The following is a 55676-nucleotide window of genomic DNA, read 5'->3' on the forward strand; positions in this document are numbered from 1 at the left end:
CGAAGCTGCGCGCAGCGGGCTACGACGCGCCGTTCCTGACGGTGCAAGAGGGTGTCGATCGTTACGTACGTTGGCTGTCTGGCCAGGTGTAACGCGCGATCGTTGCTCCCTAAACTGGACTCTCCTCGCCGGCGATGGTCGCCGGCGACGGCACAAGGGAGATCCAGCATGTTCAAGAAGCTTCTCGCCGCGGTCGCGCTCGTCGCCGCGTTCGGCCAGGCCTTCGCGGCCGTGGACGTCAACACCGCCAATGAAGACGCGCTGCGCGGCATCAAGGGCATCGGTCCCGCGCGGGCCAAGGCCATTCTCGACGAGCGCGGCGCGCACGGTCCGTTCAAGGACGCGTCCGATCTCGGCAAGCGCGTGAAGGGGCTGGGCGGCCATACCGTCGAACGTTTGCAGGCCGAAGGATTGTCGGTCGGTCCCGCAAGCGGGCAGGCTGCCGTTGCGGCGCAAGGCGCGAAGGGTGCGCAGAACGCACCGAACGCGCAGGGCAAGACCGCCGCACCGCAGCCGGCCACCGTCGCCGTCAAGAAGTAGGGCCACGCTGGCGCAGCGTAGATTCGCGTGGATTCGCGTGTGCCCGAGCCGGCGTGCAACGGCGTGCGCGACTTCGCAGAACAGGGATGAGCGGTTCCTTCAGGTGTCGCTTCGGCGACATTGACCCGCGGCTTGCGCCGCGGGCTTTTTGCAGCGCCGCCCGCATCCCCACCGAATACCCACTTTTTCCATCCCCACCGATGTCAGGGCTAGTCGGCGAGGGTTGGCCGCGTGGTTTAGAATCGAACGATCACGTATTCGCACAATCGCACGTCATTGCGCCTCACTATTCACTATGCCCTACAAGACTATTGAAGACACGATCGGCAACACGCCGCTCGTGCAGCTCGTTCGTCTCCCGGACGATGAAATTCGCGCCCGCAACAACGTCGTGCTGGCGAAGCTGGAAGGCAACAATCCGGCGGGTTCGGTGAAGGACCGCCCGGCGCTGTCCATGATCCGCAAGGCCGAGGAACGCGGCCGCATCAAACCCGGCGATACGCTGATCGAAGCCACGAGCGGCAATACCGGTATTGCGCTCGCCATGGCGGCGGCAATCCGCGGCTACAAGATGGTGCTGATCATGCCCGAGGACCTCTCGGTCGAGCGCCGTCAGAGCATGGCCGCCTATGGTGCGGAAATCTTGTTGACGCCGGTCAAGGGCGGCATGGAATACGCGCGCGATCTCGCCGAGCAGATGCAGCGCGACGGCAAGGGCATCATCCTCGACCAGTTCGCGAACCCGGACAATCCGCTCGCGCACTACGAGACCACGGGCCCGGAAATCTGGCGCGACACGGAAGGGCGCATCACGCATTTCGTTTCGTCGATGGGTACGACGGGCACCATCATGGGCACGTCGCAGTATCTGAAGGAACAGAGCACGGCGATCGAGATCGTCGGCGCGCAGCCTGAAGACGGCTCGCGTATTCCGGGCATCCGCAAGTGGCCCGAAGCCTATCTGCCGAAGATTTTCGACCGCAGCCGCGTCGACCGCGTGGAGAACGTGAGCCAGGCCGCCGCGGAAGCCATGGCGCGCCGCCTTGCCTCGGTCGAAGGTATCTTCGCGGGCATTTCGTCGGGTGGCGCGTGCGAAGTGGCCATGCGCATCGCGCGTCAGGTCGAGAACGCGACGATTGTGTTCATCGTCTGCGATCGCGGCGACCGTTATCTGTCGACGGGCGTGTTCCCGGCGTAAGCAAATCCGCCGCGCGGTCCGCGCGCGCAGAATGAAAAACGGGCGGCCTGTTTGCGACAGGCCGCCCGTTGTGTTTTGTGCTGCGCCGTGCTGTACGACGCTTACTGCGTATCGTTCGGGTTGCTCAGCGCCGGACCCGTGCCTACGTTCGGCTGCGTCGCGAGCATCTGCGCCTTCACGCGTTCGCCGAGCTGATACACCGCGAGTGCGTAGAAGAAGCTGCGGTTGTAGCGCGTGAGCACGTAAAAGTTCTTCAGGCCGAGCATGTACTCGGTCGGACGGCCGGGCGTAGGCAGGTCGATGACGGTGACCGGCGTGCCGCCTTCCGCAGCGATGTCGATGTTCGGCTCATTGAGCACGAGGCCCGAGCGCAGCAGCTGCACGAGCGGCCAGCGCGGTTCCGGCTTGCCGTCGGCGGCCGCCTGCGCGATGCCGAGACTGCCCGCGTCCTTCGCGATCTTCCAGACCACCGGACGGCCCGGCTCCCAGCCGTTCTGCTTCAGATAGTTCGCAACGCTGCCGATGGCGTCCGGCGTGCTGTTGCGCAGATCGATATGGTTGTTGCCCTCGTAATCGACGGCGTACTGCACGATGCTGCTCGGCAGGAATTGCGGGATGCCGATCGCGCCCGTGTAAGAGCCGAGCACCGACGACGGGTCGATCTGCGCGTCGCGCGTCCAGACCAGATAGTCCTCGAGATTCTTGCGGAACGTTGCCATGCGGTCGGCGCGGTTCGGCGTATCCGGATAATCGAAGGCGAGCGTGGTGAGCGCGTCGAGCACACGGAAATTGCCCATGTAGCGCCCATAAATCGTTTCCACGCCGATGATGCCGACGATCACCTCGGGCGGCACGCCGAACTGATCGGCGGCGCGCTGCAGCGTGGCCTGATTCGTCCGCCAGAAACGCACGCCCGCGTTGATGCGTACTGCATCGAGAAAGCGCGCCTGATACGAGCGCCAGTTCTTCGCGCTCGGCGTGGGCGAGGGCGTGACGAGCTTCACGGCCGTTGCCGAATAGCTCGCGCTCGCGAACAACGCGTGCAGCGCGTCGCTGTTGAAGTCGTAGCGCGCGACCATGTCGTTGATGAAGGTGTCGACATTCGGATTGTTCGCGTAGCGCTGCGGGATGATCTCCTCTTCAAACGTTTGCCCCTGCGACGCGGCTTGCGGCTGCGTTTGCGGCTGCGCCTGGCCTTGCGGCGGCGTCTGCGGCTGTGCCTGGGCGAGCGTGAGCGGCGCGTGCTGCGGGCTCAGCGCGTCGGGCGAGGCCGTCTGCGCCTGCGCCGCACCACCCCAGAACGCCGACGCGGCGCACAGTGCAAGGGCGAAAGACGTGAGGCGGACGTGGCGGCAAGCAGGCAGGGCGGACTTGAGCGTCATGGGAGGCGGGTAGGTGGGGCAGGAGAGAACGTAATCCCGGGCAGTATACCCGAGCACCTTGCGTGAAACGGCCCTGGGCGTGCCGGGAGCGCGCGTTGGCGGGGTTGCGCTGTGGTAACGTGATGACTGCCCGCGCACGTCGCGGGCGCAGCACGGCGGCACGAAGTAAGGTACGAAGCAGCACACGAAGTAGAAGACGATGTAAAGCGGCACACAACAAGCCGCACGAAGTTTGGGAAGATTTGCAGTCCCGCGCAGCGAACCCCGACGAAAGACTGAAGGAGACCCGCGGCGTGCGTCCCGGCGCGCGTGGCGGCCAGCACGACACATGACAACCGGCTTTTTTTCCCATCCCGACTGCCTGCTGCACGAAATGGGCGAGTGGCATCCCGAATGCCCCGCGCGCCTGCAGGCCATCGAAGACCAGCTTATCGCGAGCCGTATCGAGTCGCTGATCGAGCACGACACCTCCGCGCCGCTCGCTGAAGAATCGGCGCTGCTGCGCGTGCACACGCAGGCGCACATCGACTATCTGCGCGCGCTCTCGCCGCAGGAAGGCTATGCGGCGATCGACCCCGACACCTCGATGAATCCGCACACGTGGCAGGCCGCGCTGCGCGCCGCGGGCGCCGCTGTCGCGGCCACCGACGCCGTGCTCGCCGGCCGCTACGAGAACGCGTTCTGCAGCGTGCGTCCGCCCGGCCATCATGCCGAACCCGCGCGCGCGATGGGCTTTTGCTTCTTCAACAACGTCGCCGTGGCCGCGCGTCACGCGCTCGACGTGCATGGGCTGTCGCGCGTGGCCGTCATCGACTTCGACGTGCACCACGGCAACGGCACCGAGGCCGCGTTCGCCGGCGACGATCGCGTGCTCATGTGCAGCATCTTCCAGCATCCGTTCTATCCGTTTTCGGGCGCCGACCAGCAGGCGCGCAACATGGTCAACGTGCCGATGGCGGCGCGCACCAAGGGCATGGAAGTGCGCGAGGCGATCGACATTCTGTGGCTGCCGCGCCTGAACGAATTCAAGCCGGAAATGGTGTTCGTCTCGGCGGGTTTCGATGCGCACCGCGAAGACGATCTCGGCAATATGGGCCTCGTCGAAGACGATTACGCGTGGATCACCGAACAGATCTGCGATATCGCGAACCGCCACGCGAAGGGGCGCATCGTGAGTTGTCTCGAGGGCGGCTACAACCTCTCCGCGCTCGGGCGCAGCGTCGTGGCGCATCTGCGCGTGCTGGCGGGCATCTGATCCGCTCAACCGCTTCAACGTTTGAAGGAGTGTGGCGTCATGTGTGCTGCTGCCGTTGAGTCGTCGTCTTCGTCTTCGTCTTCGTCTGCCGCTGAGGCTTCGCTCGAACATGCGCCGCTCGTCGAGGTCGCGCACGACGCCTATGGCGTGCCGGGCGTCGCGCGCCTCACGCTCAATCGTCCCGATGCGTTCAATGCGCTTTCCGAAGCGCTGATCGACGCCGTGCACACCGAACTCGCCGCGCTCGCGCGCTCGGACGCGCGCGTGGTGGTGATCGCGGCGGCGGGGCGCGCGTTCTGCGCAGGTCACGACCTCAAGGAAATGCGCGCGGCGCCGTCGCTCGACTACTACAAGCAGTTGTTCGCGCGCTGCTCGAAGATGATGCTGGCGATCCAGACGATGCCGCAGCCCGTGATCGCGCGCGTGCATGGCGTGGCCACCGCGGCGGGCTGTCAGCTCGTGGCGATGTGCGATCTCGCCGTGGCCGCCGATTCCGCGCGCTTTGCCGTATCGGGCATCAATCTCGGGCTGTTCTGCTCGACGCCTTCGGTGCCGCTCACGCGCAACGTGTCGCGCAAGGCGGCCTTCGAAATGCTGATGACGGGCGAGTTCATCGACGCGCAAAAGGCGCTGCGTGAAGGGCTCGTGAACCGCGTCGTGCCCGCCGATGCGCTCGACGCCGAGGTGACGGCGCTCGCCGCGAGCATCTGTGCGAAGCCGCGCGAGGCGGTGGCGGCGGGCAAGGGCCTGTTCTACCGGCAGCTCGAAATGGGCATCGAGGCCGCGTATCAGCTCGCCGGGCAGACCATGGCGTGCAACATGATGACGGACCCGGCGCTCGACGGCGTGCAGGCTTTCATCGACAAGCGCGGCGCGAAGTAAGGTCGAACGTCAAAGTCGAGCGTCGCCTCAGCAATGGCGTTCGATCCATTCCAGCATCGACGCGATCACGCGCTCGCGATCCAGATCGTTGAGCGTTTCGTGATAGCTGCCTTCGTAGAGCGTGAGCGTGCGGTCCGGCGACCCCACGTGCGCGCCGAAGGCGCGGCTGCCGTCGGGTTCCGTGAGCTTGTCTTCGGTGCCGTGCCAGATCAGCACGGGCAGGCGCAACTGCGCGCGGCCCGCTTCGATGCGCTTCATCGCTTCCAGTAGCTCCGCGCCCGTGCGCGCCGGAATCGCGCCGTGATGCACGAGCGGATCGGCGCGATTGGCCTGCACCACGGCGGCGTCGCGCGCGAGCAGGGCGGCATCGATCTTCATCGCCGGAAAACGCGGCCAGACGGCGCTCATCACGCGGCTCGCAGCGATCATCCACTGCGGCACGTCGCGGCCGGGCGCGAGCGCGGCGCTCGACAACAGCAGCCCCGCGAGCGGCACGCCGCCTTGCGGCGCGCGCTCGATCGCATAGAGCGCGGCGATCGCGCCGCCCATGCTGTGGCCCATCAGAAAGAGCGGCGTGCGGCGCGCGGCGCATTGCGCGCCCGCGTGCGCGATCAGCGCGTGAGCGTCGTCCAGATATTCGTCGAAGCGGTTGATCCAGGCGCGCCGGCCGCTCGCGCGTCCGTGACCGCGCAGGTCGATCGTATAGACATCGATGCCCGCGGCATTCAGGCGCGCCGCGAGCGCGGCATAGCGCTGCGCATGTTCGGCGAGGCCGTGAATCAGCGCGATGGCGGCGCGCGGCGGCGTGCCGCGCGTGCGCCAGGCGTAGAGCGGCAGTTCGGCGCCGTCGTGGGTGCGCAGCGTTACCGTGTCGGGCAGGCGCGCCGTGGCTTGCGCGGCGTTGATCGGCTGGGTCGTCTCCATCTGCGCTGTCTCTCTCGTCGTTGTAAGTTTTTGTCTGACGGCAGAGTGTAGCCGCGGTTTCATCGGGCTTTCTGTGCTTTTTGCCGCGCCGGGACTCTAATGAAATTCAGTAATGAATTTATCGAAATGGATTATTAAAAGGAATTTGGCCCGCCAGGGTAAAATGTCAAGTTGACTCCAGACCAGCAAACGGCGGCTGTCTGCCGGCGCGACGCGTACAGGCGATCCATAGGGTCGCGTGCACGGGCGGCGCGCGGCACGCCCGCCGTTTCGTTTTTTCCATGATCGAAATTCGAAACGTTTCCCAGCGCTTCGCGGGCCCACAAGGCTGGATCGAAGCGCTGCACAACGTCAATCTGACGATTCCGCAGGGCGAGGTCTTCGGCATTATCGGCCGCAGCGGGGCGGGCAAGAGCACGCTCGTGCGCACCATCAACCTGCTGACGCGGCCGACCGAGGGCGACATCGTCGTCAACGGCCGCACGCTCACGTCGCTGCCGAACGCGCAACTGCGCGAAGCGCGCCGCGAGATCGGCATGATTTTCCAGCACTTCAACCTGCTTTCGTCGCGCACGGTGTTCGACAACGTGGCGCTGCCGCTCGAACTCGCGGGCATGAAGCGCGCCGACATCGAGGCGACGGTCCTGCCGTTGCTCGAACTCGTCGGCCTCACGGCCCAGAAAGACCGTTATCCGTCGCAGATCAGCGGCGGCCAGAAGCAGCGCGTGGGCATCGCGCGCGCGCTGGCGAGCAAGCCGAAAGTGCTGCTTTCCGACGAAGCCACCTCCGCGCTCGACCCGGAAACCACGCGCGCGATTCTCGACCTGCTGCGCAAGATCAATCGCGAGCTCAAGCTCACGGTCGTGATGATCACGCACCAGATGGAAGTGATCAAACAGGTCTGCGACCGCGTGGCCGTGCTCGACGCGGGCCGCGTGGTGGAAAGCGGTCCCGTGATCGACGTGTTCCTGCAACCGCGTCACGAAGTCACGCGCGCGCTGCTCGGCGACGTGATCGCGCAGGAATTGCCGCCCGCGCTCAAGGCGCGCGTGACCGAGCGTCTCGCGAAGGGCAACGCGCATCTGCTGCGCCTCGCCTTCACGGGCACGGGCGTCGATCAGCCGGTGCTGTCGGAAACGATCCGCCGCTTCGAACTCGATTTCAACATCCTGCATGGCCAGATCGACGAGATCCAGGGGCAGGCGTTCGGCTCGCTCGCGGTGCTCGCGGGCGGCGATCCGGTGAAGGTCGCGCAGGCGATTACGTGGCTGCGCGAGCAGGGTGTGGTGGTGGAGGAGCTGTCCCATGTGGAGTGAAATGTTCGATATGTTCGTCCAGTCGTTCTGGGAGACGCTCATCATGGTGGGCATTTCCGGACTGGTTGGCGCGGCCATCGGCCTGCCGCTCGGCGTGCTGCTCTATCTGACCGACCGCAACGGCGTGCTGCAGAACCTCGCCGTCAATCGCGCGATGGGCGTGGTCGTCAACGCGGTGCGCTCGACGCCGTTCATCATCCTGCTGGTGGCCGTGATTCCGTTCACGCGCGTCGTGGTGGGCTCGTCGATCGGCACGGCGGCCGCCATCGTGCCGCTGACCATTTCGGCCGCGCCGTTCATCGCGCGTCTGGTGGAAACCGCGCTGCGCGAAGTCGATCGCGGGCTGATCGAAGCCGCGCTGTCGATGGGCGCGAGCACGCGCCAGATCGTCTTCAAGGTGCTGCTGCCCGAGTCGCTGCCCGGCGTGGTGGCGGGTCTCACGATCACGTTCATCTCGCTCGTCGGCTATTCGGCGATGGCGGGCGCGATCGGCGGCGGCGGTCTGGGCGACCTGGGCATCCGCTACGGCTATCAGCGCTTCGAACCCGAAGTGATGCTGCTCGTGGTGGTCGTGCTGATCGTGTTCGTGCAGCTCGTGCAGTCGTTCGGCGACTGGCTCGTGCGACGCTTGAGCCATAAATGAGCCACAAGTAAGTAAGCCTCAAAACCAGCGGTAACCGTCGCCTGGCCGCGCGCGACATGCTTGCTCGCGGCTCGTCGATCACCTTCCACGAGACAAAGGTTTGGCCATGCAACGACGCTTCATGATCCGGCTGGCGAGCGCGCTCGGCGCGGCAACGCTGATCGCTCCGCTGTGCGCGCCGCTCGCGGCGCACGCTGACGAAACCATCAAGGTGGGCGTCACCGGCGGCCCGCACGAGCAGGTGATGGAAGTGGTCAAGCGCGTGGCCGCGAAGAACGGCCTGACGATCAAGATCGTGGAGTTTTCGGACTACGTGCAGCCGAATGCGGCGCTCGCGGGCGGCGATCTCGATGCGAACAGCTACCAGCATCAGCCATATCTCGATGCGCAGGTGAAGGACCGCGGCTACAAGCTCGTGAAGCTCGCCGACACGGTCACGTTCCCGATGGGCATCTACTCGAAGAAGGTGAAGACGCTCGCGGAGCTGAAGCCGGGCGCGCGGATTGCGGTCCCGAACGATCCGACCAATGGCGGGCGCGCGCTGTTGCTGCTGCAAAAGCAGGGTCTTATCAAGCTGCGCGAGAGCGCGGGTTTGAAGGCCACGCCGCTCGACATCGTGGATAACCCCAGGAAGCTGAAGATCGTGGAACTGGACGCGGCGCAGATTCCGCGTTCGCTCGACGACGTGGACGCCGCCGCGATCAACACGAACTTCGCGATGGAAGCGGGGCTCAAGCCGAAGGCCGACGCGATCGCGATCGAGGACCCGAAAGGCCCGTACGTGAACGTGCTGGCGATCCGCGAGGCCGATCGCAACAAGCCGTGGGCGGCGAAACTGGTGGCGGCGTATCACTCGCCGGAGGTGAAGCAGTACATCGAACAGAAGTTCGGCGGCGCGGTGATCGCGTCGTGGTAAGCCCCGGGTAGACGGATTAGATAGAGAATTCAGTCGGAACCCGGGCTTGAAGCCCGGGTTTTTTCCGACATAAAATCGCACGATCGTTCGCTATCGATATTCGCGACTGCCGGCCAGGCCGCGCAGGCAGCGCGCAGACAGCGGATCGTGCGGGAAAAATGCTGGCGGCGAGCGGCGTCCTTCGGGGCTATCGCTATAATGTCCGCCAGGTTGACGTATTCGTAACTTCGGAGCATGTGAATGAAAGTCCTTGTGCCTGTCAAACGCGTAGTCGATTACAACGTGAAGGTTCGTGTGAAGTCGGACGGCACGGGCGTCGACATTGCCAACGTGAAAATGTCGATGAACCCGTTCGACGAAATCGCCGTCGAAGAGGCCGTTCGTCTGAAGGAAGCGGGTGTCGCGACCGAAGTGATCGCTGTGTCCGCAGGCGTCGCGCAAGCGCAGGAAACGCTGCGCACGGCGCTGGCGATCGGCGCCGACCGCGCGATCCTGATCGAGTCGAACGAAGACCTTCAGCCGCTGGCTGTCGCGAAGCTGCTCAAGGCGCTCGTCGACAAGGAACAGCCGCAACTCGTCATCCTCGGCAAGCAGGCCATCGACGACGATTCGAACCAGACGGGCCAGATGCTCGCGGCGCTGGCGGACCTGCCGCAAGCGACCTTCGCCTCGAAGATCACGGTCGCCGACGGCAAAGCCACGGTCGCGCGTGAAGTCGACGGCGGCGCGGAAACGCTGTCGCTCGCGCTGCCCGCGGTGGTCACGACGGACCTGCGCCTGAACGAGCCGCGCTACGTCACGCTGCCGAACATCATGAAGGCGAAGAAGAAGCCGCTGGAAACGATCAAGCCGGAAGATCTCGGCGTGGATGTGACGCCGCGTCTGAAGACGCTGAAGGTTTCGGAGCCGCCCAAGCGCAGCGCCGGCGTGAAGGTCGCCGACGTGAAGACGCTGGTCGAGAAGCTGAAGACCGAAGCCAAGGTGCTGTGAGGAGCGAGAAAAAATGACGAATCTGGTTATTGCTGAACACGACAATCAGTCGATCAAGGCCGCGACGCTGAACGCGGTGTCGGCTGCACAGAAGATCGGCGGCGACGTGCACGTGCTGGTCGCGGGCCACAACGCGCAAGCGGCTGCCGATGCAGCGGCGAAGATCACGGGCGTCGCGAAGGTCATTCTGGCCGACGCGCCGCAGCTCGCACAGGGTCTCGCGGAAAACGTCGAAGCCACGGTGCTGTCGATCGCAAAGAATTACTCGCACATCCTAGCTCCGGCGACGGCAGCGGGCAAGAACGTCACGCCGCGCATCGCCGCGAAGCTCGACGTCGCGCAGATCTCGGACATCACGGCCGTCGACAGCGCCGACACGTTCGAGCGTCCGATCTACGCGGGCAACGCGATCGCCACGGTGCAGTCGGCCGATCCGGTCAAGGTCATCACAGTGCGTACGACGGCGTTCGATCCGGTCGCAGCCGAAGGCGGCAGCGCGCCGGTCGAGAAGATCGACGCGGCAGCGGACAACGGCAAGGCGCAATTCGTCGGCCGTGAAGTCACGAAGCTCGACCGTCCGGAACTCACGAGCGCGAAGATCATCGTCTCGGGCGGCCGCGGTCTGGGCAGCGGCGAGAACTACACGAAGGTGCTGGAGCCGCTCGCCGACAAGCTGAACGCCGCGCTCGGCGCCTCGCGCGCCGCAGTCGACGCAGGCTACGTGCCGAACGACTATCAGGTCGGTCAGACCGGCAAGATCGTCGCGCCGCAGCTTTACATCGCGGTCGGCATTTCGGGTGCGATCCAGCATCTGGCCGGCATGAAGGACTCGAAGACCATCGTCGCGATCAACAAGGACGAAGAAGCACCGATCTTCAGCGTGGCCGATTACGGCCTCGTCGGCGATCTGTTCACGGTCGTGCCGGAACTCGTCAACGAGCTCGGCTAAGCATCGCGAATTACCGATGCGAATCACAGACGCCTGCATCGCATGACGTCTGACACAGAAAAGGGGCGCCGCGTGCGCCCCTTTTTTCGTTCATCAGCGGATGAAGGGGGAGACTGACATGTACGACGCACCGATACGCGACATGCTGTTCGTGATGAAGGAGCTGGCGGGGCTCGACGAGATCGCCGCGCTGCCCGGCGGCGAGGACGCCACGCCCGAGACCGTCGAAGCCGTGCTGCACGAAGCCGCGAAGCTCTGTGGCGAAGTGCTCGCGCCGCTGAATGCCGAAGGCGATCGCCATCCGAGTCACTGGGACGACGGTGAAGTGCACGCGTCGCCCGGCTTCGCCGAGGCGTTTCGTCACTACGTGGCGGGCGGCTGGCAAGGCGTGCAGCATCCTCAGGAATACGAAGGACAGGGTTTGCCCAAGCTCGTCGGCACGCCGTGCGTGGAGATGCTCAACTCGGCGAATCTCTCGTTCGCGCTGTGTCCGCTGCTGACCGATGGCGCGATCGAGGCGCTGCTCACGGCGGGCAGCGAGGCGCAGAAGCAGCGCTACGTGCCGAAGCTCATTTCGGGCGAGTGGACCGGCACGATGAACCTCACCGAGCCGCAGGCGGGCTCCGATCTCGCCGCCGTGCGCACGCGCGCCGAGCCGCAGGGCGACGGCACGTACAAGCTGTTCGGCACCAAGATTTTCATCACCTGGGGCGAGCACGACATGGCGGAGAACATCGTCCATCTCGTGCTCGCGCGCACGCCCGACGCGCCCGAAGGCGTGAAGGGCATTTCGCTCTTTATCGTGCCGAAGTTTCTCGTCAACGCGGATGGTTCATCGGGCGCGCGCAACGACGTGCAGTGCGTGTCGATCGAGCACAAGCTCGGCATCAAGGCGAGCCCGACGGCGGTGTTGCAATACGGCGATCAGGGCGGCGCGATCGGCGAATTGATCGGCGAGGAAAATCGCGGGCTGGAGTACATGTTCATCATGATGAACGCCGCGCGATTCGCGGTGGGCATGCAGGGCGTGGCGATTTCGGAGCGCGCGTATCAGAAGGCGCTCGGCTATGCGAAGGAGCGCGTGCAGAGCCGGCCCGTCGATGGCTCGTCGAAGGCGGCGGTCACCATCGTGCATCATCCGGACGTGCGGCGCATGCTCGGCACCATGCGCGCGCTCACCGAGGCGGCGCGCGCGCTCGCTTACGCGGCGGCGGGCGAGAGCGACCGCGCGCATCGCGATCCCGATGCCGCGGCGCGCGCGTCATCAGGCCGTCTACGAGTATCTCGTGCCGATCGTGAAGGGCTGGAGCACCGAGTCGTCGATCGAGGTGACGAGCCTCGGCGTGCAGGTTCACGGCGGCATGGGTTTCATCGAGGAGACGGGCGCGGCGCAGTTCTATCGCGACGCGCGCATTCTGCCGATCTACGAAGGCACGACCGCGATCCAGGCGAACGATCTGATCGGACGCAAGACGCTGCGCGACGGCGGCGCGGTGGCGAAGGCGCTGGCGGCCGAAATCGGCAAGACGGTCGCGGAACTCGGCGCGCAGGACGGCGGGGCGTTCAAGTCGATGGCGAAGTATCTGGCGCTTGGGCGGGGTGCGTTCGAGTCGGCCGTGGATTTCGTGCTGGCGAATGCGAAGCGCGATCCGAACGCGGTGTTCGCGGGCAGCGTGCCGTATCTGATGCTCGCGGGCGTCGTGCTGGGCGGCTGGCAGATGGCGCGCGCGATGCTCGCCGCGCAACGGCTCATGCCGCACGATCCGGCGTTCTACGGCGCGAAGATCGCGACGGCGCAGTGCTATGCGGAGCAGGTGTTGCCGCGCGCGCTGGCGCTCGAAGCGGGTATCGTCAACGCGAAGGGCGACGAGGGCGTGCTGGCATTGCCGGAAGATCAGTTCTGATTGACGGCGTGCGGGGTCATGAAAAACGGCGGCCTCTCTTCAGAGCGCCGCCGTTTTTTGCCGCCTTCAACGAAGCGGCGAGTCCTTAAGCGTAAGCCGGGCGATGCGTGCCGTGCTGTTCGCCGAGGTAGCGATAGACCGAGAGGTCGTCGGCCTTGATCGCGGGTTGCTTGCCGGAGATGAGGTCGGCGAGCAACTGGCCCGAGCCGCACGACATGGTCCAGCCGAGCGTGCCGTGCCCCGTGTTCAGGAACAGGTTCGAGAGCGGCGTGCGGCCGACGATGGGCGTGCCGTCCGGCGTCATCGGGCGCAGACCGGTCCAGAAGCTGGCTTGAGCCGTATCGCCGCCGCCGGGGAACAGATCGTTCACGCACATTTCGAGCGTTTCGCGGCGCGCCTGCTTGAGCGACTTGTCGAAGCCGACGATTTCCGCCATGCCGCCCACGCGAATGCGGTCGTCGAAACGCGTGATCGCGATCTTGTAGGTTTCGTCGAGCACGGTGGAGACCGGCGCGGCGTCGGCGTTGACGATCGGCGCGGTGATCGAATAACCCTTGAGCGGATACACCGGAATCTTCATGAGACCCGAGAGCATCTTCGTGGAGTACGAGCCGAGCGCGAGCACATAGCTGTCGGCGCGCACGAGTTCGCTGCCGCATTGCACGCCCGCGATGCGGTCGCCCTGCACGGCGAGGCCGTCGATCGGCGTGTTGTAGCGGAACTTCACGCCGAGTTCGGCGGCCATCGCGGCGAGGCGCGTGGTGAAGAGCTGGCAGTCGCCGGTTTCGTCGCCGGGCAGACGCAGGCCGCCCGTGAGCTTGTGCGAGACGGCGGCGAGCGCGGGTTCGGCGCGGCCGAGTTCGGCGGCGCTCAGCAGTTCGTATGGCACGTTGGCGTCCTTGAGCACGGCGATGTCCTTCGCCGCGCCTTCGAATTGCTGCTGCGTGCGGAACACCTGCAGCGTGCCGCCCGTGCGGCCTTCGTACTGGATGCCGGTGTCGGCGCGCAGCGCCTGCAGGCAGTCGCGGCTGTATTCGGCCAGACGCACCATGCGGCCCTTGTTCTGCGCGTAGCGCCCGGCCGTGCAGTTCTGCAGCATCTGCCACATCCATTGCAGCTGGAACTTCGTGCCGTCGAGGCGGATGGCGAGCGGCGCGTGCTTCTCGAACATCCACTTGATCGCCTTGAGCGGCACGCCCGGCGCCGCCCACGGCGCGGCGTAGCCCGGCGAAATCTGGCCGGCGTTCGCAAAACTGGTGTCGAGCGCGGGACCGGACTCGCGGTCGATCACCGTCACTTCATGGCCCGCGCGGGCAAGATACCAGGCGCTGGCCACACCGACCACACCACTGCCCAACACGACGACTCGCATAGCTGCTCCGTAGAGAGAATTGTTTGGGCTACGCGGTCTTGCCGGGGCGCCGCAGGGCCGTTTTGAGCGGCGGCAGGGCGGATGGCACGAAAATCCGGATGTAGCCAGTAATATCGACTATGCTATTGTTGTAAGACTAGGTTTTGTTATTGTATTTATCTGATTTTCAGGAAAAAAACATGAGAACGCAGCGTCAGCCGGTCCGCGCACTCGACCGGCTCGATCACCGCATCCTCAAGCTGCTTCAGCAGGACGGCCGCATGGCCATGAAAGACCTCGCCGAGCAGGTCGGGCTGTCGGTCACGCCGTGCATCGAGCGGGTCAAGCGCATGGAGCGAGACGGCGTCATCACGGGCTACTACGCGCGCGTCAATCCGAACGTGCTCGGCGCGGCGCTGCTGGTGTTCGTGGAGATCACGCTCGACCACAAGAGCGGCAACATGTTCGATCAGTTCCGCCGCGAGGTGCAGAAGATTCCCGAGGTGCTCGAATGCCACCTGGTGTCGGGCGACTTCGACTATCTGATCAAGGCGCGCATCGGCGAAATGGCGGACTACCGCAAGCTGCTCGGCGACATCCTGCTGCAACTGCCGGGCGCGGTGCAGTCGAAGAGCTATGTGGTGATGGAAGAGATCAAGGAGACGCTGACGATCGCGGTGGGCGAGTAGTCCGGCTCAAGCGTCGGGTTCTGGCAACCAACTCCACCCCGTTTTTCGCACTCGACAAAGCGTCTCGATACTGTATATTTGTACAGTATCGAGACGCTTTGTTTTTGCCCCGCCGTGAACCGCAACCCACCCGCGAACGACGCTAATCGCGCCCCCGACCCCGACGCCTGGTATCCCGTCGCGCCGCCCGCGCCGCGCAAGGGGCGCGGCGCGGTCACGAACCTGCAAGGGCGCTACGAGGTCGATCAGCGCGAGGCATACGACGACGGCTGGCAGCACGTCGAATCGCCGGCCGACGCGCGCGAGCGCAGCGATGAAGCGGGCGCGCAAATCGACGAGCAAGCCAACGCGCAAGCCAACGCGCAAGCCGGCGAGCGCGAAACGCCGGAGCCCGCGCTGCGCACGCAGATCTACGAGGAGCGCGCGAAAAGCATCCTCACGCGCAACCAGTCGCCGGACATTCCGTTCAACGTGTCACTCAATCCGTATCGCGGTTGCGAGCATGGCTGCATTTATTGTTTCGCGCGGCCCACGCACAGTTATCTGGGACTTTCGCCGGGTCTCGATTTCGAGAGTCGCCTGTACGCGAAGATCAACGCGCCCGAACTGCTCGCGCGCGAACTGGCGAAACCCGGCTACGAGCCGGAGCCCATCGCGCTCGGCGTGAATACCGACGCCTGGCAGCCCGTCGAGCGCGAGCTGCGCATCACGCGGCGCGTGATCGAGGTGTTGGCGCAGCGGCAGCATCCGTTCGCGGCCATCACGAAATCGTCGCTGATCGAACGCGATCTCGACCTGCTCGCGCCGATGGCGGAGCGCCAGCAGTTCATGGCCGCCATCACCATCACCACGCTCGACGCCGACATCGCGCGCACGCTGGAACCGCGTGCGGCCACGCCGTCGCGCCGCCTGCGCACGATCCGCACGCTCGCGCAGGCGGGCATTCCGGTGGGGGTGAGCATCGCGCCGGTGATCCCGTTCGTCACCGAACCCGACATGGAGCGAGTGCTCGAAGCCTGCGCCGAAGCGGGCGCGACGAGCGCGAGCTTTATCGTGCTGCGGCTGCCTTGGGAAGTCTCGCCGCTGTTTCAGGACTGGCTCGCCGCGCATTTCCCGCAGCGTGCCGAGCGCGTGATGAGCCGCGTGCGCGACATGCGCGGCGGCAAGGATTACGAGTCGTCGTTTTCGCAGCGCATGAAGGGCACCGGGCTATGGGCCGACCTGCTCAAGCAGCGCTTTCACAACGCGGTGCGGCGGCTCGGGTTGAACGAGCGGCGTCACGGCATTCTCGACATGTCGGAGTTCGTGCGCGCGAAGGCGCAGGAACAGAAGCGCCAGCTCGATCTGTTCTGAGCGCAATGGCGCTGCGGTTACGTGAATGCCGCGTTACTGCGAAATCGCCTTGGCGGCTTCGACCTGCGATTCGAAATACGTCTGGAACGAAAGCGCGAGGCCGGTCATCAGCAGGAATGCGCCGATCAGCAGCGAGAAGATCACGACGAAGATCACGGCCCAGCCCGAGCGGCTCGCGCGACGGCCCGCGAAGGCGGCGTTGAATTGCGCGTCCCACTTCGCGTCGGGGCGCAGACCGTAGACGATCGCGGCCAGAAACGCCGAGAGCACCGAAATCGCGCCGATCACCGCCATCCCCCAGCCGGGCACCGACGCGCGTTCGGTGGCCATCAGCAGCAACACACCCGGAATGCCGATCAGCGTGCCGGCGATGTGCGCCCAGCCCCACACGTCGCGCGCGCCATACAGATAGAAGCGATGCGCGCCGAGGCTGCCAAGCAGAAAGGCGAGAGCGGCGGTGAGCGTCTTGTTGCGAAAGCGTGCTGCGGGCTTGTTTTGATTGGACATGAGCAGGCAGTGAGCAGGCGAGGAGCAGGCGAAGAGCGGGCGAAAAGCAGATGAAGCGCAGACGAGGGCGCGATGGGCGCGCGGCCCATTGTACGTGGCGTGCGCGCGCGCCAGCAGAGCTTGGCGCTTATGTTCGCGCTCACGCGTGCGGCGTTCGTGCGGCGTCCGGGCCCGCGCTTACGGCTTCGAATACGTCACGCGATAGATCGCGCCCGCGTAATCGTCGCTGATGAGCAGCGAGCCGTCGGGCAGCGGCAGCACATCGGCGGGACGGCCCCACTGGGTGTCGTCCGCGTTGAGCCAGCCTTGCGCGAACACCTGCTGCTTCGCGTGCTTGCCGTCCGCATCGACGCTCACGCGCACCACGCGGTAACCCACCTTCTTGCTGCGATTCCACGAACCGTGCTCGGCGATGAAAATACTGTCGCGATACTCGGGCGGGAACATCGTGCCTGTATAGAAGCGCATGCCGAGCGCCGCGACGTGCGCGCCCAGTTGCGCGACCGGCTGCGTGAAGGCGCTGCACGGATGATCCTTGCCGAACTCGGGATCGCTCACGTCGCCGCCATGGCAGTACGGAAAGCCGAAGTCGAGCCCCGCGCGCGGCAGGCGGTTGAGCTTGTCGGAAGGGATATCGTCGCCGAGCATGTCGCGGCCGTTGTCGGTGAACCAGAGTTCGTGCGTGCGCGGATGCCACGCGAAACCGACGGTATTGCGCACGCCGCGCGCGAGGGTTTCATAGTGCGTGCCGTCCGGGTCCATGCGGCCGATCATCGCGTAGTGCGTGCGCTGCGGATCGTTCGCGGGCAGGCAGACGTTGCACGGCGCGCCTTGCGGCACGTAGAGCTTGCCGTCGGGACCGAAAGCAATGAACTTCCAGCCGTGATGGCGCGAATCGGGCAGCGAGGACGTGACCACGGCGGGCTTCGGTGGATTGTCGAGATGCGTGTCGATGCCGTCGAGCCGCACGATCGAAGAAACCGCGGAGACATACAGTGCGCCGTCGCGCCAGGCCACGCCGACGGGCATCGTGAGCCCCGAGGCGATCACGTGCCGTTTGACGACGCGCCCGTCGCGCAACTCGAGCGCGTAGACGCGGCTGTCCATGCTGCCCACATAGAGAATGCCTTGCGGCGAGAGCGTCATTTCGCGCGCGGCGGGCACGTCGTCGGAGAGGACTTCGATGTGGAAGCCCGGCGGCAACTGGATGCGCTCGATCGGCAGGGCGGCGCGCGCGAGCGGCGCGAGCAGGAGGATCAGCAGGGCGATGCCGAGGCGTGTCGCCGAGCGCGTCCAACGCGATTTGTTGCGGCGGGGAGACAGGGCCGGATCAGATGGCCGCGGCTGCGTGGCGAAGCGGGCGGCGGCGGAAAAACCGCCGCGCGGGGCGTCAGGCGGGGAAGTCATGTGCTGGAACGCTCATGCGAGGCGGGTGCGAATCGCCGTTCGATCGTCGTGCATCGTCGCTTTCTCCTGGGGTTTCCACAGGGTCTCCGAGCAAGATTCCAGTTAAGTGTTTGTTATGGCATTGGTTTCGGGCTATAATCGCATGTTTCAGTAGTCCCGAACCCCCGGTTTTCAAGGATTCTAGTATGGTTATCATCCGTCTGGCACGCGGCGGCTCGAAGAAGCGCCCGTTCTACAACATCGTCGCAACCGATTCGCGTAACCGTCGCGACGGCCGTTTCATCGAGCGCGTGGGCTTCTACAACCCGGTCGCTACCAAGGGTGAAACGCTGCGCATCGCTCAAGATCGCGTGACGTACTGGCAGGAAAACGGCGCGCAAATGTCGCCGGCTGTCGAGCGTCTCGTGAAGCAATCGCAAAAGGCTGCTCCGGCTGCTTAAGTGCTTGCATGATGCTTGCCGGGCTGCGTCGCTCGACTACGGTTTTGTACCCGGTCTTGCCGCAGTCTTTCACCTGTTTCACCGTGCGCGTAGCGTAAGCCGCGTGTACGACATCAAGCTGGCTGCGAGGTTTGTCCATGCCCGAGCATGACGACGCAAAAGCGGACGCCAAGGCTAAGGGCGAGGTATCGCAGAGCAGTGGCAAGACCGGCGGGCGCGCCGCGCCGTCGTTTGGCGCGTTCGCGCGCAAGGCGCCGGTTCGCGACAATGCGCGTGCTCAGATGCGTGAAAACGCATCGGAAAGCACCGCCGCGAAAGGCGAAGGTCTGCGCGCCGAATCTGAGGCGAGCTGGCCGGCCGACGCGGTCGAAGTCGGCGCCGTGATCGATGCCTATGGCCTCAAAGGCGGGCTGAAGATCGCGCCGCACGCCGAAGGCGGCCGCGCGCTCATCGCGGCGAAGCGCTGGTGGTTCCTCAAGGGCCGCGAGCGTCCCACGCTGCATTCCGCGGCGCGCGCGAGCGCAAAAGTGCACGGCGACTCGGTCGTCGGGCAACTGAACGCAATCGCCGACCGCGACGCCGCGCTGCAGTTGCGCGGCGCGCGTATCTACGTGAGCCGTGCCGATTTCCCCGCGCCGGAAACCGACGAGTATTACTGGGTCGACCTGATCGGTCTCGACGTCGCCAACGAGGCGGGTGTCGATCTCGGCAAGGTCGCCGGACTCATCGACAACGGCGCACAGTCGGTGTTGCGCGTCGAGTATCCCTTGGCGGGCAAGGACGGCAAGCCTGTCACCGGCGAGCGGCTGATCCCGTTCGTCGGCGTATTTGTGAAGACGGTCGACCTGGCGGCGAAGCGCATCGTCGTCGACTGGGACGCCGATTTTTGATCCTGCTGTGCTGATTCGCTGAACGGAGAGAGCGATGCAGTTCGATGTCGTCACGCTCTTTCCTGAGATGTTTCGCGCGATCACCGACTGGGGTATCACCAGCCGGGCCGCGAAGCAGGAGCGCTATACGCTGCGTACGTGGAATCCGCGCGATTTCACGACCGACAACTACCGCACCATCGACGATCGCCCTTACGGCGGCGGCCCCGGCATGGTCATGCTGGCCAAGCCGCTCGAAGCGGCCATCGGCGCGGCGAAAGCCGCGCAGGCGGAGCAGGGCGCGCGCGAACCGCGCGTGCTGCTGATGTCGCCGCAAGGCAAGCCGCTTACGCACGAGCGCGCTGTGGAGTTCGCCCAGGAATCCGGTTTCGTGATCCTGTGCGGCCGCTACGAAGCGATCGACCAGCGTCTCGTCGACCGTCACGTCGACGAGGAAGTGAGTCTGGGCGACTTCGTGCTGTCCGGCGGCGAACTGCCGGCGATGGCGCTGATGGACGCGGTGGTGCGATTGCTGCCGGGCGTGCTGAACGACGCGCTCTCGGCGGTGCAGGATAGTTTCGTCGACGGTCTGCTCGACTGTCCGCATTACACGCGGCCGGAGGAATACGACGGCGTGCGGGTGCCCGATGTGCTGCTCGGCGGCCATCATGCGGAAATCGAGCAATGGCGCCGCCGCGAATCGCTGCGCAATACGTTTCACAAACGGCCCGATCTGATTGCGCGGGCCCGCAAGAACAAGATGTTGAGCCGTGCCGACGAGGCATGGCTCGCTAGTCTCGCGAAAGGTTCGAGCGAAGCGTAACGCTTCGGGCGAGCAGGGCGCGGGACGCCCAAGGCGGCGCCGCTTCATGCGTGAACGGCGCCAGTTGTGAATCCATCCTCTATCGGGGCCGTGCTGCCGCACTGTGGCGCAGGTACGAACGCCGACAAGATGGCTTACGGAGTCATTCATGAATCTGATCGAAAAGCTCGAACAGGAAGAAATCCAGCGCGTGCTGGGCGAGAAAACCATCCCCGAATTCGCTCCTGGCGATACGGTGATCGTCAACGTGAACGTGGTTGAAGGTAACCGCAAGCGCGTTCAGGCATACGAAGGCGTCGTGATCGCAAAGCGTAACCGCGGTCTGAACTCGGCGTTCATCGTTCGCAAGATCTCGTCGGGCGAAGGCGTCGAGCGTACGTTCCAGACGTACTCGCCGCTGCTGGCCAGCATCGTGGTGAAGCGCCGCGGCGACGTTCGTCGCGCGAAGCTGTACTACCTGCGCAACCTGTCGGGCAAGAAGGCACGTATCAAGGAAAAGCTGGTGTCGAAAGACCGCGCAGCTGCTCCGGCCGAACAGGCGTAAAAGCTGTAAGAAAGAAGCACCCCTCGGGGTGCTTTTTTCTTTTTGGCCGCAAAATACTCTCCTGTGCCCGAACCCCGAGTCAGCCGTTGATCCGTCCAGTATTTGAACCCGAAAGCCTGCCGATCGAATCGACGGGCGCCGATCTGCCTCACATCGCCCCCGATCGGCTCACGCCCGATGGCCTGCGCGCGCGCTTCGAGCAGCGCCTGCCGTGGCAGCCCGAGCCGCAGGAAGCGCGCGTGCTGGAGATCCGCGATCCGCGCGAGGCCGCCGTGCTGATGCCGATCGCGATGCGGCCCTCGGGTCTCACGGTGCTGCTCACGCAGCGCGCCGACAATCTCAGCAATCACGCAGGTCAGGTCAGCTTCCCCGGCGGCAGCCGCGAGCCGTCCGACCCCACGCCGATCGCCGCCGCGTTGCGCGAGGCGCACGAAGAGGTCGATCTCGATCCGGCGCGCGTCGAGGTGCTGGGGGCGTTGCCGGACTACCTCACGGGTACGGGTTTTCGCGTCACGCCCGTGGTGGGCCTCGTGCACGAGCCGTTCACGCTCGCGGCCGACTCGCTCGAAGTGGCGAGCATCTTCGAGGTGCCGCTCGGCTTTCTGATGAACCCCGCGCACCACGAAGTGCGCGTCTGGCGCTGGGAAGGCGGCGAGCGCCGCTTCTTCGCGATGCCGTATCCGCAGCAAGGCGTGCAGCCCGGCGATATACGTGGCGTGGGCGGCACGCATTTCATCTGGGGCGCGACGGCGGGCATGCTGCGCAACTTCTATCGTTTCCTGCTCGCCTGAGGCGAGGTGCGGGGCGCTCGGCGGCCCCTCAAGAACGCCCGCGTTCGTGCCGATAACGTGTTGCTGTTGTGTCTTTGTCGCCAGAGGTTCAGGCACATCTGGCCCTGTGATATCTTTGCAGCACCTTTCCAACACTCGAATCGCACGGCGCGTCGCATGACCTTCTTTTCCGTATTGCTGGCTCTCGTCATCGAACAGGTGCGGGCGCTGTCGCCCAACAACCCGGTCATGGCGCTCGTGCGCCTCAATGCGGAATGGGCCGCCCACGGCTTCGACGCGGGCAAGCAGAAGCACGGCGTGCTCGCCTGGCTCGTGGTCGTGCTGCCGTGGACCCTCGTCACGGCGCTCGTCTACTACGTGCTCTATCACATCAGCTTCGTGCTGGCGTTCCTCTGGAACGTGGTGGTGGTGTACTTCACGCTCGGCTTCCGCCAGTTCAGCCACTATTTCACCGATATCCACCTCGCGCTGAATAACGACGACGTGCCGCGCGCGCGTGAAATCCTCACCGAGTGGACCGGCATCGACGCCGTGGACATGCCCGTGAGCGAGATCGTGCGCCACACGCTGATCCACGCGGTGGTGGCCTCGCATCGTCACGTGTTCGGCGTGTTCTTCTGGTTCCTCGTGCCGATCGGTCCGGCGGGCGCGGTGCTGTATCGCCTCTCCGAATACCTCGCGCGCGAATGGTCGCGTCCGGCCGACGACCGCACGGAAGCGTTCTCGAACTTCGCGCAGCACGTGTTCTTTGTGATCGACTGGATTCCGGCGCGGCTCACGTCGCTGGGCTTCGCGATCGTCGGCAATTTCGAGGACGCCATCTACGCCTGGCGCAACCATGCGAACCAGTGGCCGGACACCAACGAAGGCGTGCTGCTCGCCGCCGGCAGCGGCGCGCTGGGCGCGCGTCTGTCCGGTCCGCTCGCGGAGCAGTCGAGCGTCGACGCCATCGCGCAGCCGGGCGAGGGCGGTCCGTACACAGTCGGCGACGACTGCACGCCGCGCACGCTGCAATCGGCCGTGGGCCTTGTCTGGCGCGCCGTGATCCTGTGGATGATCCTGCTGCTCATGCTGACCATCGCGCTCTGGGTTTGAGCGTGGGCGCTTAGGCTGCTGTCGCCGCAAGCGAATCAACGCGAATAAAAAAGGCCCGTGCAGGTTGCACGGGCCTTTTGCATTTCGTCGCTGGTTGCGCGCCGCTTCAATCGTCGAGCGGATCGCGCTCGCGTCCGCATTGCCAGCAGACCGTGAATTGCGGCTCCAGCGTCTCGCCGCACTGCGCGCAGCGCCACGGCCGCGCGCCCGGCGGCGGCCCGCTGGTGGCGTCGGCGATCAGCTTGCGGGCGAGCGTTTCGTCGCGCTCGTCGACGAGCCAGATCTCCGGCGCGCACTGTTCGGCGGGAATCTCGCCCATCGCGCCGCTCAGATAGCGGTTGTGCAGCTCGCAAGGCACGCCGGCCGTCGCGAGGATGTTCATCCAGTGCTGGGCGATCACCACGTTGGGCGCGCGAACGAGCTTGAGCATGGCTGCCGCGCGGCCTTCAGCGCACGATCTGGCTGATCTCGTGCACGAGCTGCGCGTAGAGCGCGTGACGCTCGGGCGCGACGCGGCCGTCGGCGACCGCTTCGAGCACCGCGCAGCCCGGCTCGTGCAGGTGATGGCAGTTGTAGAAGCGGCAATGCGCGAGCAGCGGCCGGAACTCGGGGAACGCGCGCTCCAGCGTGCCTTCGGTCAGGTGATACAGACCGAACTCCTGAAAACCCGGCGAATCGATCAGCGCGCCGCCGCCAGGCAACTTGTAGAGACGCGTGAACGTCGTGGTATGGCGTCCGCTGTTGAGCGCGGTGGAGATCTCGCGCGTGGCCGCTTCGGCGTCCGGAATCAGCAGATTCACGAGCGTCGATTTGCCCATGCCCGACTGGCCGAGCAGGATCGTCTGATGGCCGTTCAGATGCGCGGAGAGAATCGCATGCGCTTCCTCCGGATGCTGCTTCTCCGAGACTTCGAGCACCGTATAGCCGAGCGCGCGATAGCGCTCCAGTCGCTGGCGCGCGAGCGGCAGCACGGCTTCCAGGTCGATCTTGTTGAGCAGGATGATCGGCGTGAGCCCGTTGGCCTCGGCGGCCACGAGCGCGCGCCCGAGCAGGTCTTCGCTGAAGTGCGGCTCAGTGGCGAGCACGATCAGCAACTGGTCGAGATTCGCCGCGAAGAGCTTCGACTTGAACTGGTCGGAGCGATAGAGCAGATTGCGCCGCTCGCCGATCGCCACGATCACGCCCTGGTCGGCCGACGTCGACTGATAGTCGACGCGGTCGCCCACCGCGACCTCGCTCTTCTTGCCGCGCGGAAAGCACTGGAGCGGCGCGCCGCCGCCGTCGGGCGCGACGAGATAATGGCGGCCGTGTGCCGCGATCACGACGCCGTGCAGCGTGGCCGCCGCGCCGGCCTGTCCCGCCGGCGAGGCGGACGCGCCGGCGGATTTCGAGGCGCGCCGGCTCATGCGTGCGACATCAGGCGATCGATCCGCTGCGAAGCCGGCGGATGCGAGTAGTAAAACGCCGTGTAGAGCGGGTCGGGCGTGAGCGTGGACGCGTTGTCCTCGTAGAGCTTCACGAGCGCGTTGACGAGCTGCTGCGCGTCGGTCTGCGTGGCCGCGAAGGCGTCCGCTTCGAACTCGTGCTTGCGCGAGCTGAGGCTGCCGAGCGGCGTGACGAAGAACAGGAACACCGGCACCGCGATGAAGAACAGCACGAGCGCGAGGCCCTCGTTGCCGCCGAGCAGCGACGGACGCACGCCGAGACCTTCGTAGAACCACACGCGCTGCGTGAGCCAGCCGAGCACGCCGAGCAGCACGAGGCTGATCGCGAAGGTCACGAGCATGCGCTTGATGACATGGCGGCGCTTGAAGTGGCCGAGTTCGTGCGCGAGCACGGCTTCGATCTCGCTGCCCGAGAGGCGCGCGAGCAGCGTGTCGAAGAAGACGATGCGCTTGGCCGCGCCGAAACCCGTGAAATACGCGTTGCCGTGCGCGGAGCGGCGGCTGCCGTCCATCACGAACAGGCCCTTGGCCGCGAAGCCGCAGCGCTGCATCAGCGCTTCGATGCGCGAGCGCAGGGCTTCGTCGCGCAGCGGCTCGAACTTGTTGAAAAGCGGCGCGATGAAGGACGGGTAGAGCACCAGCACGAGCATCTGGAACGCGACCCAGACGACCCACGTCCAGAGCCACCAGAGGCTGCCCGCCTGCTTCATGAGCCAGAGCACCACGAACAGCAGCGGAATGCCGAACAGCGCGCCGATCACGAGACCCTTGATGCGGTCCGCGAAGAAAATGCGCCGCGTCATGCGGTTGAAGCCGAAACGCTCCTCGACCACGAACTGGCGGTAGTAATCGAGCGGCAGTTCGATCAGACCGCTGACCGCGAGCACGGCGCCGACCAGCGCGATCTGGCCGACGTAGTCGCGCCCGAGCCAGTCCGAAATGCCAAGGTCGATGGCCTGCACGCCGCCGAGCAGCGTGAGCGCGATCAGCACGACGGTGGACAGCACGATCTCGACCATGCCGAGGCGCGTGCGCGCGACGGTGTAGTCGGCGGCGCGCTGATGGGCCGCGAGCGGGATGGTGGCCGCGAACTGCGCGGGCACCGCGTCGCGATGCGCGGCGACGAAGCGGACCTGCCGCGAGGCGAGCCAGAGTTTGGTCGCGACCATGGCCAGAACGGCGGCCACGAAAAGAATGCTGAAGGCCAGCGCGGGGGAGAGATTAGGCATCCGGGAAGTCCGTGGTATCTATGCGACAATTATATGTTCTCGTCGGCCCGGCCATCGCATCTCGCGATGGCGTCGCGCGCGCGGCGTCCCCATCGTGTTTCAGCGTTCCAGGTTCTCTTCCATGACTGACATCAATTCTGCCGATCCGGCGGGCCAGGCGACTCCGGCAATGGAGCGCACCGACATGAACCTGATCTGGCTCGACATGGAAATGACGGGGCTCGACCCCGATAACGACCGCATCATCGAAATCGCGGTGGTCGTGACCAATTCCACGCTCGACAAGATCGTCGAAGGCCCCGTGCTGGCGATCCACCAGCCCGAAGCCGTGCTCGACCGCATGGACGAGTGGAACCGCAACACGCACGGCCGCTCGGGCCTGACCGAGCGCGTGCGCGCCTCGACGGTGACCGAGGAAAGCGCGACCGAGGAAATCCTCGCGTTTCTCTCGCAGTACGTGCCGCCGGGCAAGTCGCCGATGTGCGGCAACTCGATCTGCCAGGACCGCCGCTTCATGGCGCGCTGGATGCCCACGCTCGAGCGCTTCTTCCACTATCGCAACCTCGACGTCAGCACGCTCAAGGAACTGTGCCGCCGCTGGCAGCCCGCGATCTACAAGGGTTTCCAGAAGCGCGCGATGCACACGGCGCTGGCCGACATCCACGAGTCGATCGACGAACTCAAATACTACCGCGAGCATTTCCTGATTCCGGCGGCCAACGTGCCGGCGGACGCGCAGGCGGCGAAGTAAGCGGCGAAGTAAGCGGCGCGCGGACCGGTGAATCGGTGAATAGATAAAACGGCGCCCTCGGGCGCCGTTTTGCTTGCAGGCGTGTTGCGGCTCGAATGGATCAAGCGCGCGGCGGACGCTGCGCGTTCTTCGGACGGAACGCCGCCACGACGTTTGGATCGGTTTCGATATACGGGCCCCCGATCAGGTCGATGCAATACGGCACCGCCGCGAAAATGCCCGGCACCTTCACGGCGCCGTCGGCGTCGCGCAGGCCTTCGAGCGTTTCCTTGATCGACTTCGGCTGGCCCGGCAGATTGACGATGAGCGCCGCGTGATCGTCGGTTTCGCGGATCACGGCGACCTGGCGCGACAGAATCGCCGTCGGCACGAAATTCAGGCTGATCTGGCGCATCTGCTCGCCGAAGCCGGGCATTTCCTTCGTGGCGACCGCGAGCGTGGCCTCGGGCGTCACGTCGCGGCGCGCGGGGCCGGTGCCGCCCGTGGTCAGCACGAGGTCGCAGCCGAGGCCGTCGACGAGCGCCGTGAGCGTGGCCGAGATGGTGGCCGCGTCGTCGTGGATCAGGCGCGTTTCGGCGCGCCACGGCGATTTGAGCACGGCGCCCAGCCATTCCATCAGCGACGGAATGCCTTTGTCCTCGTAGACGCCCGCGGTCGCGCGGTCGCTGACCGACACGAGGCCGATCACGAGTTCATCGGGATGGCTGCGCTCAGGCTTCGTCATCGTCGCGGTCCTCGTCGGCGCGCGCGTTGCCGGTCTGGTCATGATCGTCGCCGTCGTCGGCCTGGGCGCTCGCGTCCTTGATCCACTGGAACAGCTCGCGGAAGTACTTGGGCGGCTTGGCCTGCTGCTGCTCGCGGCGGACGTTGCGGATCAGCGTGCGGCCTTCCTGCGGGTCGGCGGCAGGATGCTGGCGGATGAATTCGGTCAGCGCGGCGTCGTCGGCGAGCAGTTTTTCGCGGGTGCGCTCGATCCAGTGCAGGCGCGCCGTGGCAGCCTTGTTCACGCCGCGGTACTCGTCGAAGGCGGTGCGCAGCGCGGCGACTTCGTCCTCGCGCAGGCCGCGCATCATGCGGCCCACGTACTGAAGCTGGCGGCGCTTGCCTTCGTGGTCGGTGATGCGGCGCGCCTCGTGGACGGCATCCGCGAGATCTTCCGTCATCGGCATGCGCTTGAGCGCGTCTTTCGGCAGCTCGACGAGCGCCGTGCCCAGTTCCTGCAGCGCGGTCATTTCACGCTTGAGCTGCGATTTACTGGGGCGATCGTAGCCGTTGTCGTCCTCTTCGGCGACAGCGTCGTTCATCGGTTGAATGCGGGTTTTGCGTTTCATGGGGCGTATTGTAGCGCGCGCGGGGGGGCGCATCGGACGGATGGGCCGCACGCGCGCCGGCGCGTCCGTGCGCGAGCCGCGAGACGGTGCGCGTCGGCAGCCGCCCGTGGTGCTGGGTGCGCGTTCGCATACCTTGCTATGATCGCGGAATGCGCCTGAAGCAAGGGCGCCTGATGCGACACCTCCGACACACGACAAGCGGGCCGCCTGGCCCGAAACCGGACCGTAACGACAATGGCAGCAGACATCGAAGCCCGGCAACGTTTTTTCCCGCACACCCAGGACGAACTCAAGGAAATCGCGTCGGACATTCTCCGGCACGCGAAGACGCTCGGCGCGAGCGACGCGGCGACCGAGATCTCCGAAGGCGACGGCCTGTCGGTTTCCGTGCGGCGCGGCGAAGTCGAAACCATCGAGCATAACCGCGACAAGTCGGTCGGCGTGACCGTCTACATCGGCAACAAGCGCGGCAACGCGAGCACCTCGGACTTCTCCGCGCAGGCGCTCAAGGACACCGTGGCGGCCGCGTACAACATCGCGCGCTTCACCGCCGACGACGACTGCGCGGGCCTCGCCGAGCGCGAGCTGCTGGAAACCGCGCCGCGCGACCTCGACCTCTATCATCCGTGGAGCATCACCGCCGACGAGGCGGTCGAAATCGCGCGCCGCGCCGAAGACGCCGCGTTCGCCACCGACCCGCGCGTGACCAACTCGGAAGGCGCGAGCGTCTCCGCGCAGCATTCGCAGTTCGTGCTGGCCACCTCGGGCGGCTTCATTCACGGTTATCCGTATTCGCGCCACTACGTCGCGTGCGCGCCCATCGCGGGCTCGGGCCGCAGCATGCAGCGCGACGACTGGTACACCTCGCGCCGCAGCGCGAGCGAGCTGGCCTCGCCCGAAGCGGTGGGCCGCTACGCCGCCGAGCGCGCGCTGTCGCGCCTGAACGCGCGCGGTCTGGACACGCGCAAGGTGCCGGTGCTGTTCGAGGCGCCGCTGGCGGCGGGTCTGCTCGGCGCGTTCGTGCAGGCCGTGAGCGGCGGCGCGCTGTATCGCAAGACCTCGTTCCTCGTCGACAGCCTGGGCAAGCCGGTGTTCGCGCCGCACATCCAGGTCGTCGAAGATCCGCACGTGCCGCGCGCCGCGGGCAGCGCGCCGTTCGACGAAGAAGGCGTGCGCACGCAGCGCCGCGAAGTCGTCAAGGACGGCGTGGTGCAAGGCTATTTCCTCTCGTCGTATTCGGCGCGCAAGCTGGGCATGCAGACCACCGGCAACGCGGGCGGCTCGCACAACCTGCAACTGCAAAGTTCGCTGACGAACCCCGAGGACGACTTCGAAGCCATGCTGAAGAAGCTCGGCACGGGTCTGCTGCTGACCGAGCTGATGGGGCAGGGCGTGAACTTCGTGACGGGCGACTATTCGCGCGGCGCGTCGGGTTTCTGGGTCGAGAACGGCAAGATCCAGTATCCGGTCGAGGAAATCACCGTGGCGTCGACGTTGCAGGAAATGTTCCGCCACATCGTCGCGGTGGGCGCGGATACGCTCGCGCGCGGCACGCGTCAGACCGGCTCGGTGCTGATCGAGCGCATGACGGTGGCGGGGCAGTAAGCGCGCGTTTCAGACGCTCGAATGAAAAACGGCACACCTGAGCGTGCCGTTTTTTTTGGGGCGGCCGCGTTGCGCGCGTCCTTCAATCGCGCCGCTCGTACGTCACGAACGCGAAATCGAAGTCGTTGGGCGGATTCGCGTGCAACGTGTCGCGCGCGGTTTCCTGCCACTGATCCGGATCGGGCGCGGGGAAGTGCGCGTCGCCTTCGAAGTCGGCGGCGATCTCGGTGACGATCAGCTTGTGCGCGAGCGCGATGCCTTCCGCATAGAGCTGCGCGCCGCCGATCAGGAACGCCTCGGGCGCCTGATCCTGCGCGGCGAGCGCGAGCGCTTCTTCGAGGCTCGTGGCCGTGTCGCAGCCCGGAAAGCGCTTCGTGGCGTCGCGCGTCACGACGATGTTGCGACGGCCCGGCAGCGCGCGGCCGATCGATTCATGCGTCTTGCGGCCCATGACGATGGGCGCGCCCATCGTCGTGCGCTTGAAGAAGGCGAGGTCTTCGGGCAGGCGCCAGGGCAACTCGTTGTTGCGGCCGATCACGCCGTTGCGGGCGCGAGCGACGATCAGGGTGAGCGTCGTCATCGTGAGTCGAAGTGCAAAAGGTTTGAAAGGTCAACCGCTTCGATTCTACCCGACGCCGTGCGCCCACCCGCCGGCCTCGCGACGCGACGCTTCCGCGCCGAGCCTGCGTGCGTCCCGCGCCGATCTCACTCCGGATCGGCGGGCGCGGCCTCCGGCTGGTTCTCCGCCTCGCCGCCGAAGATCGTCTTCTCGTCGCGCAAGCCGTGCGTGCCCATGAGCCGGTACAGCGTCACGCGCGAAATGCCGAGATCGGTGGCCGCTTCGTTCAGGCGATGCCGATGGCGCAGCAGGGCCGCTTCGATCGCGCGCTTCTCGGCGGCTACGCGCGCGGCCGCGAGCGTGATCGTTTCCTGCTCGGAGAACTGGCCGAGATCGAGATCGTCGGCGGAAATGAGCTTGCTCTCCGCCATCACGATCGCGCGGCGCACGCGGTTGATCAGTTCGCGCACGTTGCCGGGCCAGTTGTAGTTGTACATGGCCTCGATCGCGTCGGGCGTGAAGCCGCGAATGCGCCGCGCGCTGTCCTGCTTGAACTTGTGCAGCACGTGATGGGCGAGGATCTCGATGTCCTTGCCGCGCGCGCGCAGCGGCGGTTCGTCGACGCGCAGCACGCACAGGCGGTGGAACAGGTCCGCGCGGAAGCGTCCGTCGCGCATCGCGGCTTCGAGATCGACGTGGGTCGCCGAAATGATGCGCACGTCGACGGGAATCTGCTCGCGGCCGCCGAGGCGCTCGATCTTGCCTTCCTGGAGAAAGCGCAGCAGGCTCGCCTGGCTTTCGAGCGGCAGATCGCCGATTTCGTCGAGAAAGAGCGTGCCGCCGTTGGCCGCTTCCACGCGGCCGATCTTGCGCTGGTTCGCGCCCGTGAACGCGCCGCGCTCGTAGCCGAATAGTTCGGATTGCAGAAGATGATGCGGGATCGCGCCGCAGTTGATCGGCACGAACGGCGCCTTGCGCCGCGGCGAGCGCTCGTGAATCGCGAGCGCCGTAAGTTCCTTGCCGGTGCCCGATTCGCCCGAGATGAACACGGTCGCGTCGGTGTTCGCCACTTTGCGGATCGTGCGGAAAAGCTGCTGCATCGCTTCGCAGGTGCCGACCATCTCGTCTTCGTCCTGGCTCGCGGCGGCGGCCGCGGCGGGCGTTTCGTCGAGGTCGCACAGCGTGACCATGCCGAAGGCGTGTCCCACGAGATAGTCGAGCGTCGCGTGCGCGACCGGCAGATGCACGTAGTCGAAGCAGTAGTGGCGGATCAGGCGGCGCACGTCGCGGTCGGTGAGACGCTGCGCGTCGGTGAGCGCGATCCAGCCGACCTGCTGCAGGCTCAGCGCCGCTTCGAGTCCGGCGATGTCGCGCGGCGCGAAGCCGGTCAGATCGACGATGCCGGCGCAGGCGGGTTCGGCCTTCACGAGGCGCGCGGCCTCGTGCGCGGTCTTCGCCGTGGCGATCTGCCAGCCGCGGCTTTTCAGGTGCGCGCTCAACTGCGTGTCGGGCGTGCGCGCGACGTACAGCAGCACGCGCTCCAGCCCGGCCACCGGTCGTGCGTCGCTCGCGCGCGCCGCGGCCATGCCGGACGTCGCGACATCCGGCGTCGCGGCGCCCGGCGCGGCCACGTCCGACGCCGACTTGTCCGGCTTCGCGGCGACGGAGGGTTGGGGGACGGACGCCACCGCGAGCCGCTGGCTCATGCCAACGAAAGGTGTCACGGTGGCGCTCAGATGTGAGGGTTCGCGCACGATCGGCCTCGCGTTCATCAGAAGGTGTAGGGGAACCGCACGCCGACGACGAAGTTCGGCGCGTCGGGCGTGAGGCCCACCGACACCGCGCCGTTGATCGTCAGGTGCTTGTTGACCACGTGATTCAGGCCGAAGTTGAGCACCGAGGCGGTCGTCTCGCTGCCCGGCACGCCGGTCCAGCTGCCGCCGGGCGACTTGGTCTTCGACTGAGGCTCGATCGCCATCGTGTAGGAGATGCTGGCCGAATCCTTGTCGGAGAACGCGAGCGCGACACCGCCGCCGAACTGGATGATGTCGCCAAGCTTCACGTCGGCCGGCTGCGTCTGCCCGACCACGGACGAGATGTCGGCGAACGAGCGCGAGATGTTGTACGTGTACGAAATGCTGCCGAACAGCACGACCGGATCGTAGGTCTTGAGCACCGAGAGCCCGGCCGTGACGTTCCAGAAACCCGTGCCGGTGGGCAGCTTGCTCGGCGCGACGAGGTTGGTGTTGTCGGGCGTGAGCTGCTGCACCTTGATGCCGAACGGCGAGGTGCCGGTGGGCGTCTTGACGCGCAGGCTGCCGACCACGTCGGGCAGGTTGTTGGTTTCCTTCAGGAACTGGTAGTAGACCCCGAAGTTCACGTCGCCGATCGCGTTGGAATTCACCGACGCATCGGAGAGCGTGCTCGCCGCGCCGCCCGCACCGCCCACGACGAAGCTGCTGTGGCGATAGATGTACGGCACGTCCACGTCGATGCTCATGCGGTCGGTCAGGCCGTAGCGCACGTCCAGATCGGCCATCACCTGGTGCGATTTGGTCTCGCCGAGGTTGATGTTGCCGAGGAAGATCGCATCGAGCGCGAGGAAGCCCGAAAGCTGAAGCTGACGGCGGTCGTAGTAGGTGTCGCTGATACCCCAGTCGAGCGTGAGCTTGTGGTCGAACAGCGGCGCATGCTCGCGTTCGACAACGGCCTGCTCGGCCTGCGTGCGCGTGGGCTGCGCTTCCTTCTGCGTTTCCCCCACGGTCGGATTCACGCCGACCGGCGCGCCTTGCTGCGGACCGCTCGCGGCGGAGGCGCCCGTCGCGCCGCCGCTCGTACCGGCGTCGGGCGAGGGCGGATTCACGGGCACGCCGGTCGCGGTACCGGTCAGCGCGCCAGGCGCGTTGGCGCCGGGCAGGGCCTGGGCAAGCGGCGGCAGCGGCACCGGCAGTCCGTCGGCGCCGGGCTGCTCGGCGATGGCGGCGCCGTCGGGCGCACCGGCGCCCGGCAGACCGCGTCCGCGCTGCGCCATTTCGAGGTTGGTGACCTGACGCTCGAGCGACTGGATCTGACGCTGCTGCTCGTCGACGACGCGCATGAGCGTGTTGAGCCGGTCTTCGACCGACTGGCCTTGCAGTGCTTGCGCGTTGGCGGTTTGCGCGAGCGAGAAAATCAGGACTGCTGCTGGAATGGCGGCCAGCGAAAAACGCGGCAGCGCCGTCTTGGACATCATGTTCATTGTTCTTCCCCCGGATCGAAAGCGGGCGCTTGACGAAACCCCCTGGTTTCGCACCTGCGCACGTCGATGCACTTTCCCGATGCTTCTGCGCGGGGCCTTCGCCCGCGTTGTTGTGTCTCCTTGCTGGTCTCCTCGCCCGGACCGTCGTTGGCGGATGACGGTCCGGCGTTTTCCGTTGCTGGTCAGTCGTTGGCGGTCATGGTCGGTGCTCGTTGCGGCTTCTCGTTCTTGAGTCTTGTTCTTGCTGCCTGCTTCGCGTTCGTTGTTGGCGTGGTTGGCCTGGTTTGCGTTATCCGTCGGCGCGGCCGCGTGGCTCCGTTGTCAGCGGATGTTGCGCAGCGCCTGAAGCACGCCGGTCTGCCGGATCATCTGCGCGCTCATCGGCTGCGTCTGCAGATTGAGCTGCAACTGATTGGCGACCTGCTGGTTATTGCCCGCGACCTGCAACAACTGGGCGATCGCGCCGGCCTGTTGCGCGCCGCTCGGGACGATGTTCTGCGTCGCGATCCCCGCGGGCGTCTGCAGCGTCACGTTGATGCCGTTGCTGCCGAACGCGATGCCGGCGCGAATCGTGCCGTTCGCGTTCTGCGCCGAGGCGCTCGACTGGTTCATGCCCGCCGTGCCGGCGAGCAGCGAACCGGCACTTCCGAAGTCGATGGTCGCGCCGTTGACGCCCACGTTGCTGTTGCCGGCGACCTGGGTGATCTGCGAGACGCCGTTGACCGTGACGTTCTGGCCGCCCGTGGCCGACGCGTTGGGCGACGCGCCGCTGTTGCCTACCGTGGTGCCGGTCGGATCGTTCACTTTCGCGAGGCTCTGCACGGTCGCGCTCAACTGGTTGGCGGCGTTTTGCGCGACGGTGAGCGAGCCCTGCGCCACGGCCGTTGCGCCGTTCGGCAACTGCCATTGCGAGAGCACGCTGAGGACGAACCCGGAGATCATGTTGCTGCCGGCGTACTTGCCGGTCTGGTGCGCGAGCACGTCGTCGCCGACGGGTTCGCAGCGAACAGGCTGGGCATCGGCGCCGCCTGCCGACAGGAACGCAGGCGCACCGGCCTGGGTCGCTGCAAGGCTTTCGGCCGCCGATGCACCGCTCGCATAAGCGCAGGCGAGCGCGCAGATGCCTGCCGCGATGCCACACTGGGAGAGGTTGCGTTTCATGACTCTTGTCTACGTCAGAACATGACGGCCTTGTCGAGGCCGTATTCGAAGAAGGGCGTCGCGGCCGTGCCGTTGAGCAGGGCGTTTTCGCGCAGCTTCAGCGCCAGCGACTCGTTGTTCTGCAACAGCGGAGAGTCCTCCAGGAACGGTTTGCCGAGCACGGCGAAGACGAGGCCATTCCACGTCTTCGCGAAGTCGTCTTCGACAAGGATGCGATTGCCGAGTGCGGGATCGGCGATGAACACGCGGCCGTTTTCGGCGTGCTTGACGATCACGAAGTGCTCGTAACCGTCGATGTTCATCAGCACGAGCACGGGAATCTGCAGGTGATAGAGCGCGTCGGTGTTGACGCGGAAGCCTCGCCCGCGCAGTCCGATCGTCTCGACGAACTTCTTCATGTCGAGCATGGAGAAGCCGTTCTTGACGACCACGTCGGGCGTGGAGAAGACCATCATGCGACGAATCATTTCGGGTTCCGGAATATCGATTCCGTAGCCGTATTTGAGCAGTGTCGCGAGTGCGGCCGCACCACAGCTGTAGTCGTATTGCTGATTGACGATGCTGGAGTAGCGGATGTCCTTCATCGACCGCACGTGCATCTTCACCGGCACGCCCGCGAGATGCGTGGCGTCGATGCTCGATTGCGCGCGGCAAGGCGTGAGAGCCGCGGTGACGGCGAGCGTCAGCGCGACAAGGCACAGCCTGGACGCCGGGGACGACAAAGGCCCGGACATGGTGGTCTCCTGCTGTTGAACGCGCCGGCCGGCGTTGCAGTGGCCGGCGCGTGCACTACCCCCTTGGGTACGACTTATTTGCCGACGACCGGCACGCTCATGGCCGCGATGGCGAGGCCGTTGTGCTGGACGTTGCCGACGCCGCCGGCGATGTTCACGCCGATGTTGCCGGTTGCGTTGGCGAGCGCGCCTGCACCCAGCATTGCCGTACCCGCGAAGCTGCCCTGGAAGGACGTATTGGCGGTCTGGCTGGTCTGGTCGGTCGCGATCATCGCGTACGAAGCGTTGCTGCCGCTCGTCGTGGTCGAGGCTGCCAGGCTGTTGTTCTGCGCGTTGCCGACACCCGATGCCACGTTCACGCCGATGTTGCCGGTGGCGTTAGCCAGAGCGTTGTTGCCGACGCTGGCGTTGAGCATGTAGTTGTTGACCTTCACGTTGCCGCCGGACGACTGCGTGTTGAAGATCTGCGCATTGCCGAACACATTGCCCGCGTCGACGGCGGCGAGCGAGGCGTCGTTGCTTTGCGCGTTGTTCACGCCTTCGGCGATATTCACGCCGATGTTGCCCGAAGCGCCCTTGGCTGCGCCGTCACCGGTCGTGGCCGTCAGCGTGTTGGCCGGCTGGTTGTTGTAGTGCTGCGTGATCGAGCCCGTCACCGTCACGTCGGTCGTGGCGAGCGAAGCATCGATGCCCCACTTGACCGCGGCGCCTTCGTTAGTCTTCGACGACGACATTTCGTAGCTCGACTCCTGCGCGCCCACCGCTGCGTAGCCCGATCCCTGGGAAGCCTGATAGCCCCAGCTCTTGCCCTGGCCCGAACCTTGGGTGCCTTCGAAGTAGCCGGCGACGCCCGAGCCCTTGGCATAGCTCGATTCCTTGTAGCCGGCCGAGAAGCCGCCTTGTGCGTGGAAGGCGTCGTAGCCCGAGTGCGGGCCGTTGTGCGCGACGTAGCTCAGCGAGCCGCCAGCCTGGCCGCCGGCGGAGATATGGCCGCCCTGGCTCTGGTTCTGGTTGTAGAAGTAGCCGCCGATGCCGGAGCTTTGCTGGCTGTATTCATAGCCGCCGCCCTGAACGTGGCTGCTCTGCTGGCCGTAGACGTAGCCGGCCGAAGCCTGATAGCCCGCAGCGGACGTCTGCTTCGACGAGCTCCACGTCGAGGCGTTGTAGAAGGCCGAGCCGCCGCCCTTGACCGAGGTGTACGAGTTGTTGAAGCGCGTCGTGACCGAGCCGCTCGTGTAGTTCGAGGGGTTCGGGCTCATTCTGATGTTGTTCGACGTGACGGTCTGGTTGTTGTTGACCACGGCGCCGGCCGTGCTGCTGACGTCCACGCAGCCGAACAGCGTGACCCAGCCTTCGATGCCCACGCGTTCGCCGACGATGGTGGCATTGAAGATGTACGGATCTTTCGGGCTGGCGAGGGCGCTACCGGAAACGGCGGCGAGGACTGCTGCAGCGATGAGAGTGCGCTTCATGATTTCGCTCCGATACTGGATAGTCATTTAGAAAAGAGTGCCCGCCGGGGGACGGAGCACAAAACTGTTTGCCGTAGCGTTACCGGCGCCAGCGGTCTGGTTCACCTGTACGAGACCCGTTGCATTCCTGAAAGCCGAGCTGGAAATTCCGGCTTCACGAATGCCACTGGTCTGCACCATTTGCCCCCTACCGCCGTTCGATGCAGCCGCCGCGGACAGATCGCCATCCGAGACGGTTTCAACACCCATCGCCGCAGCGCCGATCTGGGCACTGTTGCTCTGGAGATTCGCGACGCCCGCCGACTGGTTCACCATCACCGCGCCGGACGTGTTCGCAAAGGCGTTGCTGCCGATCGTGGCCGTGGCGTTGTTCAGCCGGGCCGCGGCGCCTGCGCCTTGCGAGATGAGATTGCCGTTGACGACCACGGAGCCGCCCGTGGCGATCGTCAACTGATTGGCCTGGGCGTTGTTCAGGCCGGTGGTTTCGTTCACCGCGAGCGCGCCGGTCGTGCCGGTGGCCGCGCCGGGGGCGATCACCGAATAGCCGCTCACGACGGCCTGGGCGTGCGCCGCGCCGCTGGCGGCGAAAGCCGCGCCGAGCGCGAGCGAGACGACGAGACGGCGGGACGGACGGAAGCTCAGACGTGCGTTCATTTGAGCGCTCCGAGTGCGCCGGTGAGCGGCGCGAGCGCGCTCGTCACCGAGGAGGAAATGGTGCCGCCGAGACCGCCGCCCGCCTGGGCGCCCGCGCCGAGCGGCACATTGCTGCCGGTCTGGTTGCCCGCGAGGATGCGCGTGACGGCCTGCACGCCCGCCGCCGCGCCGCCGAGCGCGGCGCCCGTGTTGACGCCGCTCGAACCGTGCGCGTTGGTGAGATCGGCGTCCGAGACGAGCTGGGCGATGGCCGGATCGAAACTGTTCTTCGGGAAGGTCGTGGCGCGCACCGCGACCGGGTCCTGGCTCTTCGGCACGGCGTCGAACGCGCTGCGCGGCGTGATGTTGCGCTCGATGATGATGTCGCCGGGATTGCTCACCTGCTGCGCGCCGGCGGCCGTCGCGAGCAGCGCGGCGCTGGCTGCGCACACCGCTGCGGCGATCCGCGGGCGACACGCGCCCTTGACGGGCGCCGTAAGGCGTTCGTTCATGTTGGTCTCCGTCTCCGCGCGGGGCGACTTCCTGTCCGCGCCGCTCCCGTTTCCGCGCCGCGAACGGCGCGGGAATGTTCTCGATGACTGCGTCTGGTTGTGCGTCTGCGTCTGCTTCTGCTTCTGCGTCCGGTCTTGCGTCGGCCCGGCGCCGCTTATCGGCGGAAGTAGCTGGCGATGTTCCCCTGGGCCGCCTGGCTGCTATCCACGGGAATCGGTATCGGCGTGGGCGGGGCGATCTCGTCCCATAGCGTCACGCTGGCGCCGCGCATCAGTTGCGGCGTGGCGGCGACCATCACCATGCCCACGGCGCCGCCGCGCTGGCGCGAGAGGGTCTGGTCGTCGAGCATGCCGACGCCCGCGAGGATGCCGTTGTCGCTATCGCTGCTGTGTTCGCCGGCCTGGCCCGGATCGGCGGCGAGCGGGGCGCTGCCGTTCGGGTTCTGGCCGGCGTTCGGGTCTTGCGACGGGATCTGGCCGTTGTCGACGGTCAGCGGCTCGGCCTTGAGCGTCGCAGGCATGATGGCCGCGTCGTTCGTGCCGAGGGTGGCGGCGGTTGTTGCAGGAACGACATCCGCGTTCGCGGCGCTCTGGGCGCGCGCGGCCGGCGAGAGCGCGAACAGCGGGACGAGCAATACGGCGGGAATCAGCACGGCCGCGAGGGCGGAACCGTAGCTCATTACACTGCGCCGGACGTTCGGTTGATTGGGTCGCATGGCGTATCTCCTGGTGCGAGTCATTTAGCGAAAGCTGTGCCATGTCCCGCAATCCATTGATACGCCGGGGCTCCTGTTATTTTCTGCGGATTTTGAATTGCCGATTTTCGCGAAAATGTTTCAGCGCTGAAACGTCACCCGCTTTAAACCCCTCAAAACCCACTTCAAGTTTCAACGGAGAACGTTTGCGAGGTGGTATAAGGAATTACGTGTTACGGGTAACGCGTTACGTAATGGCGGGACGCTGGGAACGTCTTTTGCGACATGAATGCGAATAATTTTCTTCTTACGTATCAAGGCTAAGGGGCCAGGAGCCGCCTGGAAGCATTTCCATCGAACCCTTATCCATTCACGTCGCATAAATTCTGTTCAACTCCCTAGCGCATATAGTAAGCTTCAGAAAAACGCGTAATGCCGATAACTAAAGCCCACACGTGGGCACGTTGACACACACGCCGCAGCTCGGGGATTCAACGTCAGCAAAAAACCCTGGCTTTCGCCTTCATCTGATCACCCGGCGGAGCGCGGTTTTTGCTGCGTGTCTGTACATCAGGTGCGTGCCGTCATTCCGCAACGATGTGTTGGCAAGAGGATCTGAATAATGGAATCCGCAACGCGGCAATTGGTTTACGTGACGCGCAATCCGAACGAGGCGCTGAACGAGCGGTTCCACGAGCGTGGCTGGCAGGTGGAGATTGTCGGCAACGCGAGGGACGCGCGGCGGGCGCTGCGCGCGGGTCTGCCTGCGGGCGGCCTGCTGGATCTGTCGAGCCAGTTCCATCTGCATGAAATCGGCGCATTCGAGCCTTGCCTCACGCTGCCGCACGTGGGCTGGGTCGCCGCGACCACCACCGGCCAACTGCAGGACGCCAATCTGCGCCGTCTCGTGCGCGATTACTGTTTCGATTACGTAACGGTACCGTGGAGCGGCGATCGCATCGTCGATTCGGTCGGTCACGCCTATGGCATGGTCTCGCTGGTCGAGAACGCGTCGAACGACACCACGGGCGGCACCGAAGGCGAAATGGTCGGTTCGTGCGAGGCGATGCTCGCGCTGTTCCGCTCGATCCGCAAGGTGGCGATGACCGACGCGCCCGTGTTCATCTCGGGCGAATCCGGTACCGGCAAGGAACTCACGGCGGTGGCGATCCACGAGCGTTCGTCGCGCCGCAACGCACCGTTCATCCCCATCAATTGCGGCGCGATTCCGCCGCATCTGCTGCAGTCCGAGCTGTTCGGTTACGAGCGCGGCGCGTTCACGGGCGCGAGCCAGCGCAAGATCGGCCGCGTGGAAGCGGCCAATGGCGGCACGCTGTTTCTCGACGAAATCGGCGATCTGCCGCTCGAAAGCCAGGCGAGCCTGCTGCGCTTCCTGCAGGAAGGGAAGATCGAGCGCCTCGGCGGCCATCAATCGCAGCCCGTCGATGTGCGCATCATCTCGGCCACGCACGTCGACATGCGCGCGGCAATGGTCGAAGGGCGCTTCCGTCAGGATCTGTATCACCGCCTGTGCGTGCTGCAGATCGACGAGCCGCCGCTGCGCGCGCGCGGCAAGGACATCGAGCTGCTCGCGCGTCACATGCTCGAACGTTTCAAGAAGGACGGCAGCCGCCGTCTGCGCGGCTTTTCGCCGGACGCCATCGCGGCGCTTCACAATTACAGCTGGCCGGGCAACGTGCGCGAGCTGATCAACCGTGTGCGGCGCGCCATCGTGATGTCGGAAGGGCGCGCGATCACGGCGCGCGATCTGGAGCTGGGCGATTACGTGGAAGTGGTGCCGGTGTCGCTCGCGCAGGCGCGCGAGGCGGCCGAGCGTCAGGCCATCGAACTGGCGCTGCTGCGCCATCGCGGCAGGCTGGGCGACGCCGCCCAGGAACTCGGTATTTCGCGCGTGACGCTGTATCGGCTGCTGTGCGCGCATGGCATGCGGCACATGGAAAGCGATCCGCTCGCGCCGCATCCCGGCGGACTGGTTTCGGGGGGCGGGGCCGGTTGAGCGGCCGCGCGTTCGAGGGGACCAGCACCAAGAGCCGTTCGACGGCCTCAATAGCAGTGTGCGTTGTGCAGTGTGTGTGTGGTGAAGTGATGAAGGGCCCGATTGGGCCCGAATGACGATGGTGGAGCCAGGGTACATGCGGACTTGCGCGGGGGCGCAGGCTCGCGTGGATGGGAGGGCGCGTAGTGCGCGCGTCGGCTCGTTCATGCCGGGAAGCGTCGGGTGCCGTGCGGATCGCCGCGCGCTGCCTGACGCGGCCGGTCGATGCGGTGGGGCTTCAGCGCCTGTTTAGCGCTTCCTTTGCCGCTTTCCTCGCAGCGTTCTTCCGCGTTTTTTCTCTGTTTTTCCCTTTCGATACCGCCTTCTCGACGCGCGCGCACGCTCCGCGCGGGTGACCGCACGCGCGAGCGCTCCCCGCGGCGTCCGACAGGCACTCGCCGCGCATGCTATAAAATCGCTGTTTTGAATCCGCACGGGCGCATCGCGCGTCCGCTCAGGGAATTCGCATGAAACAGTATCTCGAGCTCGTCCGCTCGATTCTCGACACCGGCACCTGGCAGGAAAATCGCACCGGCATCCGCACCATCAGCATGCCCGGCGCGATGCTGAAGTTCGATCTTCAGCAGGGCTTCCCCGCCGTGACCACGAAAAAGCTCGCGTTCAAGTCGGCCGTGGGCGAGCTGATCGGCTTCCTGCGCGCCTCGCGCAACGCCGCGGACTTCCGCGCGCTCGGCTGCAAGGTCTGGGACGCCAACGCGAACGACAACGCCCAGTGGCTCGCCAATCCGTACCGCCGCGGCACCGACGATCTCGGCGACGTCTACGGCGTGCAATGGCGCCAATGGCCGGCCTACAAGGTGCTCGACGCCGAAGCCGCCGCACAGATCGCCGACGCCCGCGCGCGCGGCTACACCGAAGTGACGGCGTTCGAAGAGGGCGGCCGCTCGAAAGTGCTGCTTTACAAGGCGATCGACCAGCTGCGGCAGTGCCTCGACACCATCGTGAACAACCCGGCCGACCGTCGGATTCTGTTTCATGGCTGGAACCCCGCCAAGCTCGACGAGATCGCGCTGCCCGCCTGCCACCTGCTTTATCAGTTCCTGCCGAACGCGCAGAAGCGCGAAATCTCGCTCTGCCTGTACATCCGCAGCAACGATGTGGGCCTCGGCACGCCGTTCAACCTGACTGAAGGCGCGGTGCTGCTGCATCTCGTCGGACGTCTCACGGGCTACACGCCGCGCTGGTTCACGTATTTCATCGGCGATGCGCATATCTACGAGAACCAGCTCGACATGCTCAACGCGCAGCTCGAGCGCGAGCCGTACGAGAGCCCGCGTCTCGTGATCGCCGACCGCGTGCCGGAGTTCGCGAAAACCGGCGTCTACGAACCCGAGTGGCTGGAGAAGGTCGAACCGGCCGACTTCTCGCTCGAAGGCTATCGCCACCACGCGCCGCTCACCGCGCCAATGGCCGTGTGAGGTTTTTGTAGCGCGATCCCGGCCATTGCCTGCGAGTCAGGCGCTTCGAGCCGATAAAAAAGCCCGCGAAACGTTTTCGTTCGCGGGCTTTTTCGTTGCTGACGCAGCGATTCGGTCAGCGCCGATCAACCGTGATGACGATCGTCGTGATTGCCGCCCGCGTGCTCCTGCGGATGCGGCGCGGGTTGCGGGCGCGGCGCCTCCTGATGCGGCTGCGGTTGCGGTTGCGGACGGGCTTCCGCGCGCGGCTGCGGCTGGGGCTGCGGATGGAATTCCTGGCGCGGCTGCGCTTGCGGCTCCTGACGCGGCTGCGGGTGGAACTCCTGGCGAGCCTGTTGCTGCGGCTGCGGCTGCGGGTGAAATTCCTGACGCGGCTGGGCTTGCGGCTGCGGCTGCGGACGGTTTTCCACGCGCGCTGGCTGCGGCTGCGCTTGCGGTTGTGGTTGCGGACGGAATTCCTGACGCGGTTGCGCCTGAGCCTGCTGCGGCTGCGGCTGCGGCTGCGCTTGCGGACGCGGCTCGGCGCGCGATTGCGCCTGCTCCGGACGCGGCTGCATCTGCGCGGGCTGCGGCACGCGTTGCGGCTGACCCGCTGCGGCTTTGGGCGCGCGTCCCGGTGCGCCTTCGCGCGCCTCGTGCGGCGGCTGCATCGCCACTGTTTGCGGCGCCTGTTGCGCGGGTTGCGCCTGCTGCGGGCGGCCCGCTTCGTTGCCGCCAGGCTGACCGCGCATGGCCATCGGCGTATGCGGCTGGGTCCAGACCGGCTGATGTGTTTCGCCCGGCGCACCGGCCGTCGGAGCACGGCCGTTCATCGCCGTCTGCGGCTGGCCCGCTTCCGGACGACCGGCCTCGGGACGGCCCGCGAACTGCGGCGGACGCGGCACGCCCTGCGCGCCGGGCGCTTGCCGGGCTTGTTGCGGGGCAGGTTGGCCCGGTCGAGCCTGCGGCGATTGCGCCATCGCCGGGCCGTGGCCGTTTGCCATGTTCGCCCCCATCGGCTGCGCGCCGGGCTGACCATGCGGCGCGTTCTGCGCGACACCGCCGGGCTGGCCCGGCGCGCCGTTCGGACGCGCGCCCGCGCCGATCACCGGCGAGTGGGGCGTCACGACGCGCACGTTCTGCTGCGGCGAGCCGCCGCGAGCGGACGGTGAGAACGGCGAGAACGAGGCGTGGGCGGGCGCCGAGACGCGCACCACCGGCGCGCCCGCGCCCGGCACCGTGCCGCCGCCGTGGGCGAAGCGTTGTGCGAGGTTGTCGTGGAACGCGGGCGGCGCGACCGGCGCGCGGGTCGCGACCACCTGACGCTGATTCAGCGACGCCGGCGGCCGGTAGTCGGCGCGGCGCATGTTCGGCCCGAAGCTGCCCTGAACCGGCGCGATGCCCGGCGTGCCCGACTGGATGCGCGCGTTCTGCCACTGACGCGGATCGACGTGCTGCGCGAAGCGCGACGTCGACTGGCCGTGCACGAAGGCCGTCGCGGGCACGGCGGTCACGGCGCCCGGCACGCGGTAATTCACGTACGTGTTGTGCACGTTGATGTTCGTGATGTTCACGTCGCGCCGGTAGTTGTTGACGACGACGTTCTGGTTCACGCGTTCGTAGTAGCGCGGGCTCCAGCCGCCCCAGTGCGGATGCCACGGTTCGCCCGGCCCGAGCGCGAACCAGGCCACGCCCGCCGCGGCCGCGCCGCCGATCGCCAGATTCACGCCCCAGTCCGAGCCGCCGCCACCGCCGCCGCCCACGAAGGCGACGAGCGCGGGCGCGTACACGGGCTGCGCGGTTTCGACCATCGGACCCGGCACCCAGGCCCAGCTGTCGTCGACCTGCGCCCAGCGGCCGTAGTGATACGGCGCGAAGCCCCACGGGGCGTCGTCGACCCAGGTCCAGCCCCAAGGTGCCTGCCAGACCCAGTGGCCGTCGTGATACGGCGCCCAGCCCGTCGGCACCGAATTCGGCATCCACACTTCGCCGTACTGCGGGCTGTCGCGCCACGTGCCGTTGGCGTCGAGATCCTGATAGCCGGGCACGTCGCGCGAAACATAGCGCGCCGAGACCGAGCGGTCCTCGGCGGCGTCGCGCGCGAGCGCCCACTGATCGAAGGCGTCGGGCGGCGGGGCGGCGTCGCTGGCCACCTGCTGCAGGTCGGTGCCCGCGAAACGGATCTGCTGGCCCGCCTGGATCGGCGTCTGGCCGTTCTCGCCGTAGACCGTCGCGCTGCCGCTGCGCACCGTCACGGTCGTGCTGCTGCCGTCGGGCGCGACATCGACGCGATAGTCGCCAGGGCCGCTCACGCCAAGCGCGAGATTCGGCGTGTCGATTTCATACGCGCTGCCCGGCGGCAGTTCGCGCACGCGCGTCGAGAGCGTGCCTTGTGCCACCTTCAGCTGCGCGTTCGAATCGTCGAGATTGAGGACGTCGAGGCTCGTCTGCGGCCCCATGCGCACAGCCGTCGAGCCGATGTGCATTTCCGAGCGTGCGTTGGCGTCGTTCCAGAGCTGGTCGCCGGTCGTGAGCGGGCGGTTCAGTTGGGCGTAGGACCAGTCGGTCGCGCCCGCGGGCTCAGTGGTGACGGCGCCCGCCGTGTAGTCGAGACGCGCGACGCGTCCGGGCGGATCGCCGGCCTGCGCCACGGCGCCGGGCGCCGCCTGGGCGTAGGCGGCCGGACTGGCGAGGTTGAGCGCGAAGGCGGCGAACACGGCGCCGGCGATGAGCGTGTGAGCCTGTGCGCGGCGGGTGCGGCGCAGCGGCAGGAGCGATGAAGTGCACGGTGTCATTTTGGTTCTCCACGGCCCGCCGAACATTTCGGGGAGCCATGTGGGGCACTCTATCCGCCCGGCCTGTTTCCATGCACACGGAATTGTTAAGGGCTATGCACTAGATGTAACAGAACGTGTGGACTCTGTTGTAAGTGACGAATTTCGCGGTGATTTGCGGGGAGTTGTCGGGTATTTGTCAGAATTTTGGTGCCTGTCGGCCGTTTCGGTCAGCCATTTCAGGCCGGCGCGAAGGCGTTGAATTCGCGCTGTCCGGACGGCGTGATGCGCAGCACGCGCGGACGGCTTGTGCGCTCGACCCAGCCATTCGCCGTGAAGCGCTCGAGCAGCGCCGCGCCGAGCGCGCCGCCCAGATGCGGACGCCGCTCGCTCCAGTCGAGACAGGTGCAGGCGAAGCGCCGCCGCCGCGAGCGCAACGCCGACAGATCGAGGCCCCACGCGGCGAGCCGGTCGATGCCCGCGGGCGTGGCGTCGAGGTCCTCGCCGTCGCGCACGAGCAGGCCGCCGTCGACGAGCCGCTCGAACACGCGCACCGCGACTTCGCCCGCCATATGGTCGTAGCAGGTGCGCGCGTGGCGCATCTCCACCGGCACCGTGCGCGCGGGGCGCGTGACGGGCCGCGCGGGCGCGGCGGCGTGCGCGACGTTCATCAGCGCCTCGATGGCCTGCGCGACCTCGGGCGTGGCGATGCGGTAATAGCGATGGCGTCCGCGCACGTCGAGCGCGAGCAGTCCGCCTTCGGCGAGCCGCGCCAGGTGCGCGCTCGCGGCGGACGGCGACAGGCCTGCGATCAGCGTGAGTTCGCCGGCGGGACGCGCGCTGCCGTCCATCAGCGACCACAGCATGGCGGCGCGGCCGGGATCGGCGAGCAGGGCGGCGACGCGGGCGAGGCCGGGGAAATGCTGGGTGTCGTCGCTGGCGGGAAGGATCATGGCGGCTCCTGGCTTCGCTTGACTTGCGATGAGTTTGGGTGCGTTCGGATGCGTTCGGGCGCGCTCGCGTTCGTTTCGGCGCGGCGGCCCATGTCCTCACTCTAGCGAACATCGGCATTCGACGTTTCAGCGTGACGTGAAATATCGCTGCGCCCGCGAAACTGAAGCGCCTCGGGCCCGCGCGCTAAAATCGGACTCTCACTCGAAGCAGACAGGCAGTCATGAAACGGATTCTGGCCATTGGCACGCTCGCCGCGTTCACGATGCTGTGCGCGGCCTGCGCAGGCGGCACGCCGGCGAGCAGCAGCGCGAGCGGCATCACCATGTACGGCACGATCGATCAGGGCATTTCGGTTCGCAACTGAGAGCTCTGCGCGATGCCTGAGCGCTTCCTTCGCGCGTTCTCGCCGTCGGACGCGTTGGCAGAAATTGATGCCGGCTTGACGTAACTGCCACATGCGCCCATGCGATGATGGTGCGTTCCCGGCTACGTCGCAGGTTGGCGCCATGACTTTTTCCTCTTCCGCGCGGCATGTGGTTTTCGCGGTCGCGCCCGAACTCGTGCTGCTCGATGCCTGCGGCCCCGTCGAGGCGTTCTGGCGCGCCGAACTGGCGGTACGCGCGGCCTCGGCACGGCAATCGCCGACGCCTTCGCCTGGCGAAGCACACGCCTACCGCGTCACCGTCGCCTCGCTGGCGGGCGGCGTGCTGCCGACCTTCGCGGGCCTGCCCGTCGTCACCGAGCGGCTCGATACGATCGACCCTGCCACCCTCGACACGCTGATCGTCCCCGGCATTCCCATCGACGACACGACCGTGCCCGATCCCGCGCTGGTCGCGTGGATCGCGGCCGCCGCGCCGCGCGCGCGCCGGGTCGCTTCGGTCTGCACGGGCGCGTTCTATCTGGCCGCCGCCGGCCTGCTCGACGGCCGCCGCGCCACGACGCACTGGCGCAACGCGGCGCAACTCGCGCGCCGTTATCCGCAAATCGATGTCGATCCCGAGCCGATCTGGCTGCGCGACGAGCGTGACGGCCGCGCGGTCTGGACGTCGGCGGGCGTGACGGCGGGCATCGACCTGTCGCTCGCGCTGATCGAGGAGGACTACGGTCACGCGGTCGCGATGCAGGCGGCGCGCCGACTCGTCGTGTTCATGAAGCGTCCGGGCGGTCAGGCGCAGTTCAGCGAGACGCTCGAAGCGCAGAGCGCGGCGGGCGGTGCGTTCGAGGCGCTGCACGGCTGGATGGCTGCAAATCTGCATGTCGAGCTGAGCGTGGAGCGGCTCGCCGAGGAGGCGCGCATGAGCCCGCGCACGTTCGCGCGCCGCTACGTGGAAGCGGTGGGGCGCACGCCGGCGCGCACCGTCGCCGCGATGCGCATCGAAGCGGCGGCGCATGCGCTCGCGCAATCGCGTCGGCCTGTCAAACGTATTGCCGCCGACTGCGGTTTCGGCAGCGAGCAGAACCTGCGCCGCGCGTTCGAGCGGCGCTATGGCGTGCTTCCGGTCGACTATCGCGCGCGGTTTTCGGCGGCGTGAAGCGCGCGCTTCGACGTAAAATCCGCGAAAAATCCCCAAAATATCGCCGAAATTTCCGCACAAGCGCCGCGCTGGGTTTTCAACGAATCTGCAAAACATCCGTACCAAAAGCACGGCTGCGGATGCCTTATTGCGCTCGTATAATCGGTCGCTCCTATAAACGAATCGCTGCGACGATTCCACGCCGCGCAAGCGCAAAAACCCCACACGAGCGGAGCCGATATGAGTACGCCTTCCCAGCCGCTGGACCGTTCGGAAACGACGTTCCGCTTCCTTGCCGAACCGACCTCGGTGAATTTCGGCGGCAAAGTCCACGGCGGTGCGTTGATGAAATGGATCGACGAAACCGCCTACGCCTGCGCGGCCGTCTGGTCGGGCCGCTATTGCGTGACGGTGAGCGTGGGCAACATCCGCTTTCGCCGTCCGATCCTCGTCGGCAACATGGTCGAGCTGCGCGCGCGCGTGGTGGCCACGGGCCGCACGTCGATGCACATTCACATCACCGTGCACGCGGGCGATCCGAAGAGCGGCCAGTTGCGTCTGACGACCGATTGCCTGATCGTGTTCGTGGCCGTCGACGAAAACGGCAACCCGATTCCCGTCCCGACCTTCGTGCCGGAAACCGACGAGCAGAAACGCCTCGCGAAATACGCGCTCGACGTGAAGGAAGCGCTCGATGCGATCGTCGAACTGAAGCCGGAGGAAGTGGCGAAGGGCGAAGTCTGACACGCACGACGCCGGAATAAAAAACGGGCGGCGAGGTTCGATCCTCGCCGCCCGTTCTGCATTTCAGCCCTTGATTCAGGGCTGATTCTGCATGTGCGTCCGCGCTCAGCCCTTCAGGTTGCCGACCATCTCGCCGGGCTTCACCCACTCGTCGAACTGCTGCTCGGTCACGTGGCCGAGCGCGAGCGCGGCGGCCTTGAGCGTCGTGCCTTCCTTGTGCGCCTTCTTGGCGATCTGCGCGGCCTTGTCGTAGCCGATGTGCGGATTGAGCGCCGTCACCAGCATCAGCGACTCGTTGAGCAGCGTGTCGATGCGGTCGCGATTCGGCTCGATGCCCACCGCGCAATGATCGTTGAAGCTGAGCGCGCCGTCGGCGAGCAGGCGGATCGATTGCAGTACGTTGTGCGCGATCATCGGGCGGAACACGTTCAGTTCGAAGTTGCCGCTCGCGCCGCCGATGTTCACGGCCACGTCGTTGCCGAACACCTGGCAGCAGAGCATCGTCAGCGCTTCGGACTGCGTGGGGTTCACCTTGCCCGGCATGATCGAGCTGCCCGGCTCGTTCTCGGGGATCGACAGTTCGCCGAGACCGCAGCGCGGGCCGCTCGCGAGCCAGCGAACGTCGTTGGCGATCTTCATGAGGCTCGCGGCCACGGTCTTGAGCGCGCCGTGCGCGAACACGAGCGCGTCGGCGGCGGCCATCACCTCGAACTTGTTGGGCGCCGTGACGAAGGGCACGCCCGTGAGCTTCGCGATGGATTCGGCCACCTTGTGCGCGAACTGCGGATGCGCGTTCAGGCCGGTGCCGACCGCCGTGCCGCCCTGCGCGAGTTCGTAGAGATGCGGCAGCGTGGTTTCCACATGCTTGATGCCGTGATCGAGCTGCGCGACGTAGCCCGAGAACTCCTGGCCGAGCGTGAGCGGCGTGGCGTCCTGCAGGTGCGTGCGGCCGATCTTGACGATGTCGCCGAACTGCTTCGACTTGGCCGCGAGCGTGTCGCGCAGCGTCTTCAGCGCGGGCAGCAGATGTTTGACGATGCCGACGGCGGCCGCGACGTGCATGGCCGTCGGGAACACGTCGTTGGACGACTGGCCGCGATTGACGTCGTCGTTCGGATGCACCTTGCGCGCCTCGCCGCGCTCGCCGCCGAGAATCTCGCTCGCGCGGTTCGCGATCACCTCGTTGAGGTTCATGTTGGTCTGCGTGCCCGAGCCGGTCTGCCAGACGGCGAGCGGGAACTCGCCCGCATGCTTGCCTTCGATGATCTCGTCGGCGGCCTGCACGATCGCGCGCGCCTTGGACTCGTCGAGCACGCCGAGGCCGTGATTCACTTCGGCGGCCGCGCGCTTGATGGTCGCGAGCGCGGTGATCAGTTCCGGCGACTGCTTCTCGGTCGAGATGCGGAAGTTCTGCAGCGAGCGCTGCGTCTGCGCGCCCCACAGTTGCGCGGCGGGCACGGCGATTTCGCCGAACGTGTCGCGCTCCATGCGGACGTTGTCTTGAGATGCGGTCATGGGTGACTCCGGTGAATGACGCGGCGCTGCATCGAAGGCGCGCGCCGCTTTCGTGACGGGTTCGATCCGCGTGATGGCTGGGCGACGGCGTCGCAGCGCGTGGCTGCGCGGCGCGAGGCCGGTGCGGGCGGGCCGCGCCCCGGAGCATGCGAATCGCACATGCGGGGCGGGGCGACGCTCGCGGCTGGCTGTGATGGCGGACGTCGAGGCCTGGCCGACTCTCCCGCGCTGAAGATCAGACGCTGAGGATCAGAGCTGGTTGTCGACCGGCAACAGCAAGAATAGCCCGGTTAGCAGATTTCGGTAGAAACCCGCACCAGGATCGAGGTTGTAGGTGCGGATCGCGCCGTCTTCCTCGTCGGTCCAGACGAGCGGCGAGGAGATCGCGCTGCCGCGCATCGACGCCAGTTGCGCGGGCGTGGCGAGCGTGACGCGGTAGCTCGCCTTGGGCGAGCTGGCGAGCGCGAAATAGCCCGTGACCTCGTGCGCGACCGGCGCGCTGTCGATCGAGAGCGCGAGTTCCGTGTTCAGGTTCGCCGAGCGCGGATCGAGATTGAGCGAGCCGATTACGAGCGTGCTGTCGTCGATCACGTAGGCCTTCGCGTGCAGGCTCGCGCGCGATTGCGAACCGACGATGCCGAAGCGCCGCTGCGGCGATCCTGCGGGCTGCACGGGCTTGAACTCGTAAAGCTCGGCGCCGGCCTGCAACATCGGCACGCGATAGGGGCTGTAGCCGGCCTGCACGGCGATGGCGTCGGTGGCCGCGAGCGAGTTGGTGAGGATCGCCACGCGCACGCCACGCGCGGTCAGGTCGCGGATCGCCTGCACGCCCGCCTCGTGCGGCACGAAGTACGGCGAGAACACCAGCACGCTGCGGTTCGCCTGATGGATCTGGTCGAGCAGCGAACGCATCGCGTCGCCCATCTGGCCGTGTTGGTCGCCGTCGTGCGCGCCCGCGATCTTTTCCGGCGAATCGGCCACGAAATGCCATTTCGCCCAGACGAGGCCGAGTTCGCCGCGCGTGATCTGCTGCGCGAGCGGCGTGGCGTTGAGCGGCTTCGCGTTGTAGGGCTCGGCGGTGTCGCGCCAGTGCTGGCGCAGGTCGTCGCGCGCGGTGTCGAGGTCGTGCGCGTCGAACTTCTGATGATTGAGCACGGAGAGCGGATACGAGACCGCGCTGTTCCAGTAGGCGTCGAAGCTGTCGGAGACCGCGCGCGCCACCGGACCCGCGCCCAGTACGTCGAGATCGGTGAACTGCAGCGTCGGACTGGCACTGAAGTACTCGTCGCCGAGATTACGCCCGCCCACGATCACCAGTTCGTTGTCGACGATGGTCGCCTTGTTGTGCATGCGGCGCGTGAACTGGTCGACGTTCGTGAAGAAGTTGCGCGTGCGCGTGAACATCGACTCGCTGGTGCTGCCGTACGGATTGAACACGCGGATCTGGATGTTCGGATGGCTGTTGAGCGCGGCCATCAGGCGGTCGATGTCGTGGAAGTTCAGGTCGTCGACGAGCATGCGCACGCGCACGCCGCGGTCGGCCGCGTAGAGCGCGGAGCCGAGCAGCAGCTTGCCGGTGGTGTCCTCGTTGGCGATGTAGTACTGCATGTCGAGCGTTTTCGTCGCCGCGCGCGCGAGCGCGACGCGCATCTGCAACGAGTCGGTGCCGGTGGCCAGCAGGCGGAAGCCCGACTGGTCCGGATGCGCGGCTTCGGGCGCGGCCAGCGCGGCGCCGAGCGGCGTGGCGCGGGCGTCGGCGGTGGACATCGCGGCGGTGGACTGGCGCGGGTAGTCGCTGGCGGGCGGGCGTGTCGCGCAGCCGGCGGCGAGCGCGAGGCACAGGCACGCGGCGAGCAGGGCGAACGGGCGGGCGCGGCGGTGCACGCCGTTGGCGCGGGAAGCGGAGGAGGCGTAGGGCAGGGCTGGCGCGTTCAAGCGAAATCTCCTCGGGGTCTGCCGCCGGTGCCGGACGCGGACGGGCTGGTTCGCAGACATGTGTGTCTTTTCGTTTCGATTCTATCGGGAAGCGGTGCGGTGCGCGGGGGGAAACGGCGCGCGGCGAATCTCGCCTGAGCAAGATGCGCGCCTCGTTTCACGTCGGCTGGAAACGTCGGCGGGCGGGGGCGCGCGAGACTGCTCGCATCAGCAACGGCGGGAGATCGCGATGACGAGGGCAGTGAACGACGTAGGGCCGTGGGGCGAAGTGGTCGAGACGTTCGAGGTGCCGCGCGGCGCGTGCCGCCGCGTGCGTCGCGCGCAAGGCGGCGTGCTGGGCGTGCTCGAAGGGCGCGTGCTGATGACGGTCGAAGGCGACGCCCAGGACTTCTGGCTCGAACCCGGCGAGGCGCTGCCGTTCGCGCCGGGCGAGCGGGTCTGGATCGGCGGATGGGATGAGGCGGTGCGTTGCGAGGTGCTGACGGGCGTGAGCACGCCGGTGTCGGTCAGCGGAAACGGGGTGCTGATGCGATGGTGGGCGGCGGCGCGCTGGCTGGCGCGCCTGGGCGGGCTGCGTCCTGTGCGGCGGCCGCGCTTGGGTGCTCAGCGCGGGTGAAGTCGGCCCCGAAGGTCGCGTCGGTCGCGCGCCCGACCGCGAGCCCGATTGCGCGACGCCTTATCCGCGTCGCGCCGTATCAGCGCGTTGCGCCGCTATTTGCGCGATTGCGTGCCTCGTCGGCGTCGCGCTCGCTGCCGCGCGCCGGCTTGCCGGCCCAGTAGCCCGCGAGCAGCGAGCCCGAGAGGTTGTGCCATACCGAGAACAGCGCGCCCGGCAGGGCGGCGAGCGGCGAAAAGTAGAGCTTGCCGAGCGTCGCCGCGAGGCCGGAGTTCTGCATGCCCACTTCGATCGCGAGCGTGCGGCACACGGATTCGTCGAAGCCGAGCAGACGGCCGCCCCAATACCCGCCGAGCAGGCCGATGCCGTTGTGCAGCACCACGCCCAGCGCCACGACCGGACCGACCGTCGCGATGCTCGCGTGCGTGCCGCCCACCACGGCGGCGATGATCGCGAGGATCGAGACCATCGAGACGAGCGGCAGCACCGGTTCGACGCGGCGCACGAGGCCGCCCGCGAGCCGGTTGACGATCAGCCCGACGATGATCGGCAGACCGACGATCTGCAGGATGCTCATCAACATGCCGTGCACGTCGACGACGATCGACGCGTCCACGTAAAGGCGCGTCAGCAGCGGCGTCGCGAACACGCCGACGAGCGTCGAGAGCGCGCTGATCGTCACCGACAGCGCGACGTCGCCGCGCGCGAGATAGATCATCACGTTCGAGGCCGTGCCGCTCGCCACGCTGCCCACCAGCACCATGCCGGCGGTGAGGTCGGCGGGCATGTGCAGCGCTTTCGCGATCACCCACGCGGCAAGCGGCATCACGAGGTAGTGCAGCAGAATGCCGGCCGCCACGGGCGCGGGACGCGTGAACACGCGCTGGAAATCGGCGAACGAGAGCGTCACGCCCATCGCCAGCATGATGATCATCAGCAGCGTCGTGACGTGCGGCGCGATGGGCGCGACGACGCCCGGATTGAAATACGCGGCGAGCGACACGAGCACTGCCCAGAGCGGGAACAGTCGGGTAATCGGGGCGAGCATGGAAGCGTGGTCCGTGAGAGGGTTCGTTTTCTTGATGACGGCGCGTGATAGCGCGAGCGGCATGCCGGGGTGGCCGGCGCGGCGTCGCGGGTCCGGTCGTTTGGTCGTTCAGTCGTCCGGTCGTCCGGTCAATGCGCGCGGAATTTTCCTGCCCTCGTGGGACGGATGGCGGCGGGCGCCAGCCGCGTATTCTAACCGCTCGCGTCAGGCGGACCTGGGGGGCGTCTTTGTCCGTCGTTGTCCGTCAGGCGCGGGCGCGCGTCAGGCCGTCTGCGAGCGCGCCGCCTCGGTTTCCGCGCGCAGGCTCATGCGGTGAAAGCGCCACGTCATCAGCACGGCCACGCTCGCGAGACCGGCCGCGAGTCCCCACCAGAGGCCGAGCGCGCCATAGCCGAAATGGAACGCCAGCGCATAGCCGACCGGAAAACCGATGCCCCAGTAGCCGAGCGTCGCGGCCAGCATCGGGATGCGCGTGTCCTTGAGGCCGCGCAGGCAGCCGGAGCCGACCGTCTGCATGCCGTCGACGATCTGGAAGATCGCCGCCACGCCGAGCAGCGAGGTGGCGAGCGCGACGGTCTGCGCGTTGGCCGGATCGTCGAGATGCAGATAGAGCCCGACGATCCAGTGCGGCGCGAGCACCATCACGAGCGCCGACATCGACATGAAGCCCACGCCCAGCGCCAGCGCGACGAAGCCCGCATGACGCGCCGCGCGCGGCACGCCCGCGCCGATCCAGTAACCCACGCGCACGTTGCCCGCCTGGCCGATCGAGAGCGGCACCATGAACATCACCGAAGCGACGTTCAGCGCGATCTGGTGGGCGGCAAGCGGCATTGCGCCGAGGAGGCCCATCAGCAGGCCGGTCGCGAGGAACAGCGTTGCTTCGACCGCATAGGTGATCGCCACGGGCCAGCCGATGGAGAACAGCTCGCCCATCATCGGCGCGCTCGGACGGCGCGCGACCACGAAGTGCTGATGCGACGGGCGCAGATGCAGCAGCGCCATCAGCACGAGCGTGGTGAGCCAGATGGTGACGGCGGTCGCCGCCGCCGAGCCGAGAAAGCCGAGGCGCGGCAGGCCCCAGACGCCGTGGATCAGCCCGTAGTTCAGGAAGCCGTTGAAGAACACGCTCGCGATCGAAATCCAGAGCAGCCGCCGCGCCGCGCCGATGGCGGGCAGGAACGAGCGCATCAGCCCCACGCCGATCAGGCTCGCGGGCGCGCCCCAGCGCAGCACCGACGCGTATTCGCCGACCTGGCGCGCGAGCACGCCCGGCTCGCCGAGCGCGTGCAACAGCGGCTCCGCGAACGACAGCAGCGCGAACGCGGGCAGCGCGAGCACGAGCGAGAGCGCGAAACCGGTCCAGTAGATATGCGGCACACGATGCAGATCGTCGGCGCCGCGCGCCTGCGAGACGCTCACGCTCACCGAGGTCAGCACGCCCTGCAGCACCGTCACGACCACGAAGAACAGATTCGCGCCGAGTCCGCCCGCCGCGAGCGCGCCCGCGCCGAGCGAGCCGAGCAGCACGGTGTCGGTGACGCTCATCGCCATCTGCGACAACTGGGCGATGGCGAGCGGCGCGGCGAGACGTGCGGTGTCGGCGGCGTGACGTTTGAGCGTGGGCGGCGCGATGGCGCGGCTGGCGCGGTCGGTGCGCGCCGGTGAAGTCGTTCGGGTCATGAAAGGCAAGCGGCGCGAAGTATCGCGCCGCGTCGGAAAAACGCCTGGAGATCGAATCCGGAAGTGCAGGCGGGAACGGCTCAAGCGCCTTGAACGGCTGCGAGCCTACCCGCCGAGATTACCTGTCTTTCAGCCAAAAAGCACCTGCGTGGTGCATGTGCGATCGGCGCAGCCTGTTACTCCGGCTCGTGAATCGCGATGCGCGTGTCGCCGAGCAGCACCGACTGGCCCGCGCGGATTTTGCAGGTCTTGCGCAGTTCGACTTCGCCGTCGACCTTCACCGCGCCGGACGAGACGATCTGCTTGGCCGAGCCGCCGCTGTCGGCGAGTCCGGTGATCTTCAGGAGGTTGTGCAGTTCGACGTAGTCGCCGGTCAGCGTGAAATCGAGATTGGGCATGGCGCGTGGAAATCGGTGAAATTGGAACAAAGGCGCGGAACATTGGCGCGCGCCGTGGCGGCGCGGAGGGTGAGCATCATAAGCGATCGCGCGTGGCGCGGCCCGGGATGCTTGGCGATCGGGCGTAGTTACATGTCGGGGCCAGATGTTATGAATTCGTCAGCAAATGAAACGCTGCGTAACGTCGCGGGACGGCGCGCGGATCTTCAGATGAAAATGGGTTCACCGAAGCGAGACCGCCGGGCTCCACGGATTCACCCGACCACGGCGGCTCCATCGAGCGGAAACGGAGCGGGAAACGGCGGGCACGCCCGTTGCAGGACTGACCCACGCCAATTCCCGGAACTACTCAAGAGGATACGCCATGACCCAGATTCGCAAGCTGCTGACCGCTACCGCCATTGCCGCCACCGCCGCTGCCTTCGCGCAGGGCGCGTTCGCCCAGACCGCCACGCCGGCGGCGGGCGACGCGCCGACGATGGCCCCGGCTACCGCGCCGAGCCAGGCGCCGGCCGCCGCGGGCATCGCGCAACCGGCGCCCGCGCCGCAAAATCTGACCGCGCCGCAGCCGACCGATCCGCTGGTGCAAAAGCGCAACGCCAACGCGGCGGCCAGCGCCGAGTACCGCAGCGCCAAGAAGTCGGCGAACTCCGAGTACAAGGACGCGAAGAAGCAGGCCAAGACGCAGTACAAATCGGAGGTCAAGGACGCGAAGATCAACCGCAAGGCCGACCGTCAGGCCAACGATTCGGAAATGAAGGATCAGATGAGCGGTCAGTCGGCGCAGCAGCAGGGCGGCACGCAGCAGCCGTAATCCGCGTCAGCGCTAATCACGTGCAAGGCGGCGGCGTCCGGTAACGGATGCCGCCGTTTTTTATTGCGCCG

General features: G+C 66.6%; 52 protein-coding genes and 1 pseudogene. 27 read left to right on the forward strand and 26 right to left on the reverse strand.

Annotated features, from left to right (window positions below; all coding sequences use genetic code 11):
- Positions 1 to 168 precede the first annotated feature (168 nt).
- The gene (locus SB764_RS16255; protein WP_074983899.1) at positions 169 to 540 is read left to right on the forward strand and encodes a ComEA family DNA-binding protein; all 372 of its coding nucleotides are present in this window, start codon (positions 169 to 171) and stop codon (positions 538 to 540) included.
- A 295-nt stretch (positions 541 to 835) separates the two neighbouring features.
- Positions 836 to 1738: a cysteine synthase CysM gene (gene cysM / locus SB764_RS16260; protein ID WP_065058289.1), complete on the forward strand. Its 903-nt coding sequence runs from the start codon at positions 836 to 838 to the stop codon at positions 1736 to 1738.
- A 101-nt stretch (positions 1739 to 1839) separates the two neighbouring features.
- Here cysM and mltB read toward each other — a convergent pair whose 3' ends face one another.
- Positions 1840 to 3120 (reverse strand): lytic murein transglycosylase B, encoded by a 1281-nt coding sequence (mltB, locus tag SB764_RS16265; protein ID WP_321943321.1) that lies wholly within the window; start codon positions 3118 to 3120, stop codon positions 1840 to 1842.
- Positions 3121 to 3448: 328 nt separating this feature from the next.
- Here mltB and SB764_RS16270 point away from each other — a divergent pair, with 328 nt between their 5' ends.
- Positions 3449 to 4375, forward strand: coding sequence for a histone deacetylase family protein (locus SB764_RS16270; RefSeq protein WP_065058291.1), 927 nt, complete (start codon positions 3449 to 3451; stop codon positions 4373 to 4375).
- Between the two features lie 39 nt (positions 4376 to 4414).
- Positions 4415 to 5257, forward strand: a complete 843-nt coding sequence (locus SB764_RS16275) for an enoyl-CoA hydratase (protein WP_410864074.1) — start codon at positions 4415 to 4417, stop codon at positions 5255 to 5257.
- Between the two features lie 27 nt (positions 5258 to 5284).
- Here SB764_RS16275 and SB764_RS16280 read toward each other — a convergent pair whose 3' ends face one another.
- Positions 5285 to 6118, reverse strand: a complete 834-nt coding sequence (locus SB764_RS16280) for a lysophospholipase (RefSeq protein ID WP_408583080.1) — start codon at positions 6116 to 6118, stop codon at positions 5285 to 5287.
- Positions 6119 to 6462: 344 nt separating this feature from the next.
- On the opposite strand from SB764_RS16280, the gene SB764_RS16285 reads away from it, so the two are divergent.
- The 6 genes and pseudogenes from SB764_RS16285 (at position 6463) to SB764_RS16310 (ending at position 12899) form a co-directional block, all read left to right on the forward strand.
- Positions 6463 to 7497, forward strand: a complete 1035-nt coding sequence (locus SB764_RS16285) for a methionine ABC transporter ATP-binding protein (RefSeq protein WP_074983897.1) — start codon at positions 6463 to 6465, stop codon at positions 7495 to 7497.
- Positions 7487 to 8140 carry a methionine ABC transporter permease gene (locus tag SB764_RS16290; protein WP_074983895.1) on the forward strand — a complete coding sequence of 218 codons (654 nt, stop codon included), beginning with the start codon at positions 7487 to 7489 and terminating at the stop codon, positions 8138 to 8140. Before SB764_RS16285 ends, SB764_RS16290 begins: the two co-directional genes overlap by 11 nt.
- 106 nt (positions 8141 to 8246) lie before the next feature.
- Positions 8247 to 9056 carry a MetQ/NlpA family ABC transporter substrate-binding protein gene (locus SB764_RS16295; protein WP_065058295.1) on the forward strand — a complete coding sequence of 270 codons (810 nt, stop codon included), beginning with the start codon at positions 8247 to 8249 and terminating at the stop codon, positions 9054 to 9056.
- 240 nt (positions 9057 to 9296) lie between these two features.
- The gene (locus SB764_RS16300; protein WP_205992215.1) at positions 9297 to 10046 is read left to right on the forward strand and encodes an electron transfer flavoprotein subunit beta/FixA family protein; all 750 of its coding nucleotides are present in this window, start codon (positions 9297 to 9299) and stop codon (positions 10044 to 10046) included.
- 13 nt (positions 10047 to 10059) lie between these two features.
- A complete protein-coding gene (locus SB764_RS16305) occupies positions 10060 to 10995 on the forward strand; it encodes an electron transfer flavoprotein subunit alpha/FixB family protein (RefSeq protein ID WP_183714560.1) in 936 nt (311 codons plus the stop codon).
- Between the two features lie 118 nt (positions 10996 to 11113).
- Positions 11114 to 12899: pseudogene (locus SB764_RS16310) on the forward strand (acyl-CoA dehydrogenase).
- An 85-nt stretch (positions 12900 to 12984) separates the two neighbouring features.
- On the opposite strand, the gene SB764_RS16315 reads toward SB764_RS16310, so the two are convergent.
- Positions 12985 to 14271: a D-amino acid dehydrogenase gene (locus SB764_RS16315; protein ID WP_074983887.1), complete on the reverse strand. Its 1287-nt coding sequence runs from the start codon at positions 14269 to 14271 to the stop codon at positions 12985 to 12987.
- Positions 14272 to 14450: 179 nt separating this feature from the next.
- On the opposite strand from SB764_RS16315, the gene SB764_RS16320 reads away from it, so the two are divergent.
- Together SB764_RS16320 and SB764_RS16325 are read left to right on the forward strand one after the other, a co-directional pair.
- The gene (locus SB764_RS16320; protein ID WP_074983885.1) at positions 14451 to 14939 is read left to right on the forward strand and encodes an Lrp/AsnC ligand binding domain-containing protein; all 489 of its coding nucleotides are present in this window, start codon (positions 14451 to 14453) and stop codon (positions 14937 to 14939) included.
- Positions 14940 to 15053: 114 nt separating this feature from the next.
- A complete protein-coding gene (locus SB764_RS16325; RefSeq protein ID WP_410864077.1) occupies positions 15054 to 16292 on the forward strand; it encodes a PA0069 family radical SAM protein in 1239 nt (412 codons plus the stop codon).
- A gap of 33 nt (positions 16293 to 16325) precedes the next feature.
- On the opposite strand, the gene SB764_RS16330 is transcribed toward SB764_RS16325, so the two are convergent.
- Positions 16326 to 16799, reverse strand: a complete 474-nt coding sequence (locus SB764_RS16330; protein ID WP_074983881.1) for an NINE protein — start codon at positions 16797 to 16799, stop codon at positions 16326 to 16328.
- A gap of 177 nt (positions 16800 to 16976) precedes the next feature.
- Positions 16977 to 18206 carry a PQQ-dependent sugar dehydrogenase gene (locus tag SB764_RS16335; RefSeq protein ID WP_410864079.1) on the reverse strand — a complete coding sequence of 410 codons (1230 nt, stop codon included), beginning with the start codon at positions 18204 to 18206 and terminating at the stop codon, positions 16977 to 16979.
- A gap of 185 nt (positions 18207 to 18391) precedes the next feature.
- On the opposite strand from SB764_RS16335, the gene rpsP reads away from it, so the two are divergent.
- The 6 genes from rpsP (at position 18392) to SB764_RS16365 (ending at position 22768) form a co-directional block, all read left to right on the forward strand.
- Positions 18392 to 18646 (forward strand): 30S ribosomal protein S16, encoded by a 255-nt coding sequence (gene rpsP, locus SB764_RS16340; protein ID WP_065061258.1) that lies wholly within the window; start codon positions 18392 to 18394, stop codon positions 18644 to 18646.
- A gap of 137 nt (positions 18647 to 18783) precedes the next feature.
- The gene (gene rimM / locus SB764_RS16345) at positions 18784 to 19536 is read left to right on the forward strand and encodes a ribosome maturation factor RimM (protein WP_410864082.1); all 753 of its coding nucleotides are present in this window, start codon (positions 18784 to 18786) and stop codon (positions 19534 to 19536) included.
- A gap of 34 nt (positions 19537 to 19570) precedes the next feature.
- Positions 19571 to 20338, forward strand: coding sequence for a tRNA (guanosine(37)-N1)-methyltransferase TrmD (gene trmD / locus SB764_RS16350; RefSeq protein ID WP_074983877.1), 768 nt, complete (start codon positions 19571 to 19573; stop codon positions 20336 to 20338).
- 148 nt (positions 20339 to 20486) lie between these two features.
- Positions 20487 to 20882 (forward strand): 50S ribosomal protein L19, encoded by a 396-nt coding sequence (gene rplS / locus SB764_RS16355; RefSeq protein ID WP_065061261.1) that lies wholly within the window; start codon positions 20487 to 20489, stop codon positions 20880 to 20882.
- Positions 20883 to 20968: 86 nt separating this feature from the next.
- Positions 20969 to 21673 carry a CoA pyrophosphatase gene (locus tag SB764_RS16360; RefSeq protein ID WP_183714550.1) on the forward strand — a complete coding sequence of 235 codons (705 nt, stop codon included), beginning with the start codon at positions 20969 to 20971 and terminating at the stop codon, positions 21671 to 21673.
- 156 nt (positions 21674 to 21829) lie between these two features.
- On the forward strand, positions 21830 to 22768 hold the full coding sequence (locus SB764_RS16365; protein WP_065061263.1) for a CobD/CbiB family protein: 939 nt from the start codon (positions 21830 to 21832) through the stop codon (positions 22766 to 22768).
- Between the two features lie 106 nt (positions 22769 to 22874).
- Here the strand turns inward: SB764_RS16365 and SB764_RS16370 are convergent, their stop codons facing one another.
- The 3 genes from SB764_RS16370 to SB764_RS16380 are packed head-to-tail and all read right to left on the reverse strand — an operon-like array spanning position 22875 to position 25442.
- Complete coding sequence (locus tag SB764_RS16370) at positions 22875 to 23198, reverse strand: DUF2007 domain-containing protein (RefSeq protein WP_065061264.1); 324 nt, start codon at positions 23196 to 23198, stop codon at positions 22875 to 22877.
- A 16-nt stretch (positions 23199 to 23214) separates the two neighbouring features.
- Complete coding sequence (gene rsgA, locus SB764_RS16375; protein ID WP_065061265.1) at positions 23215 to 24174, reverse strand: ribosome small subunit-dependent GTPase A; 960 nt, start codon at positions 24172 to 24174, stop codon at positions 23215 to 23217.
- Positions 24171 to 25442 (reverse strand): M48 family metallopeptidase, encoded by a 1272-nt coding sequence (locus SB764_RS16380; protein WP_065061266.1) that lies wholly within the window; start codon positions 25440 to 25442, stop codon positions 24171 to 24173. The genes rsgA and SB764_RS16380 overlap by 4 nt, the downstream gene beginning before the upstream one ends.
- A 121-nt stretch (positions 25443 to 25563) precedes the next feature.
- Between SB764_RS16380 and orn the strand changes: the two genes are divergently transcribed.
- Positions 25564 to 26193, forward strand: coding sequence for an oligoribonuclease (gene orn, locus SB764_RS16385; protein ID WP_065061267.1), 630 nt, complete (start codon positions 25564 to 25566; stop codon positions 26191 to 26193).
- A 100-nt stretch (positions 26194 to 26293) separates the two neighbouring features.
- Here the strand turns inward: orn and mog are convergent, their stop codons facing one another.
- Both mog and yjgA read right to left on the reverse strand, forming a co-directional pair.
- On the reverse strand, positions 26294 to 26917 hold the full coding sequence (mog, locus tag SB764_RS16390) for a molybdopterin adenylyltransferase (RefSeq protein ID WP_065061268.1): 624 nt from the start codon (positions 26915 to 26917) through the stop codon (positions 26294 to 26296).
- Positions 26904 to 27524 carry a ribosome biogenesis factor YjgA gene (gene yjgA, locus SB764_RS16395; RefSeq protein WP_074983868.1) on the reverse strand — a complete coding sequence of 207 codons (621 nt, stop codon included), beginning with the start codon at positions 27522 to 27524 and terminating at the stop codon, positions 26904 to 26906. Before yjgA ends, mog begins: the two co-directional genes overlap by 14 nt.
- A gap of 234 nt (positions 27525 to 27758) precedes the next feature.
- Here yjgA and pmbA point away from each other — a divergent pair, with 234 nt between their 5' ends.
- A complete protein-coding gene (gene pmbA, locus SB764_RS16400) occupies positions 27759 to 29129 on the forward strand; it encodes a metalloprotease PmbA (RefSeq protein WP_065061270.1) in 1371 nt (456 codons plus the stop codon).
- A gap of 82 nt (positions 29130 to 29211) precedes the next feature.
- Here pmbA and SB764_RS16405 read toward each other — a convergent pair whose 3' ends face one another.
- The 9 genes from SB764_RS16405 to SB764_RS16445 all read right to left on the reverse strand — a co-directional run bounded on the left by SB764_RS16405 (position 29212) and on the right by SB764_RS16445 (position 38118).
- A complete protein-coding gene (locus SB764_RS16405) occupies positions 29212 to 29709 on the reverse strand; it encodes a dihydrofolate reductase (protein ID WP_065061271.1) in 498 nt (165 codons plus the stop codon).
- 125 nt (positions 29710 to 29834) lie between these two features.
- Positions 29835 to 31460, reverse strand: a complete 1626-nt coding sequence (locus tag SB764_RS16410) for a sigma 54-interacting transcriptional regulator (protein ID WP_376701107.1) — start codon at positions 31458 to 31460, stop codon at positions 29835 to 29837.
- A complete protein-coding gene (locus tag SB764_RS16415) occupies positions 31460 to 32926 on the reverse strand; it encodes a hypothetical protein (protein ID WP_080180354.1) in 1467 nt (488 codons plus the stop codon). The genes SB764_RS16410 and SB764_RS16415 overlap by 1 nt, the downstream gene beginning before the upstream one ends.
- Positions 32927 to 33247: 321 nt before the next feature.
- Positions 33248 to 34087, reverse strand: a complete 840-nt coding sequence (locus SB764_RS16420; RefSeq protein WP_065061272.1) for a peptidase C39 — start codon at positions 34085 to 34087, stop codon at positions 33248 to 33250.
- A gap of 14 nt (positions 34088 to 34101) precedes the next feature.
- Positions 34102 to 34821 carry a C39 family peptidase gene (locus tag SB764_RS16425; protein WP_065061273.1) on the reverse strand — a complete coding sequence of 240 codons (720 nt, stop codon included), beginning with the start codon at positions 34819 to 34821 and terminating at the stop codon, positions 34102 to 34104.
- 74 nt (positions 34822 to 34895) lie between these two features.
- Positions 34896 to 36293 carry a hypothetical protein gene (locus tag SB764_RS16430; protein WP_065061398.1) on the reverse strand — a complete coding sequence of 466 codons (1398 nt, stop codon included), beginning with the start codon at positions 36291 to 36293 and terminating at the stop codon, positions 34896 to 34898.
- A 27-nt stretch (positions 36294 to 36320) separates the two neighbouring features.
- On the reverse strand, positions 36321 to 36947 hold the full coding sequence (locus tag SB764_RS16435) for a hypothetical protein (RefSeq protein ID WP_065061274.1): 627 nt from the start codon (positions 36945 to 36947) through the stop codon (positions 36321 to 36323).
- The gene (locus tag SB764_RS16440) at positions 36944 to 37438 is read right to left on the reverse strand and encodes a hypothetical protein (protein ID WP_237181281.1); all 495 of its coding nucleotides are present in this window, start codon (positions 37436 to 37438) and stop codon (positions 36944 to 36946) included. Before SB764_RS16440 ends, SB764_RS16435 begins: the two co-directional genes overlap by 4 nt.
- A gap of 155 nt (positions 37439 to 37593) precedes the next feature.
- Positions 37594 to 38118, reverse strand: coding sequence for a hypothetical protein (locus SB764_RS16445; RefSeq protein ID WP_237181280.1), 525 nt, complete (start codon positions 38116 to 38118; stop codon positions 37594 to 37596).
- Between the two features lie 637 nt (positions 38119 to 38755).
- On the opposite strand from SB764_RS16445, the gene SB764_RS16450 reads away from it, so the two are divergent.
- Both SB764_RS16450 and SB764_RS16455 read left to right on the forward strand, forming a co-directional pair.
- On the forward strand, positions 38756 to 40150 hold the full coding sequence (locus SB764_RS16450; RefSeq protein WP_065061275.1) for a sigma-54 dependent transcriptional regulator: 1395 nt from the start codon (positions 38756 to 38758) through the stop codon (positions 40148 to 40150).
- A 506-nt stretch (positions 40151 to 40656) separates the two neighbouring features.
- Positions 40657 to 41628: a thymidylate synthase gene (locus SB764_RS16455; RefSeq protein WP_074983865.1), complete on the forward strand. Its 972-nt coding sequence runs from the start codon at positions 40657 to 40659 to the stop codon at positions 41626 to 41628.
- A 125-nt stretch (positions 41629 to 41753) separates the two neighbouring features.
- Here SB764_RS16455 and SB764_RS16460 read toward each other — a convergent pair whose 3' ends face one another.
- Together SB764_RS16460 and SB764_RS16465 are read right to left on the reverse strand one after the other, a co-directional pair.
- Positions 41754 to 44402 (reverse strand): DUF6600 domain-containing protein, encoded by a 2649-nt coding sequence (locus tag SB764_RS16460; protein ID WP_410864088.1) that lies wholly within the window; start codon positions 44400 to 44402, stop codon positions 41754 to 41756.
- A 218-nt stretch (positions 44403 to 44620) separates the two neighbouring features.
- On the reverse strand, positions 44621 to 45334 hold the full coding sequence (locus SB764_RS16465) for an ArsR/SmtB family transcription factor (protein WP_065061277.1): 714 nt from the start codon (positions 45332 to 45334) through the stop codon (positions 44621 to 44623).
- Between the two features lie 221 nt (positions 45335 to 45555).
- Between SB764_RS16465 and SB764_RS16470 the strand changes: the two genes are divergently transcribed.
- The 3 genes from SB764_RS16470 (at position 45556) to SB764_RS16480 (ending at position 47596) form a co-directional block, all read left to right on the forward strand.
- Positions 45556 to 45699: a hypothetical protein gene (locus tag SB764_RS16470; RefSeq protein WP_167371413.1), complete on the forward strand. Its 144-nt coding sequence runs from the start codon at positions 45556 to 45558 to the stop codon at positions 45697 to 45699.
- A 142-nt stretch (positions 45700 to 45841) separates the two neighbouring features.
- Entirely contained in the window at positions 45842 to 46870 is a 1029-nt protein-coding gene (locus tag SB764_RS16475; RefSeq protein ID WP_110328320.1) for a GlxA family transcriptional regulator, read from the forward strand.
- 222 nt (positions 46871 to 47092) lie between these two features.
- Positions 47093 to 47596: an acyl-CoA thioesterase gene (locus SB764_RS16480; RefSeq protein WP_065061279.1), complete on the forward strand. Its 504-nt coding sequence runs from the start codon at positions 47093 to 47095 to the stop codon at positions 47594 to 47596.
- Between the two features lie 105 nt (positions 47597 to 47701).
- Here SB764_RS16480 and fumC read toward each other — a convergent pair whose 3' ends face one another.
- Entirely contained in the window at positions 47702 to 49084 is a 1383-nt protein-coding gene (gene fumC, locus SB764_RS16485; protein ID WP_065061400.1) for a class II fumarate hydratase, read from the reverse strand.
- Between the two features lie 276 nt (positions 49085 to 49360).
- Complete coding sequence (locus SB764_RS16490) at positions 49361 to 51106, reverse strand: phospholipase D family protein (protein ID WP_080180353.1); 1746 nt, start codon at positions 51104 to 51106, stop codon at positions 49361 to 49363.
- A 169-nt stretch (positions 51107 to 51275) separates the two neighbouring features.
- Here SB764_RS16490 and SB764_RS16495 point away from each other — a divergent pair, with 169 nt between their 5' ends.
- Positions 51276 to 51662, forward strand: a complete 387-nt coding sequence (locus SB764_RS16495) for a DUF2917 domain-containing protein (RefSeq protein WP_181441032.1) — start codon at positions 51276 to 51278, stop codon at positions 51660 to 51662.
- 79 nt (positions 51663 to 51741) lie between these two features.
- Here the strand turns inward: SB764_RS16495 and SB764_RS16500 are convergent, their stop codons facing one another.
- The 3 genes from SB764_RS16500 to SB764_RS16510 form a co-directional block, all read right to left on the reverse strand.
- Entirely contained in the window at positions 51742 to 52710 is a 969-nt protein-coding gene (locus SB764_RS16500) for a bile acid:sodium symporter family protein (RefSeq protein WP_410864091.1), read from the reverse strand.
- A gap of 261 nt (positions 52711 to 52971) precedes the next feature.
- A complete protein-coding gene (locus SB764_RS16505) occupies positions 52972 to 54393 on the reverse strand; it encodes an MATE family efflux transporter (RefSeq protein ID WP_065061282.1) in 1422 nt (473 codons plus the stop codon).
- A gap of 176 nt (positions 54394 to 54569) precedes the next feature.
- Positions 54570 to 54791: an RNA-binding S4 domain-containing protein gene (locus tag SB764_RS16510; protein WP_065061283.1), complete on the reverse strand. Its 222-nt coding sequence runs from the start codon at positions 54789 to 54791 to the stop codon at positions 54570 to 54572.
- A 364-nt stretch (positions 54792 to 55155) separates the two neighbouring features.
- Here SB764_RS16510 and SB764_RS16515 point away from each other — a divergent pair, with 364 nt between their 5' ends.
- Positions 55156 to 55605, forward strand: a complete 450-nt coding sequence (locus SB764_RS16515; RefSeq protein WP_065061284.1) for a hypothetical protein — start codon at positions 55156 to 55158, stop codon at positions 55603 to 55605.
- Positions 55606 to 55676: the final 71 nt, after the last annotated feature.

It is taken from the genome of Paraburkholderia sp. SIMBA_027, from assembly GCF_046535315.1.
GTDB classification, from domain to species: Bacteria; Pseudomonadota; Gammaproteobacteria; order Burkholderiales; family Burkholderiaceae; genus Paraburkholderia; species Paraburkholderia tropica.

Excerpts from the sequence above, each read along its gene's own strand:
- SB764_RS16255 (WP_074983899.1), top strand. The coding sequence starts at position 169 with ATGTTCAAGAAGCTTCTCGCCGCGGTCGCGCTCGTCGCCGCGTTCGGC.
- cysM (WP_065058289.1), top strand. The coding sequence starts at position 836 with ATGCCCTACAAGACTATTGAAGACACGATCGGCAACACGCCGCTCGTG.
- mltB (WP_321943321.1), bottom strand. The coding sequence starts at position 3,120 with ATGACGCTCAAGTCCGCCCTGCCTGCTTGCCGCCACGTCCGCCTCACG.
- SB764_RS16270 (WP_065058291.1), top strand. The coding sequence starts at position 3,449 with ATGACAACCGGCTTTTTTTCCCATCCCGACTGCCTGCTGCACGAAATG.
- SB764_RS16275 (WP_410864074.1), top strand. The coding sequence starts at position 4,415 with ATGTGTGCTGCTGCCGTTGAGTCGTCGTCTTCGTCTTCGTCTTCGTCT.
- SB764_RS16285 (WP_074983897.1), top strand. The coding sequence starts at position 6,463 with ATGATCGAAATTCGAAACGTTTCCCAGCGCTTCGCGGGCCCACAAGGC.
- SB764_RS16290 (WP_074983895.1), top strand. The coding sequence starts at position 7,487 with ATGTGGAGTGAAATGTTCGATATGTTCGTCCAGTCGTTCTGGGAGACG.
- SB764_RS16295 (WP_065058295.1), top strand. The coding sequence starts at position 8,247 with ATGCAACGACGCTTCATGATCCGGCTGGCGAGCGCGCTCGGCGCGGCA.
- SB764_RS16300 (WP_205992215.1), top strand. The coding sequence starts at position 9,297 with ATGAAAGTCCTTGTGCCTGTCAAACGCGTAGTCGATTACAACGTGAAG.
- SB764_RS16305 (WP_183714560.1), top strand. The coding sequence starts at position 10,060 with ATGACGAATCTGGTTATTGCTGAACACGACAATCAGTCGATCAAGGCC.
- SB764_RS16315 (WP_074983887.1), bottom strand. The coding sequence starts at position 14,271 with ATGCGAGTCGTCGTGTTGGGCAGTGGTGTGGTCGGTGTGGCCAGCGCC.
- SB764_RS16320 (WP_074983885.1), top strand. The coding sequence starts at position 14,451 with ATGAGAACGCAGCGTCAGCCGGTCCGCGCACTCGACCGGCTCGATCAC.
- SB764_RS16330 (WP_074983881.1), bottom strand. The coding sequence starts at position 16,799 with ATGTCCAATCAAAACAAGCCCGCAGCACGCTTTCGCAACAAGACGCTC.
- SB764_RS16335 (WP_410864079.1), bottom strand. The coding sequence starts at position 18,206 with ATGACTTCCCCGCCTGACGCCCCGCGCGGCGGTTTTTCCGCCGCCGCC.
- rpsP (WP_065061258.1), top strand. The coding sequence starts at position 18,392 with ATGGTTATCATCCGTCTGGCACGCGGCGGCTCGAAGAAGCGCCCGTTC.
- rimM (WP_410864082.1), top strand. The coding sequence starts at position 18,784 with ATGCCCGAGCATGACGACGCAAAAGCGGACGCCAAGGCTAAGGGCGAG.
- trmD (WP_074983877.1), top strand. The coding sequence starts at position 19,571 with ATGCAGTTCGATGTCGTCACGCTCTTTCCTGAGATGTTTCGCGCGATC.
- rplS (WP_065061261.1), top strand. The coding sequence starts at position 20,487 with ATGAATCTGATCGAAAAGCTCGAACAGGAAGAAATCCAGCGCGTGCTG.
- SB764_RS16365 (WP_065061263.1), top strand. The coding sequence starts at position 21,830 with ATGACCTTCTTTTCCGTATTGCTGGCTCTCGTCATCGAACAGGTGCGG.
- SB764_RS16370 (WP_065061264.1), bottom strand. The coding sequence starts at position 23,198 with ATGCTCAAGCTCGTTCGCGCGCCCAACGTGGTGATCGCCCAGCACTGG.
- rsgA (WP_065061265.1), bottom strand. The coding sequence starts at position 24,174 with ATGAGCCGGCGCGCCTCGAAATCCGCCGGCGCGTCCGCCTCGCCGGCG.
- SB764_RS16380 (WP_065061266.1), bottom strand. The coding sequence starts at position 25,442 with ATGCCTAATCTCTCCCCCGCGCTGGCCTTCAGCATTCTTTTCGTGGCC.
- orn (WP_065061267.1), top strand. The coding sequence starts at position 25,564 with ATGACTGACATCAATTCTGCCGATCCGGCGGGCCAGGCGACTCCGGCA.
- mog (WP_065061268.1), bottom strand. The coding sequence starts at position 26,917 with ATGACGAAGCCTGAGCGCAGCCATCCCGATGAACTCGTGATCGGCCTC.
- yjgA (WP_074983868.1), bottom strand. The coding sequence starts at position 27,524 with ATGAAACGCAAAACCCGCATTCAACCGATGAACGACGCTGTCGCCGAA.
- pmbA (WP_065061270.1), top strand. The coding sequence starts at position 27,759 with ATGGCAGCAGACATCGAAGCCCGGCAACGTTTTTTCCCGCACACCCAG.
- SB764_RS16405 (WP_065061271.1), bottom strand. The coding sequence starts at position 29,709 with ATGACGACGCTCACCCTGATCGTCGCTCGCGCCCGCAACGGCGTGATC.
- SB764_RS16410 (WP_376701107.1), bottom strand. The coding sequence starts at position 31,460 with ATGAACGCGAGGCCGATCGTGCGCGAACCCTCACATCTGAGCGCCACC.
- SB764_RS16415 (WP_080180354.1), bottom strand. The coding sequence starts at position 32,926 with ATGAACATGATGTCCAAGACGGCGCTGCCGCGTTTTTCGCTGGCCGCC.
- SB764_RS16420 (WP_065061272.1), bottom strand. The coding sequence starts at position 34,087 with ATGAAACGCAACCTCTCCCAGTGTGGCATCGCGGCAGGCATCTGCGCG.
- SB764_RS16425 (WP_065061273.1), bottom strand. The coding sequence starts at position 34,821 with ATGTCCGGGCCTTTGTCGTCCCCGGCGTCCAGGCTGTGCCTTGTCGCG.
- SB764_RS16430 (WP_065061398.1), bottom strand. The coding sequence starts at position 36,293 with ATGAAGCGCACTCTCATCGCTGCAGCAGTCCTCGCCGCCGTTTCCGGT.
- SB764_RS16435 (WP_065061274.1), bottom strand. The coding sequence starts at position 36,947 with ATGAACGCACGTCTGAGCTTCCGTCCGTCCCGCCGTCTCGTCGTCTCG.
- SB764_RS16440 (WP_237181281.1), bottom strand. The coding sequence starts at position 37,438 with ATGAACGAACGCCTTACGGCGCCCGTCAAGGGCGCGTGTCGCCCGCGG.
- SB764_RS16445 (WP_237181280.1), bottom strand. The coding sequence starts at position 38,118 with ATGAGCTACGGTTCCGCCCTCGCGGCCGTGCTGATTCCCGCCGTATTG.
- SB764_RS16450 (WP_065061275.1), top strand. The coding sequence starts at position 38,756 with ATGGAATCCGCAACGCGGCAATTGGTTTACGTGACGCGCAATCCGAAC.
- SB764_RS16455 (WP_074983865.1), top strand. The coding sequence starts at position 40,657 with ATGAAACAGTATCTCGAGCTCGTCCGCTCGATTCTCGACACCGGCACC.
- SB764_RS16460 (WP_410864088.1), bottom strand. The coding sequence starts at position 44,402 with ATGACACCGTGCACTTCATCGCTCCTGCCGCTGCGCCGCACCCGCCGC.
- SB764_RS16465 (WP_065061277.1), bottom strand. The coding sequence starts at position 45,334 with ATGATCCTTCCCGCCAGCGACGACACCCAGCATTTCCCCGGCCTCGCC.
- SB764_RS16470 (WP_167371413.1), top strand. The coding sequence starts at position 45,556 with ATGAAACGGATTCTGGCCATTGGCACGCTCGCCGCGTTCACGATGCTG.
- SB764_RS16475 (WP_110328320.1), top strand. The coding sequence starts at position 45,842 with ATGACTTTTTCCTCTTCCGCGCGGCATGTGGTTTTCGCGGTCGCGCCC.
- SB764_RS16480 (WP_065061279.1), top strand. The coding sequence starts at position 47,093 with ATGAGTACGCCTTCCCAGCCGCTGGACCGTTCGGAAACGACGTTCCGC.
- fumC (WP_065061400.1), bottom strand. The coding sequence starts at position 49,084 with ATGGAGCGCGACACGTTCGGCGAAATCGCCGTGCCCGCCGCGCAACTG.
- SB764_RS16490 (WP_080180353.1), bottom strand. The coding sequence starts at position 51,106 with ATGTCTGCGAACCAGCCCGTCCGCGTCCGGCACCGGCGGCAGACCCCG.
- SB764_RS16495 (WP_181441032.1), top strand. The coding sequence starts at position 51,276 with ATGACGAGGGCAGTGAACGACGTAGGGCCGTGGGGCGAAGTGGTCGAG.
- SB764_RS16500 (WP_410864091.1), bottom strand. The coding sequence starts at position 52,710 with ATGCTCGCCCCGATTACCCGACTGTTCCCGCTCTGGGCAGTGCTCGTG.
- SB764_RS16505 (WP_065061282.1), bottom strand. The coding sequence starts at position 54,393 with ATGACCCGAACGACTTCACCGGCGCGCACCGACCGCGCCAGCCGCGCC.
- SB764_RS16510 (WP_065061283.1), bottom strand. The coding sequence starts at position 54,791 with ATGCCCAATCTCGATTTCACGCTGACCGGCGACTACGTCGAACTGCAC.
- SB764_RS16515 (WP_065061284.1), top strand. The coding sequence starts at position 55,156 with ATGACCCAGATTCGCAAGCTGCTGACCGCTACCGCCATTGCCGCCACC.